53 protein-coding genes, 4 tRNA genes and 1 pseudogene (1 of these 58 running past the window's edge) are annotated in these 57,671 nt (G+C 39.8%); 25 read left to right on the top strand and 33 right to left on the bottom strand.

Annotation, left to right across the window (positions count from 1 at the left end; all coding sequences use genetic code 11):
• Positions 1-496: 496 nt before the first annotated feature.
• From FTU34_RS09705 to uvrB, 4 genes are all read right to left on the bottom strand, one after another.
• Complete coding sequence (locus FTU34_RS09705; RefSeq protein WP_180035632.1) at positions 497-2,173, bottom strand: hypothetical protein; 1,677 nt, start codon at positions 2,171-2,173, stop codon at positions 497-499.
• 218 nt (positions 2,174-2,391) lie between these two features.
• Positions 2,392-3,324, bottom strand: coding sequence for an EamA family transporter RarD (rarD, locus tag FTU34_RS09710; RefSeq protein ID WP_180035631.1), 933 nt, complete (start codon positions 3,322-3,324; stop codon positions 2,392-2,394).
• A gap of 127 nt (positions 3,325-3,451) precedes the next feature.
• Entirely contained in the window at positions 3,452-4,048 is a 597-nt protein-coding gene (locus tag FTU34_RS09715; RefSeq protein WP_180035630.1) for a lipocalin family protein, read from the bottom strand.
• A gap of 154 nt (positions 4,049-4,202) precedes the next feature.
• Entirely contained in the window at positions 4,203-6,224 is a 2,022-nt protein-coding gene (gene uvrB / locus FTU34_RS09720; protein WP_180035629.1) for an excinuclease ABC subunit UvrB, read from the bottom strand.
• Between the two features lie 299 nt (positions 6,225-6,523).
• Here uvrB and FTU34_RS09725 point away from each other — a divergent pair, with 299 nt between their 5' ends.
• Positions 6,524-7,312, top strand: coding sequence for a hypothetical protein (locus tag FTU34_RS09725; protein ID WP_180035628.1), 789 nt, complete (start codon positions 6,524-6,526; stop codon positions 7,310-7,312).
• Between the two features lie 195 nt (positions 7,313-7,507).
• Positions 7,508-8,965: a sensor domain-containing diguanylate cyclase gene (locus tag FTU34_RS09730; protein ID WP_180035640.1), complete on the top strand. Its 1,458-nt coding sequence runs from the start codon at positions 7,508-7,510 to the stop codon at positions 8,963-8,965.
• 60 nt (positions 8,966-9,025) lie between these two features.
• On the opposite strand, the gene FTU34_RS09735 is transcribed toward FTU34_RS09730, so the two are convergent.
• A complete protein-coding gene (locus FTU34_RS09735; protein ID WP_078190224.1) occupies positions 9,026-9,205 on the bottom strand; it encodes a hypothetical protein in 180 nt (59 codons plus the stop codon).
• A 442-nt stretch (positions 9,206-9,647) separates the two neighbouring features.
• Here FTU34_RS09735 and FTU34_RS09740 point away from each other — a divergent pair, with 442 nt between their 5' ends.
• The 4 genes from FTU34_RS09740 (at position 9,648) to FTU34_RS09750 (ending at position 13,467) form a co-directional block, all read left to right on the top strand.
• Entirely contained in the window at positions 9,648-10,706 is a 1,059-nt protein-coding gene (locus tag FTU34_RS09740) for an OmpW family protein (RefSeq protein ID WP_180035627.1), read from the top strand.
• A 244-nt stretch (positions 10,707-10,950) separates the two neighbouring features.
• The gene (locus tag FTU34_RS09745) at positions 10,951-12,162 is read left to right on the top strand and encodes an MFS transporter (RefSeq protein ID WP_180023436.1); all 1,212 of its coding nucleotides are present in this window, start codon (positions 10,951-10,953) and stop codon (positions 12,160-12,162) included.
• Complete coding sequence (locus FTU34_RS17875; RefSeq protein ID WP_257221407.1) at positions 12,155-12,289, top strand: hypothetical protein; 135 nt, start codon at positions 12,155-12,157, stop codon at positions 12,287-12,289. The genes FTU34_RS09745 and FTU34_RS17875 overlap by 8 nt, the downstream gene beginning before the upstream one ends.
• A 221-nt stretch (positions 12,290-12,510) precedes the next feature.
• A complete protein-coding gene (locus tag FTU34_RS09750) occupies positions 12,511-13,467 on the top strand; it encodes a TauD/TfdA family dioxygenase (protein ID WP_180035626.1) in 957 nt (318 codons plus the stop codon).
• A gap of 106 nt (positions 13,468-13,573) precedes the next feature.
• Here the strand turns inward: FTU34_RS09750 and FTU34_RS09755 are convergent, their stop codons facing one another.
• A complete protein-coding gene (locus FTU34_RS09755) occupies positions 13,574-14,485 on the bottom strand; it encodes a LysR substrate-binding domain-containing protein (RefSeq protein WP_180035625.1) in 912 nt (303 codons plus the stop codon).
• Between the two features lie 102 nt (positions 14,486-14,587).
• Between FTU34_RS09755 and FTU34_RS09760 the strand changes: the two genes are divergently transcribed.
• Positions 14,588-15,439: a pirin family protein gene (locus FTU34_RS09760; protein ID WP_180035624.1), complete on the top strand. Its 852-nt coding sequence runs from the start codon at positions 14,588-14,590 to the stop codon at positions 15,437-15,439.
• Positions 15,440-15,533: 94 nt separating this feature from the next.
• Here the strand turns inward: FTU34_RS09760 and FTU34_RS09765 are convergent, their stop codons facing one another.
• Positions 15,534-16,517 carry an alpha/beta hydrolase gene (locus tag FTU34_RS09765; RefSeq protein ID WP_257226273.1) on the bottom strand — a complete coding sequence of 328 codons (984 nt, stop codon included), beginning with the start codon at positions 16,515-16,517 and terminating at the stop codon, positions 15,534-15,536.
• A gap of 335 nt (positions 16,518-16,852) precedes the next feature.
• On the opposite strand from FTU34_RS09765, the gene chrA reads away from it, so the two are divergent.
• On the top strand, positions 16,853-18,091 hold the full coding sequence (chrA, locus tag FTU34_RS09770; RefSeq protein WP_180035622.1) for a chromate efflux transporter: 1,239 nt from the start codon (positions 16,853-16,855) through the stop codon (positions 18,089-18,091).
• Between the two features lie 34 nt (positions 18,092-18,125).
• On the opposite strand, the gene FTU34_RS09775 is transcribed toward chrA, so the two are convergent.
• Positions 18,126-19,238 carry an AAA family ATPase gene (locus FTU34_RS09775; protein WP_180035621.1) on the bottom strand — a complete coding sequence of 371 codons (1,113 nt, stop codon included), beginning with the start codon at positions 19,236-19,238 and terminating at the stop codon, positions 18,126-18,128.
• Between the two features lie 142 nt (positions 19,239-19,380).
• Positions 19,381-20,796: a Si-specific NAD(P)(+) transhydrogenase gene (gene sthA, locus FTU34_RS09780; RefSeq protein WP_078190237.1), complete on the bottom strand. Its 1,416-nt coding sequence runs from the start codon at positions 20,794-20,796 to the stop codon at positions 19,381-19,383.
• A gap of 206 nt (positions 20,797-21,002) precedes the next feature.
• Between sthA and lipA the strand changes: the two genes are divergently transcribed.
• The 3 genes from lipA (at position 21,003) to FTU34_RS09795 (ending at position 25,488) form a co-directional block, all read left to right on the top strand.
• Positions 21,003-22,016 (top strand): lipoyl synthase, encoded by a 1,014-nt coding sequence (gene lipA, locus FTU34_RS09785; RefSeq protein ID WP_180004941.1) that lies wholly within the window; start codon positions 21,003-21,005, stop codon positions 22,014-22,016.
• A gap of 412 nt (positions 22,017-22,428) precedes the next feature.
• Positions 22,429-24,942, top strand: a complete 2,514-nt coding sequence (locus FTU34_RS09790) for an acyl-CoA dehydrogenase (protein ID WP_180035620.1) — start codon at positions 22,429-22,431, stop codon at positions 24,940-24,942.
• 159 nt (positions 24,943-25,101) lie between these two features.
• A complete protein-coding gene (locus tag FTU34_RS09795; protein ID WP_005008801.1) occupies positions 25,102-25,488 on the top strand; it encodes a carboxymuconolactone decarboxylase family protein in 387 nt (128 codons plus the stop codon).
• 104 nt (positions 25,489-25,592) lie between these two features.
• On the opposite strand, the gene FTU34_RS09800 is transcribed toward FTU34_RS09795, so the two are convergent.
• Entirely contained in the window at positions 25,593-25,850 is a 258-nt protein-coding gene (locus FTU34_RS09800; RefSeq protein WP_078191893.1) for a hypothetical protein, read from the bottom strand.
• A gap of 186 nt (positions 25,851-26,036) precedes the next feature.
• Positions 26,037-27,215: a S1C family serine protease gene (locus FTU34_RS09805; protein ID WP_180035619.1), complete on the bottom strand. Its 1,179-nt coding sequence runs from the start codon at positions 27,213-27,215 to the stop codon at positions 26,037-26,039.
• A 169-nt stretch (positions 27,216-27,384) separates the two neighbouring features.
• On the opposite strand from FTU34_RS09805, the gene FTU34_RS09810 reads away from it, so the two are divergent.
• The 8 genes from FTU34_RS09810 (at position 27,385) to FTU34_RS09845 (ending at position 31,023) form a co-directional block, all read left to right on the top strand.
• Positions 27,385-28,143 carry a Nif3-like dinuclear metal center hexameric protein gene (locus FTU34_RS09810; RefSeq protein ID WP_180035618.1) on the top strand — a complete coding sequence of 253 codons (759 nt, stop codon included), beginning with the start codon at positions 27,385-27,387 and terminating at the stop codon, positions 28,141-28,143.
• Positions 28,144-28,299: 156 nt separating this feature from the next.
• On the top strand, positions 28,300-28,926 hold the full coding sequence (locus tag FTU34_RS09815) for a superoxide dismutase (RefSeq protein ID WP_078192384.1): 627 nt from the start codon (positions 28,300-28,302) through the stop codon (positions 28,924-28,926).
• Positions 28,927-29,185: 259 nt separating this feature from the next.
• A complete protein-coding gene (locus FTU34_RS09820; RefSeq protein WP_180035617.1) occupies positions 29,186-29,650 on the top strand; it encodes a hypothetical protein in 465 nt (154 codons plus the stop codon).
• Between the two features lie 87 nt (positions 29,651-29,737).
• Positions 29,738-29,813, top strand: a tRNA-Asn gene (locus FTU34_RS09825).
• Positions 29,814-29,818: 5 nt separating this feature from the next.
• Positions 29,819-29,894 (top strand) — tRNA-Asn (locus FTU34_RS09830).
• A 217-nt stretch (positions 29,895-30,111) separates the two neighbouring features.
• Positions 30,112-30,187, top strand: a tRNA-Asn gene (locus FTU34_RS09835).
• Between the two features lie 255 nt (positions 30,188-30,442).
• Positions 30,443-30,518: transfer RNA gene (locus FTU34_RS09840), tRNA-Asn, on the top strand.
• Positions 30,519-30,540: 22 nt separating this feature from the next.
• Entirely contained in the window at positions 30,541-31,023 is a 483-nt protein-coding gene (locus FTU34_RS09845; protein WP_218950067.1) for a DUF2726 domain-containing protein, read from the top strand.
• A 75-nt stretch (positions 31,024-31,098) separates the two neighbouring features.
• Here FTU34_RS09845 and FTU34_RS09850 read toward each other — a convergent pair whose 3' ends face one another.
• The 4 genes from FTU34_RS09850 to FTU34_RS09865 all read right to left on the bottom strand — a co-directional run bounded on the left by FTU34_RS09850 (position 31,099) and on the right by FTU34_RS09865 (position 34,515).
• Positions 31,099-31,359, bottom strand: a complete 261-nt coding sequence (locus FTU34_RS09850) for a hypothetical protein (protein ID WP_168379169.1) — start codon at positions 31,357-31,359, stop codon at positions 31,099-31,101.
• 183 nt (positions 31,360-31,542) lie between these two features.
• Positions 31,543-33,003: a S9 family peptidase gene (locus FTU34_RS09855; protein ID WP_180035615.1), complete on the bottom strand. Its 1,461-nt coding sequence runs from the start codon at positions 33,001-33,003 to the stop codon at positions 31,543-31,545.
• Positions 33,004-33,125: 122 nt separating this feature from the next.
• Complete coding sequence (gene ubiA, locus FTU34_RS09860) at positions 33,126-34,007, bottom strand: 4-hydroxybenzoate octaprenyltransferase (protein WP_180035614.1); 882 nt, start codon at positions 34,005-34,007, stop codon at positions 33,126-33,128.
• Positions 34,008-34,029: 22 nt separating this feature from the next.
• Entirely contained in the window at positions 34,030-34,515 is a 486-nt protein-coding gene (locus FTU34_RS09865; protein ID WP_111884531.1) for a chorismate lyase, read from the bottom strand.
• Between the two features lie 202 nt (positions 34,516-34,717).
• Here FTU34_RS09865 and FTU34_RS09870 point away from each other — a divergent pair, with 202 nt between their 5' ends.
• Positions 34,718-35,632 carry a polysaccharide deacetylase family protein gene (locus FTU34_RS09870; protein WP_180035613.1) on the top strand — a complete coding sequence of 305 codons (915 nt, stop codon included), beginning with the start codon at positions 34,718-34,720 and terminating at the stop codon, positions 35,630-35,632.
• A gap of 84 nt (positions 35,633-35,716) precedes the next feature.
• On the opposite strand, the gene FTU34_RS09875 is transcribed toward FTU34_RS09870, so the two are convergent.
• Complete coding sequence (locus tag FTU34_RS09875; protein ID WP_078191902.1) at positions 35,717-35,995, bottom strand: hypothetical protein; 279 nt, start codon at positions 35,993-35,995, stop codon at positions 35,717-35,719.
• A 96-nt stretch (positions 35,996-36,091) separates the two neighbouring features.
• A complete protein-coding gene (gene glnA, locus FTU34_RS09880) occupies positions 36,092-37,507 on the bottom strand; it encodes a type I glutamate--ammonia ligase (protein ID WP_180035612.1) in 1,416 nt (471 codons plus the stop codon).
• Between the two features lie 1,065 nt (positions 37,508-38,572).
• On the opposite strand from glnA, the gene FTU34_RS09885 reads away from it, so the two are divergent.
• From FTU34_RS09885 to FTU34_RS09895, 3 genes are read left to right on the top strand one after another with little or no spacing between them, the layout of a single operon-like run.
• On the top strand, positions 38,573-39,784 hold the full coding sequence (locus FTU34_RS09885) for a tyrosine-type recombinase/integrase (RefSeq protein ID WP_180035639.1): 1,212 nt from the start codon (positions 38,573-38,575) through the stop codon (positions 39,782-39,784).
• Between the two features lie 9 nt (positions 39,785-39,793).
• On the top strand, positions 39,794-40,018 hold the full coding sequence (locus FTU34_RS09890; RefSeq protein ID WP_180035611.1) for a hypothetical protein: 225 nt from the start codon (positions 39,794-39,796) through the stop codon (positions 40,016-40,018).
• The gene (locus FTU34_RS09895) at positions 40,011-40,826 is read left to right on the top strand and encodes a hypothetical protein (protein WP_180035610.1); all 816 of its coding nucleotides are present in this window, start codon (positions 40,011-40,013) and stop codon (positions 40,824-40,826) included. The genes FTU34_RS09890 and FTU34_RS09895 overlap by 8 nt, the downstream gene beginning before the upstream one ends.
• Before the next feature lie 14 nt (positions 40,827-40,840).
• Here FTU34_RS09895 and FTU34_RS09900 read toward each other — a convergent pair whose 3' ends face one another.
• The 12 genes and pseudogenes from FTU34_RS09900 to FTU34_RS09955 all read right to left on the bottom strand — a co-directional run bounded on the left by FTU34_RS09900 (position 40,841) and on the right by FTU34_RS09955 (position 55,167).
• Complete coding sequence (locus FTU34_RS09900) at positions 40,841-41,587, bottom strand: N-acetylmuramoyl-L-alanine amidase (RefSeq protein WP_180035609.1); 747 nt, start codon at positions 41,585-41,587, stop codon at positions 40,841-40,843.
• Positions 41,584-42,141, bottom strand: coding sequence for a hypothetical protein (locus FTU34_RS09905; protein WP_180035608.1), 558 nt, complete (start codon positions 42,139-42,141; stop codon positions 41,584-41,586). Before FTU34_RS09905 ends, FTU34_RS09900 begins: the two co-directional genes overlap by 4 nt.
• A 61-nt stretch (positions 42,142-42,202) precedes the next feature.
• Positions 42,203-42,397: pseudogene (locus tag FTU34_RS09910) on the bottom strand (hypothetical protein); the annotation flags it as partial.
• 95 nt (positions 42,398-42,492) lie between these two features.
• Positions 42,493-45,456: a hypothetical protein gene (locus FTU34_RS09915; protein ID WP_180035607.1), complete on the bottom strand. Its 2,964-nt coding sequence runs from the start codon at positions 45,454-45,456 to the stop codon at positions 42,493-42,495.
• A 52-nt stretch (positions 45,457-45,508) separates the two neighbouring features.
• Positions 45,509-48,304: a host specificity factor TipJ family phage tail protein gene (locus tag FTU34_RS09920; RefSeq protein WP_180035606.1), complete on the bottom strand. Its 2,796-nt coding sequence runs from the start codon at positions 48,302-48,304 to the stop codon at positions 45,509-45,511.
• On the bottom strand, positions 48,282-48,650 hold the full coding sequence (locus FTU34_RS09925) for a hypothetical protein (RefSeq protein WP_180035638.1): 369 nt from the start codon (positions 48,648-48,650) through the stop codon (positions 48,282-48,284). Before FTU34_RS09925 ends, FTU34_RS09920 begins: the two co-directional genes overlap by 23 nt.
• A complete protein-coding gene (locus tag FTU34_RS09930) occupies positions 48,647-49,153 on the bottom strand; it encodes a DUF1833 family protein (RefSeq protein ID WP_180035605.1) in 507 nt (168 codons plus the stop codon). The genes FTU34_RS09925 and FTU34_RS09930 overlap by 4 nt, the downstream gene beginning before the upstream one ends.
• Positions 49,154-49,621, bottom strand: coding sequence for a hypothetical protein (locus FTU34_RS09935; RefSeq protein ID WP_257226268.1), 468 nt, complete (start codon positions 49,619-49,621; stop codon positions 49,154-49,156).
• A gap of 8 nt (positions 49,622-49,629) precedes the next feature.
• Positions 49,630-53,172 carry a tape measure protein gene (locus FTU34_RS09940; RefSeq protein ID WP_180035604.1) on the bottom strand — a complete coding sequence of 1,181 codons (3,543 nt, stop codon included), beginning with the start codon at positions 53,170-53,172 and terminating at the stop codon, positions 49,630-49,632.
• A gap of 61 nt (positions 53,173-53,233) precedes the next feature.
• Entirely contained in the window at positions 53,234-53,761 is a 528-nt protein-coding gene (locus tag FTU34_RS09945; protein WP_180035603.1) for a hypothetical protein, read from the bottom strand.
• 80 nt (positions 53,762-53,841) lie between these two features.
• Entirely contained in the window at positions 53,842-54,372 is a 531-nt protein-coding gene (locus FTU34_RS09950) for a DUF4468 domain-containing protein (protein WP_168377570.1), read from the bottom strand.
• Positions 54,373-54,450: 78 nt separating this feature from the next.
• Positions 54,451-55,167, bottom strand: a complete 717-nt coding sequence (locus tag FTU34_RS09955; protein WP_180035602.1) for a hypothetical protein — start codon at positions 55,165-55,167, stop codon at positions 54,451-54,453.
• Positions 55,168-55,262: 95 nt separating this feature from the next.
• On the opposite strand from FTU34_RS09955, the gene FTU34_RS09960 reads away from it, so the two are divergent.
• Positions 55,263-55,517 carry a hypothetical protein gene (locus FTU34_RS09960; RefSeq protein WP_180035601.1) on the top strand — a complete coding sequence of 85 codons (255 nt, stop codon included), beginning with the start codon at positions 55,263-55,265 and terminating at the stop codon, positions 55,515-55,517.
• Positions 55,518-55,519: 2 nt separating this feature from the next.
• Here FTU34_RS09960 and FTU34_RS09965 read toward each other — a convergent pair whose 3' ends face one another.
• From FTU34_RS09965 to FTU34_RS09980, 4 genes are all read right to left on the bottom strand, one after another.
• The gene (locus FTU34_RS09965; RefSeq protein ID WP_180035600.1) at positions 55,520-55,900 is read right to left on the bottom strand and encodes a hypothetical protein; all 381 of its coding nucleotides are present in this window, start codon (positions 55,898-55,900) and stop codon (positions 55,520-55,522) included.
• Between the two features lie 77 nt (positions 55,901-55,977).
• The gene (locus tag FTU34_RS09970; protein WP_180035599.1) at positions 55,978-56,259 is read right to left on the bottom strand and encodes a hypothetical protein; all 282 of its coding nucleotides are present in this window, start codon (positions 56,257-56,259) and stop codon (positions 55,978-55,980) included.
• 11 nt (positions 56,260-56,270) lie between these two features.
• A complete protein-coding gene (locus FTU34_RS09975) occupies positions 56,271-57,194 on the bottom strand; it encodes a phage antirepressor N-terminal domain-containing protein (RefSeq protein WP_180035598.1) in 924 nt (307 codons plus the stop codon).
• A gap of 78 nt (positions 57,195-57,272) precedes the next feature.
• Positions 57,273-57,437, bottom strand: coding sequence for an Arc family DNA-binding protein (locus FTU34_RS09980; protein WP_180035597.1), 165 nt, complete (start codon positions 57,435-57,437; stop codon positions 57,273-57,275).
• Between the two features lie 113 nt (positions 57,438-57,550).
• Here FTU34_RS09980 and FTU34_RS09985 point away from each other — a divergent pair, with 113 nt between their 5' ends.
• A protein-coding gene (locus FTU34_RS09985; protein ID WP_180035596.1) for an Arc family DNA-binding protein crosses the window boundary here: on the top strand, positions 57,551-57,671 show its 5' end (the start). It continues 215 nt past the right edge of the window; only the first 121 of its 336 coding nucleotides appear in the window; the start codon lies at positions 57,551-57,553; the stop codon falls past the right edge of the window.

The following is a 57,671-nucleotide window of genomic DNA, read 5'->3' on the forward strand; positions in this document are numbered from 1 at the left end:
ACTGTCTGCTAGGGACAGCTGCCCTGTTTGTTTCCATGCCATGTCGGTGTCTTTTGTTATGTGGTTGATTATAAAGCATTATATCATTTTAACGAACTTTTGTGTATCTGTTCGTGCAAAGGTTTCTCGTAATAATAATTTCACATTTTTAAATGATTTTTAAGACTATTCGACGGAATCTTACATCTAAAGTTTGAATAAAGGGTTTAGCCTTCAGTCGGAGGTACTCTTACGAAACGTTGTTTCTCATTTGGCAAAATGAGAAGCGTGCTTCATAAGGAAACCATCTTGCGGAGCAATGCTCCTCACCGCAAAACTCGTTCACTACCGTCAATTTATTCAAAGTATCGCAAAAACATTTTTTATTAGAAGTAACCTTGTCTTAGACAATTGCGGATAACATTACCGCGTATCGTTCTTTTATTTGGATCAAATTACGCCTCTAATGTTACTGCCTAACATTAGTTTTAAAATCAGATCAATATTTAAAATTCTGTTAATTTTTCAGATTCTCAGCAAACTTTTCCAGATTAAAATCAAAGAAATTTACACTCAGCTCTAATACTTTCGGTAGTGCATTTAAACCATTCTCTCCAGCACTAATCGCAAAATATCTCCGATCACTAAAAGACTGCACCTTTAAGGCATTTTCACATGACTCAAAATCAAGATTGACGAGCTGTGGCGCATGTTCCTTTAGCAACATTAAAACCTGCATATAAGTCTGGCGCTTTTTTTGCTGTTGCGCTTTTAAAGTATCTGCTTCAAGGCTTTCATACTCCCCTGTTTTCGTCATGCGTTTGGAAAATCCAACATGCGCGCCATGGGCACCCGTATTTTCTACAATTAAGTCTTTAGCAAAGATCTTCTGTTGATCCTCGTTCGGCTGCAAGAGCGCTTTCAACGCCGTATGAATTTGCTGTGACTGCTGATGATGTAACTCCCAATCATCTTCGTTTTGAACATGAAAAATGTGCGTACGCCGTTTCAACAAAAGCACCTGCCAAGCCTGTAGTTGAAGTCGCAGTCGCTTCAACTCCAAACTTGCCTCAAACTTAGGGCAACTACTCAAGACGTTTAGACTCGTGATGAGCTTCTGAGATATTTGCATGCTATGGAAAAAGGCAAAATCATGCTGTATCTGCTCACTCAGTTTATATTGAACAGTCTGATGTAAGGGCTTCAAGATCAATGTATTGAACTGCTGCTCAAAAGCAGGTAAAACCGTCGCTAATTGAGTAGCATCCTCTACATGCAGCATTAAAAGTAGATGCTTATCTACCCGTGTATGTAGTTGCTGCATTAAATTTTGTAGATCTAAATGTATAAAACCTGCAATGGATGCCAACTTTGAGACTAGAAATTTTAATTGTTCGATCTGCTGATTTTCTAAAGCAGTATTTAAATCTATGGCCACCCCATTAAAAATTTCGTCTGCTAAGGCATCATTATGCTTTGTCGATAAAAATCGAGTTGCTGAATACTGCGTCGTCCAATCTAAATCAGGCGACAAAATATAAATAAACTCAGATGTTTGTACAATTTGTAAATATCGCGTTTTTTGTTCACGCTTTAAATAATATTTAAAAATCGGATGTTGCCAAACCTCAGATGATTTCGGGATAGAAGCATCAAAAACTTGCCCTAACATATGTGACTTTAAGAAAATTTCGATCAAGAAAATTTTAACTTGCAGAGCAGTGAGTTGCCGTGCATCACTCGGCGCAATCAAATCCATTTCACGAATGATTTGTGCGGCATTTAAAATGAAATGCTGATGTAATACATTTTTTTCATACTGTAATTCAAAATCTTCTTCTGCATCTATTTTATTGATATAGAGTAGGTTTTCTTCTAATTTTCGCGCAATTTGAATACTCTGGGTCAATATCCTAAGTTCTTCGAGCTGTGTTGCCAAATACTGTGCATGCTCACGCATGGCATCATATTTTAGTACTTTCATCAGCATGCCCAAATTCATCGGTACATCGCTTTGATACGACTGTGATGAAGACTCCCAACGAATACCTTTTTGCGATAACACCTGCTGTATCTGTGCTAAATTGTATTGATCAAGATCAGTGCATACTTCAGATACAATACTCCGCCAATGCTGATCCAACACAGGCTCTAGCTGTAAAAGTTTAGCGCTTTGATGAAATGGGACAACCACTGACTGCTTCCTGTATCTTGGTTCTTTAATCAACCTTTTATCGATTTCAGTTTATTTTTATCTAAAATAAATATTTTTGTACACCATCATTCAATACTGTTCTTCCTAAACAATGAATTGAATCATGGCGTGTTTTAGTTTTCTAAGTTTAAGATTTTCTTAAAAAACAGCAAGTGTTAATTGTGAACTGATCAATTTATCGTACCAGCATTTTCAGTCTAAGAATCGATTCGATCATTTAACGCTTTTACATTTTTTGCTAGCGCACGTTCATTTTGCTTTTGTTTAAACAGATGCAAGACACCTTCTATCACCAATAACAATACCGCCCCCCAAATTGGAATATAGGTCAGCCATTCTTCGGCTTCTACTCGCTCCCCCAATGCGATGGATGCAAAAGCTAACAACACGGGTTCTAAATAACTCAACAAACCAAAAATCACAAATGGCAAATAACGACTAGCCAACATATAGCTGCCTAAGCCAAGCGCACTCAGAAAACCCAGTCCTAAAACCGCCAAAATCAGATACGGGAATAACGACATCAGCGCTAAACTATCGCTATGAATAAATCCTAAATAAAAGGCTACAGGCAAAATTAAGCAAAGATCCCACCAAAAACCACCCAAATGATCGGTTTTAAAGGTACGACGTAAAAAGAAATAAATTGGATAAGCCACAGCGACATAGACAGTTTCCCACGCGATACTGCCAATACGCCAAATTTCGTGGCCAACACCTAAAATTGCCAGTGCCACGGCAGCCATCTGCCATTTAGACAGCTTTTCTTTATACAGTACACATCCAACTAGAACCATCACTAAGGGCAAGAGAAAATACCCTAAAGATACTTCTAGCCCTCGGCCATTAATTGGTCCCCACAAAAACAACCAAAGCTGTGTAGTACATAAAAATGAACTAATGATTAACCAAATGAGAAAGATCGGTCGCTTGACCACACGCCAAAAAATTTCACTGACTTTGTTTAAATCTTTCATCCACCACATAAATAAGGTTAAAAATGGCAAGGTCGCCAACATGCGCCATGCAAAAGTTTGCTCGCTATCTAGAGGTTTTAAAAAGATGGTAAAGAAATACAAAATACCGAAAGTGACCGATGCCAATACAGACAATGCAACGCCTTTATACATCTTTCACTCCAGTCCAAATGACTACATAATCTTGATATTTTGCTTGATCAATCAAGCTTTTCGCATGGACATTCTAGCAAATAAAAAACCATGCACAGGCATGGTTTTTTAGCATTTGTTCAATTATTTAGGTTTTAGGTTTCACTGTTTGCTTGGTATGAATAATATCTGATAAATCATAACCAACAGATTGCGCATAATTTAGATATTCCTGAATCACTTCCTGATCTGGATGAGCCGAACGAGAAAGCACCCACATATATTTACGACGTGGCTCACCTACCAAAACTGTCTGATAGTCTTCATCGGCTTTGAGTACCCAATAATCACCACGCCCCACAGGCAACCAACGAATGGCTTCTGGTAAGAAACTAACTTTTAATTTCGAGTTAAACGGTGCATTTTGTACAAATGCCTCGCCTATTGATTGCTTCTTGGTACCATCTTTAGATACACAGCGATTATTGACATTAATGTTGCCATTTTCATTTAGCGTGTAAACCGCAATCACATCACGGTCACAGCTTTTTTGAAAAACCATAGGCTTACGAGCTACTTCATACCACATACCTAAATAACGATCGAGCTCGACTTTTTCCACAGTCTGTAACGGTTTCGTCTGTGCATAGGCCATTGTGGCTACACCCAAACCAATTAACACTGCTGCACCAAGTGCAATTTTTGCGAGTTTAAAACCAGCTTTCGGAAGATTCGTTGTTGTCATTTTTATGCCTCATTTCGCTGCAAAATTATCGATAAAATAAAGTAGATTCTTTTCTCGTGATTTTACTCTAGCCGAAAAAATTGCTCTAAAAATCATTTTCTTGTCTGAATTATGTATGTCATTCAAACAATATTCCGCATCTTGTCTAACAAAATTATGAAATCATCTGTGCTTTTAAACGCAAGATTTCATCGCGTAATCGAGCGGCTTGTTCGAACTGTAAATCCTTAGACGCTTTTAGCATTTCTTTTTCCAACTTATTCATATGTTTTGCCAAAAGTTTTGGATCCGACATCAAATGACGCTCATCTGCAGTTAATGCCTTGGCCTGATCTGAAATTTTTTCATCGATTTCATCATCTGTCAGCACTTCACCAGTATCAATATCATTGACATTTTGGCGTACAGCACTACGTGGTGTAATGCCATGTTCAAGATTAAAGGCGATTTGTAAATTACGACGCCGATCCGTTTCATCAATGGCTTTTTGCATTGAGTCAGTCATACGATCTGCATATAAAATCGCTTTACCGTTTAAGTTACGCGCTGCACGACCAATGGTTTGAATCAAAGAGCGCTCAGAACGCAAGAAGCCTTCTTTGTCTGCATCTAAAATGGCGACTAGAGACACTTCTGGCATATCTAAGCCTTCGCGCAGTAAGTTAATCCCAACAATTGCATCGTATACACCTGAACGCAATTCATGAATAATTTTAGTGCGCTCAACAGTGTCAATATCTGAATGTAAATAAGCGACTTTAATGCCATATTCTTTCAAATATGAAGTTAAATCTTCTGCCATACGTTTGGTTAATGTCGTAACCAATACACGCTCATTTAAGTTTTTACGATTATTAATTTCTGACAATACATCATCCACTTGCGTTAACACTGGACGAATTTCAATTTCAGGGTCGACCAAACCTGTGGGTCGAACCACTTGCTCAACGACTTGTTCAGACTTTTCCATTTCATAATGTGCAGGCGTTGCACTGACATAAATGGTCGAAGGAATAATCCGCTCCCATTCTTCAAATTTCATTGGGCGGTTATCAAGCGCACTTGGTAAACGAAAACCGTAATTGACCAAATTTTCTTTACGTGAACGGTCACCTTTATACATAGCCCCAATTTGCGGAACGGTAACGTGCGATTCATCAATGATTAATAAAGCATCATCAGGTACATAATCAAACAAAGTCGGAGGTGCTTCACCAGAAGGACGGCCAGACAAGTGGCGTGAATAGTTTTCAATACCGTTGGTATAGCCAAGCTGCTGCATCATCTCTAAATCATACCGTGTACGTTGTTCGATACGCTGTGCTTCGAGTAATTTATCATTTGCACGAAAGAATCCTAGTCGTTCTGCGAGTTCTTCACGAATCGTTCCAATTGCACGCTGTAAATTATCTTTAGGTGTTACATAATGGCTTTTTGGGTAAATCGTAATACGTGGCACTTTACGGACCATTCTGCCCGTCAATGGATCAAACCATCGAACTGAATCAACTTCATCATCAAATAATTCTATTCGAATGGCATTTTGATCAGATTCAGCAGGAAAAATATCAATAATTTCACCACGAATACGGTATGTGCCCCGTAAAAATTCGAGTTCATTTCGGGTGTATTGCATTTCCACCAAACGACGGATGATATCATCACGGCTAATACGGTCTCCTTCCACGATATGCAGAAGCATACTCATATAAGCATTGGGATCACCCAGACCATAAATAGCTGAAACTGACGCTACGATAATTGCATCACGTCGCTCTAGTAATGCCCGTGTTGCCGAAAGACGCATTTGGTCGATATGATCATTAATCGATGAATCTTTTTCAATAAAAGTATCTGAAGATGGAACATAGGCTTCGGGTTGATAATAGTCATAATAACTGACGAAGTATTCCACGGCATTATGCGGAAAGAAGGCTTTAAACTCGCCATAAAGCTGCGCAGCTAAAGTTTTATTATGCGCCATAATAATCGTTGGACGTTGCGTGCGTGCTATCACATTTGCCATGGTATAGGTTTTACCTGAACCTGTTACCCCTAAGAGCAACTGATCATGCATTCCTTTTTCAATCCCCTTCACCAATTTCTCAATCGCTTGAGGCTGATCACCTGCCGGCTGATATTGTGTTACCAGTTCAAAAGGCTGTTCCTGCATCACACTCTTCTTCAATTCAACAGTTTTATATGGCTTTATTATGAGGGCAAAGTTGCACAAAACAACGCTAAATTTATGTAAATACCAGAGGCGTGTACAGACTGTAAAATTATAATTCAACATAACCCCATAGATTTTTCTCATGTTTGAAAAATAATTCGCCTTATTTCGCATGTTTTTCTTGAGGAAACTCTTGGCTCTAAAAAAACTCAGGAATAAAGCGTTCATTTATCCCTTATTGATACTTGACCTATGTAAATTTCACCTGCAACATGAACAAAAGGACGCCACAGATCAAACTTATGACTTACCAATATCATGACGAAAGTATTGTTAAAAACCTACCCGAAGATACTATTTTTGTTTTTGGCAGCAATATGGCAGGTCAACATACTGGCGGTGCAGCGCGTATAGCCCTAGAGCATTTTGGTGCAATGAATGGTATTGGTCGTGGATGGGCTGGTCAAAGTTTTGCTATTCCAACAATGAATGAGCATTTACAACAAATGCCATTGTCTCAGATTCAACATTATGTTGATGATTTTAAAATCTATACCAAGAATCATCCGAAGACCAAATATTTCATTACTTCGATTGGCTGTGGTGTCGCTGGCTATAAAGTTGAAGAAATTGCTCCCATGTTTAAGGGGATTTCCAGAAATGTTATTTTTCCAATTTCATTCCGTCCTTTCGTTGAAAAAGCTTTACCTAAACTTACTTCGAAACTTCTACATACAATTTTTCAAGACTCGGTAATTTTTGCACCTTCGGCAGATGAATTGGTTGATGTTCTGGCCTTAACAGATAATGAAAAAAGTCTTGCGAAAATTGTGCTGAATACCCAAATGTACCCGACAGATAGCAATGGTCGTGACCGTATTTTTGAAATTGAAGATATTTTGCATGCCCTGAATGGGAAAATATTCGAGTTTCAAAGCAACTCAGAAGGCCCAATGATGTTTGGCGGCGTCATTTTAGCCCTACTTGAACTGTACAATATTAATGAAAAAGATTTTATTGATGTTTGGAAAGCTGAACGTGAAATCGCTGCACCAAAGCCTGAAAATAAAGCTCGTAAAGCCAGCCGCTAAAGACTATTTTCACCACATTTCCCCCCAAAAAGCCAATGTCCATATTGGCTTTTTTTCTACGGTTGACTAATGATTTTTAGCGACTTAAGTCACATTAAAAATAAAATTTATTTCACATATCACATTATTTTAATATCATTTTTTTCGTCCTATACTACTTGCTGTAATTATCATAAAGAATGACGAGCACATAAAATAGACATGCTAGATTTTCCTTTTTTTGAGCTATCCCCCATTGCCATGTGGCTTGAAGATTACAGTGAAGTCAAAAAACAATTTGATCTCTGGCGTCAGCAAGGTGTGCAGGATCTCGCTACTTTTCTTCAACAAGATGAATCACGTATTCTGCAATGTGCGAGAAAAATAAAACTCTTACTGGTCAACGCAAAAACGTTGGAACTTTATCAAGCACATGACTTTGAACATTTATGTCAAAACCTGAATTTAGTTTTTCAGGCCGAGATGTGTCAAACACACATTAGAGAATTGGTTGCATTGTGGAATGGTGAAACACATTTTTCCCATTCTGCCGTGAACTATACGCTTAATGGACAACGCCTAGACATTCAACTCAAGGGCATCGTGCTACCGAGTCATGAGCAGGATTTATCTGCCGTCTTAATAACGACTGAAGATATCACCTCTTATACTGAAGCTTGCCGTTTACAAGAACAAAGTCGTCATTTGGCAGAAGCGCGTTTTCATTATTCTCCGACCTCACTTTGGGTCGAAGATTTTAGCCGGATTAAAATCAAATTAGATCAGCTACGCGCTTTAGAAATCGAAGACTTTGTGACTTTTTTGGATGTTCATCCCGATTTTGTACAAGAGTGCATTAAAGAAATACTGATCGTTGACGTCAATCAAGCCACGCTTGATTTATTTGGTGCCCCGAACAAAGAAATATTGCTCAAAAATGTACATAAAGTGTTTGCCAAAGAAATGCTGCAAACCTTTAAAGAACAGTTGATTGAACTTTGGAATGGCAATCTACATCATCAACGTGAAGCCGTAAATTATGCACTTGATGGCAGTATTCGCCACGTCTTGCTGCAATTTACCGTATTTCCCGATTATCTCGATGACTGGAGCACCGTGCAGGTTGCGCTGACTGATATTACCGCACGTAAAAAGGCTGAAAATTATCTTGAATATTTAGGTAAGCATGACGTTCTGACCGAGCTCTATAACCGTTCATTTTATATCGCAGAACTCAATCGTCTCGAACGCAATCAATTAAGTCCTGTTTCTTGTATTTTTATGGATTTAAATGGACTAAAAGAACTCAATGACAGTATTGGGCACGATGCTGGTGACAGTATACTCAGACGTTTGGGCAACATTTTAAACCAACTTATTCAGCACACCCCCTATTCTGCTTCACGCATTGGCGGTGATGAATTTGTCATACTTTTACCGGGTGCTGATGATGCAGCACTGCAAAACTGTTTACAAAGTTTGAATGAGTTGTTATTGGTCGATAACCAATTTTATTCTAATCAACCGATGAGTATATCGATTGGTTCAGCCACCAATATCTTGAATGAGCGAATGGAAGATATGCTTAAACGTGCAGATCTGGACATGTATCGTCAGAAGAAAAAGTATTATCTAAATAAAGACCGTAGAATTCAGTCTGAAATACGCAATTAACATCAATAATTTGCAATAAAAAAGCCATGGTTTTAATCATGGCTTTTTTATTTAAATCTCTTAACGCTTACCCATCGAACGACGTGTACCGCGTGGTGGCATCCAAGTACGGTCAGCATAACGCTGAGGTTTTGGACGCATATCTTCAAAGATTTCATCCGAAGCATTATCTTCAGCTTTTTTAATCGGAAAAGGCAAATTAACTAAAGCCTTTTTCTTGGGAGGGTTTTGCGTACTCATACGAATAACTCAATTGAATCTGGTGCTATTGTACAAAAAAAAATGGTTTTGGTGTAAAAGGCTTTAAGAGATTAAACACGATTAACATATAACGACTCAACGATGACCTATGACTTATATCTGTAGAGGACAACAAAAACAAAAAGTTGCTTTGAATATGGTCGTTTTAAACTATTTTATTGACCCAAACAAATAAATTCACTGTCATTTATGTCAATAAATATTGAATATTTACAAATAGATATAAGCATTTCTAAATTTCAAAAATGTTCTTTTTTTTACACAAATACCTCATTAAAACCTTCAAACAATACAAATCATCAAGAATGTTACAGGACTATTACCTTTACTCTTGTTTTCTATAACATTTTTTACGCACTAATTTTGAATAATGGGCACTTAGAAAAATTATTATCAATTTACGGACATGGAGTCCTTTAAAATGAAAAAAAGTGTATTGTGCATTGCTGCTTCTATGGCTGCTCTACCTATGCTCAGTCATGCAGACTCACCATATTTTAGTTTAAAAGATGGCGATGGCTTCAAACGTTTTTCTGTCTCTGTTGGTGCTTTACATGTTATGCCACAAGGTAAAGCGCAGCCATTTCGTGTAAATACTGCCATCAATGAAGGCTATGAGGCAGAAGTTGGTGATGTTAAAACACAAACAGTAAAAGACAATATTCGAGAAGGATACAAAGTCCCTCCGCTGCTAGCAGGTGCCCTAAACCTTTTGGACACAGTTCCTGCTTCAATGAGTGGTAAAGCCACCATTTCAGGACTTGAACAATGGGACAATCCAGGGACCGGTCTTGAAGCAGACGACGTCACCACGCTTGGGATCATGACCAACTATTTCTTCACTGACAATGTATCACTAGAAATGAAAGCGGGTATTCCGCCAAAAGTTGATTTACAAGGCTCAGGGAAAATTTATGCACCATTTTCTGCCATTGCAAAACCACTAGGCGGTGCACTGGGAAATCTTGAACTTGAAAATGATATTTTCATTACCGACTTAGGCGCACATGGTGCAGCAGCTTCTGCACGTGCATGGACTCCGGCTGCTGAAATCCAATATCACTTTGGTAAAACTGGCGTCAATAAATTCCGTCCCTATGTGGGTCTAGGCGTGATGTATGCCTACTTCAATGAATTGGAAATGAATCCACAAATTGAGAAAGATTTGATTGCCGCAGGTCACATGATTGCCAACATTAAAGAAGGTAATGCAGGCGCCTCTTTGGAAGGAAAACCAAGTAAGGCAAACCCAAAAGTTGATTTAGAGGCAACTGATGTATTTGCTCCGGTTGCGACGGTGGGCTTCACCTATGATTTCAATGATAAATGGTTTGCTGTTGGTTCTGTCAGCTATGCACACCTTCAAAATGAAACCACCATTACCGTTACAGATGCGACACACGGCGAACTGATCAAATCTAAAGCCGATATTGAAGTAAATCCAATTCTTGCGTATGCAGGTATCGGTATGCGTTTCTAATTAATAACCTGAATATAAAAAAGACGGCTACAGCCGTCTTTTTTATTAGGCTATATATGGTCTTTTATTTTGAATTATCTTTTCAATCTCATTTAGACACTTTTGAATTTCTGCTGAGGCAATTTCCTTTATTCATCCATAGTTATCTATAAAAAAAATTTATTGTTTGGTGAATTAAATTTAATCGCAACTCTGCGTTTATTCGAATACCATTGGATTAAATTTAAAGAATGTAGCCTGCTGTATGTCTGATACTCGTTTCTCAAAGCCCCTGATTTACATGCTCATTGGCAGTGCTATTATTTTGGCATTGTCTTTAGGGGTGCGTCATGCATTTGGCCTCTATCTCGTGCCGATGAGTGATGAATTCGGTTGGGGACATAACGTATTTAGCCTTGCCATTGCCATGCAAAACTTAATTTGGGGTGCTGTACAGCCAATTACTGGGGCTTTTGCAGATAAATATGGCAGTAAGATCGTGGTCGCCGTCGGTGGTGCATTATATGCCCTCGGGCTATTACTCATGGCCATCAGCTCTACCGGTTTACTGCTTAATTTAAGCGCAGGTTTAATCCTAGGTTTGGCTCTCTCGGCCACATCCTTTCCAGTATTACTCTCGGCCGTAGGACGTGCAGCGCATCCAGACAAACGTAGTTTAGCCATGGGTATTGCCAGTGCCGCAGGTTCTTTTGGTCAGTTCATTATGCTGCCCTCTACATTACTGCTACTGCAAAAATTTGGTTGGTCTTCGGCTTTGGTGGTCAGCGCCATTTTAATTGCGCTTATTATTCCTTTAGCTTGGATGCTAAAAGCACCAATGTATGTTGCACCAAATGCAACTAATACGCATGAAGCCTCTCTGACTTTTAAACAAATTTTGCAATTGGCTTGGGAGCATAAACCCTTTTGGTTTCTAGCACTCGGTTTCTTTGTCTGTGGCTTCCAAGTGGTGTTTATTGGCATCCATCTTCCGGGATATTTAATCGATCATGGCTTTAATGCCACTACGGGCACTATTTTCCTAGCGCTCGTTGGACTGTTTAATATTGTCGGCACCTACACAGCAGGTTGGCTTGGTGGCAAATATTCCAAACCAAAGCTGTTAATGGGACTTTATGGTTTACGTGGCATTGCCATTATTGCCTTTCTTTTGCTGCCTTTAAGCACATGGACAATCTATGCTTTTGGCGTCATTATGGGTCTATTATGGCTTTCTACCGTACCACTCACCAACGGTATTGTGGCCAATATGTTTGGCGTTAAATATCTCAGTATGCTCAGTGGTATAGTGTTCTTTACTCACCAAGTCGGTTCATTTTTTGGTGGCTGGTTGGGTGGTGTGAACCACGATATGACCGGTAACTATAATGCCATTTGGATTTTTTCGATTGTCCTGAGTATTTTTGGGGTATTGGTTCATTTCATGGTTAATGAGGAAAGTGTCATTCATGACTAATTCAACATTATGGTTCCGACTCAGTATTGCTATCAGTATTCTGGCCTTGTTAGCCTTATCCATCGGCTTATGGAGCCAAACACCTGAATTATTTGAATACTTTAACCAAGCGTTTTGTGCGCATTAAAAACGTATTGAAATCTTAATTCAGACCCAAACTGCTGTTTTATCAACACTACAACAGCAGTTTTTTAGCTATATTCTACACGATTCAATAAAAGCTGCATTTTCAGCATATTAGTATTAATAATACGTTTTTTCATAAACTTAGCTTATTTTTTAATTTTCCAACCTGTGCTTTCTTCCATAGATTAAGTCTCAATAAAGAACAATTTGAGAACTTATGAAATGACCGCATTAACTCAACTTTCACAAGCCATCCATGATGCTCCGCGTTGGCATCAAGCAGAACATTTTCAAGATGGCAATGAAATTCGTATTGAAGTGCAACATGACCAAGCTTTGGGGGCTGTGGTTTATGGTTTAGATGCGCGTAAAGCACAGTCTGGGGAAACCATCTACCGTTTAAAACAAGCGCTGGCAGAACACTTGATTTTAATTTTTAAACATCAAAGTCTAGATGATTTACAGTATCTCGCGTTTGCAAGCTACTTCGGTTCAATCTTCCGTCCCGGTGCAGATATTCCAGTGTTAGCGTCACAAGATGATACCGGTACACCACCAGACGTGGTACCCGTTTCAAATGCAGTCGGCAAAGGTGACTATACTGGACATGGTGAATTGGCTGCGCATGCAGACCATCAGTGGACTCCGCTGCCATCTTTTGGTTCATTACTCTATGCCATTGAACTGCCACAAGACGGTGGACAAACCTCATGGTATAACACCATTAAAGCCTATGAAGCTTTAGATGAAGCGACACAAAAACATTTAGACCAACTTCAACTCATTACCTATAACCCATTTGTCCGTGCCAAAAATAATAAAGGCACAACGGGATATGGCACTACACCGCTTTACCGTTTCAAAGACCAACCGATTGTTGGACATGCCTATCCACATCCACTTGTACGTACCCATCCAGAAAGTGGCCGTAAAGGTCTGTGGTTAAATGAACGATCTGAAGTGGAATTGGTTCACTACGATGATCAGTCAGGCAGTGAATTGATTGCATCTTTACGTGAACATTTATTGAAACCTGAGTTTCGATATGAACATCAATGGGAAGAAGGTGACATTGTATTTTGGGATAACCAAGCCACTTTACACTCACGCCGCCCTTTCCCTTCAGACCAACGTCGCTTATTAAAGCGAATTAGCCTAGCAGGAGGACGACCATACTAATGTTGAACTTCATGCCAACAATAAAAAATAAATAACCCTGTAAATCCGTGTTTGAGCAATAACCCCAAATAATTAAAATCTGAAAACAATAAGAACACTGCTCAAATTACGGATGATCTATATCTAAGGCCTTAAAACCTGAAATCAAATGGTCTAACATCGCACGCACACCCGGCAGCATGCCTTGTCGTGTCGCGTAGGCAACATGGATGACCCCTTGCGGCAATTGCCATTCAGGAAATAGCTCTATTAACTCACCACTTTTTAAAGCATCACGTACAAACACTTTGGGCAAAGATGCGATTCCTACGCCAGAAAGAGCAGCCAAAATCATCGCACTAAAACTGTCAGTTCTTAAGCGTGGATGAAATTCAATTTGTTGGGTTTCACTTTTTTCACGATGTCGGAAATCCCAAAAATGTTTAGGTCGGTCAAAACCAATACACGGAAAATTTTGAATCTCAGCCAATTGCTGTGGAATTTCACGCTCGAAGAAAAGTTGTGGCGATGCCACCAAAACATGATCCCAAGCATCTAAATCTCGAACGATCAAATCACTATCCAATAAAGGCATATTACGCACACGAATGGCTAAATCTACGCCTTCCTCGATAACATCAACCCGATGATTGGTCGCCATCAGATGCACACTGATGTCTGGATATTGCTGCATAAAATCGGTGACCATTTTGGCAACAGGCATTTCCACCAAAGCCACAGGACAAGAGATTTTAATTTGGCCACAGAGTTGGTCATTCAATGTACTAAGCACAAAGTTTTCCGTTTCGCTGACTTCCTCTAAAATTTTTAAGCAATGCAAATAGAACTGTTGTCCTATTTCAGTTACTGTAAATTTACGCGTATTACGCTGAATCAGACGCACCCCCAAACGGGTCTCTAATTCTGTTATACGGCGTGATAGCTTAGATTTTGTAATACCCAATGCTTCACTGGCTTTGGTATAACCTTGGTATTTCACCACTTGCACGAAATAGTAATAGTCATTTAAATTTTGCATGATTGTTTCATTTTTAGAATAATCTGTTGAGTTTTTCGCCCTGTCATTCCCTCACTATACCTCAATAATAGATCTCAGAAGCAATAAATTGAGGGCTGAATTATGAATTCAATCAAACGTGTTTATCATAGTGATCGTAGTACTTGGGTGGGCGATGGCTTCCCAACAAACTCTATGCTCCCTATGCAAGAAATGGGCAATCAAACCAGTCCATTTCTCGTTATGGGCTATACCGGCCAATATCACTTCTCTCCAAGTCATCATCAACGTGGTGTTGGATCACATCCACATCGTGGCTTTGAAACAGTAACCATTGTTTATGAAGGTGAATTAGAGCATTTTGACTCTAAAGGAAATCACGGCAGTATTGCCAAAGACGAAGTGCAATGGATGACCGCAGGTCGAGGCATTATGCATGAAGAACACCATTCTAAAGATTTTGCAAAAACTGGCGGAAATTTAGACATGGTACAACTTTGGGTCAATTTACCTCGTCATGCCAAAATGACTGAACCTCGCTATCAAGAACTGACTAAAGCCAATATTGCTGAAGTAAAGCTTGCACAAAATGCTGGCGTGGTACGCGTCATTGCTGGCCAATTCGAAGATACATTGGGCGCCGCTGAAACCTTTAGCCCGATGAATGTATTGGATGTGCGCTTGAATGCAAATGCTGAACAGGAATTTTCATTCAACCCACAGTGGAATAACATGATTTTTGTATTAAGTGGGGCGATCGAAATTGAAGGTCAACGCTTTGATGCGAAACAGACTTTATATGTGAGTGACCAAGTATCGTCCTTGAAACTTAAATCTTTTGAAGCAACCAAACTGCTTATTTTAAGTGGCGAAGCTTTAAATGAATCGATTGCGGCACATGGACCATTCGTCATGAATACTGAAGATGAAATACGTCAGGCATTTTATGATTTTCAACATGGTCATTTTGCTTAAATATTTCCACGATAAAGTCCCAATAAAAAAACCGCCTTCTGGCGGTTTTTTTATATCTATGTTGGTATGAATTACGCATCACGCTTTCAACAGATTATTGCGTGACTTTTTGATAAAACGCATCTATTGCATTGACCATTTGCTCAAGTCCCGGCTGTTCCAAAGGATAATGTCCTGCATTTTTCAACAGCACGACATCGACTGGAACTTGATGAATCCGTGCTAAAAATGGCTGACTTAAAGCCAAAGGCGTCCAGCGGTCTTGTTCAGGCTGCGTTAGTAAAATTGGGCAGACATCAAACTGCTCCGGTGGCGTGTCATTTTTATAATATAAATACGAATCTAGAAATTTAACCGATACACTATTCCCAGCTGACGTTTTATCTTTTAAAAAGACCTGCAATGCTGCGTCATTATTCACCAAGCGATGCATTTTACTTACCCACCGCATCGGCATTGGCAATGCTGAAAATGGTGTATGTGCTGTCACATGAGCCAGTGGGCTGCCCACGCGGCTCATAAATTTATTCAAAGAGACTTGATCACGCACAGTTTTATTTGAAGTGTCTAGAAAGGTCATACCGACGATACCTTTCACCTTTTTATTTTTTGCCGCCACGTGATAGGTCAACATACCACCTGCACTAAGCCCATACAAAACGATAGGACGATAATCTTTTTGTAGCTCGGCTTCAATGAGGTCATTACCTGCTTGAACCCAATCATCATAACGAATTTTTGAGCCCTTTTTGACTTGGGTGAGGCCATAACCGGGCATATCAATAGCGATAGTTTCATAGCCACGTTGTGCCAAAGAATAACCCAAAATCATCGACATTTGTCGACCATTTGTTCCCACACCATGAAACAGAATCACCTTCACTTTTGCCTGTGGATTCCGATAAGTATCTAAGTGAACAGTATGACCCTGCCAACTCCACCACTCTTCTTTGGGTCGCTGCGTTTCTGTTAAATGGTATTCTTTGGGTAGATAGTGCTGAATGCCCTGCCAACTGTTTTGATCTGTATAACTTGCTAATGCTTGTGTAGCCGGTAGCTGATCATCTGCAAATGCCATGATTGAAAGTAACGATGCAATGCCACTCATCAACCACTTCAATAAAGCGCTCAAAATTTCTGATAAGGTGTCTGATTTTGGAGAAGTCATTTTTAGACAATTTTTTATGTGTATGTGCTGATGCTAATCAGCGGCGGAAACCGACGCCATGTGCATGTGGGACAGCACTATGTCACTTCGTCCAATTATCTTTTTCCCTGCTAAGCACTTCAAAATATTTTTGAAGCAGGATTTACATACTCCTGCAATAATCAGCCTTTAAGATCTTTTAACTTTCATAATTTTATCCTTTAGAAATTCATAACCTTACTTTTGATTTTAAATATTGGTAACGCATGAGCCAGTCCAAACCACAACGAAACCTTGTCATCTTTCTCACCTTTTTAAGATTAGGGTGTATTGCATTTGGTGGACCTGCGGCACATTTGGTGTTGTTTTTTCAATATTTTGTGAAACAAGAAAAATGGATAACAGAGCATGAATATGCGCATTTGCTTACCTTGGCTCAAGTCCTTCCAGGCCCAACCAGTAGCCAGCTAGGCATGGCGATTGGATTTCAACTCAACCGCTATCAAGGTGCTTGTTTTGCATGGTTAGGATTTACTTTACCTTCAGCCCTGCTGATGTGTGCCGCGGCCACTTTAAGTATAAAACTCAGTAATCAACTCTCAACTTTATTCTTTCATGTTATTCAGTTAATTGTACTAGCCGTTGTTGCATGGGCATTTTGGCAAATAATGCGAAGCTTCTGTAAAACAAAATTTCAGTATCTAGTCATGCTTTTAGCAGCATTTTTTATTTATTTCTTTCAATTTTCTTTAAATCAAGTTTTGGTGATTTTATGCGCTGCAATTATCGGTTTAGTTTTATCGTCAAATCAATTACACAGCCAAAAGCCAAATATCGCCGAAACAGTTCCACCCAAACATGACAATTTTAGCCAGAATGCACATGAAAATACTCGCACCTCTTGGCTATGGCTTCTCGCCTTTATCAGCCCTTTTTTCGTTCTGCCATTCTTCGATATACAACATAGCAATATATTGGCTTTCAGCTTAGAAAGTTTCTACCGCACAGCATCCCTCGTCTTTGGTGGTGGACATATTATTTTGCCATTTTTACATCAGGACTTTGTCTCTACAGGACTGATCAGTAATGAAAATTTTGACTTAGGCTATGCCCTTGCACAACTCATGCCGGGACCTTTGTTTAGTTTCGCCGCCTATCTCGGCACACTTTTACCCATGACTGATGTGCTACTCTTAAATGCTGTACTCGCGACTGTGGCGATATTTTTACCATCATTTTTATTATTGTTTGGCTTATTACCGTTTTGGAATAAGTTGATGAAATACCCGATGCTTTTTGGCACCTTAAAAATGATCAATGCGGCTGTCGTCGGTCTATTACTGTGCCTACTATTTCAAATGGGCCAGAAATACATCATTCAATGGACGGACTTTATATTTGTTGCCGTCGTTATTGCTTTACTTCGCAGCAAGCTGCCAGTCTGGTTTAGCTTAATAAGCAGTTTTATCGGCTATTATGCTTTTTTAACTTTTCTACCTTTTTAAACTTAAGCAAAAAAACTATAGCTAAAGGAATAATCTAATCCTCATCGATTAAGCTTGCGCCCTTGACCACGGTCTTCCCCTCGACTTGATCTAGTTGATAATGCTGCACATCACTATACTGTTTGATCATTTCAACCAGTTCATTGGAATGTGTGATCAACCAAAGCTGCGTATAGCGACTTGCTTCGGCAATCAGCATCGCCAAGGCAGGTAATAAATCGGGATGTAAGCTATTTTCAGGCTCATTCAGTGCCATGAAATTTGGGGGTCTAGGACTCAATAAAGCCACAGCTAAACACAAAAATCGTAACGTCCCATCTGAAAATTCTGCACTTTCTAAAGGTCTTAAGATCCCTTGCTTTTGCATCATCATTTGAAAGCGCCCTCCCATTTCCTGCACATAAAATTGGGTCTGCGGAAAAGCTTTTTCTAGTACTTCAAACAAGGTTTCACTGTTGCCACGCTCACGTAAAGTTTCAAAAGCCGCAGCTAAATTTGTACCATCATGCGCTAAAACTGGCGAACGAATGCCCACCTGTGGGACACGGATCGGTGAATTTCCACTGACAGAAAACTCATGATAAAAGCGCCAGTTTTTCATGGTCTCACGCACTTGTGAAACTTCGGGGTATAAATGTGGATCGGACAATTGTCCAAACACCGACTCTTCAGGTGTTAAAGACATCGGATAAGCAATCCGTTCTTCATCAACATTTTTAAGAAATGCCGCTTGGTTGGTTCTCTCTAACAACTCGCTCATTTTTCGACGTTGATAACCGCTTAACCAAATTCCTTCTACTTTGACCAAAGGATCGAGTGCAAACAAGGTGATGAGCGGTTCAGGAAAACCTATTTCAAGTTGATATTCATAATGCTCCATCTCCACTGCAAGCTTCATGCGCTTAGGGTCTTTCGATCGATCACCCGCACGGTGACCACCTGCCCACATGATTTTTTGAATCCCGCCCTCATTTGCAATAGCTTGGGATAATTGGCCATTTGCAGCTTCATGCAGGAGACGTACAGCTTTATATAGATTGGATTTACCACAACCATTCGGACCACTGACAATATTCAGACGCGACAAGGTCAGACTCATATGATGAATAGATCGAAAACCTTGAATAGTCACTGAACGGATCGTCATGGGTTACCTAAAATGAGTTGAAAATGCTGATGATTATGAGTTGATTGACTGTATATTTTGTATGCACTTTATTCTACCCATAAAAAACCCGCAAGCCGAAACTTACGGGTCTTTCATTGCACATTCTAAGTTCAATTTAACCTTAGAATAAGCGGTTCATACCGTTCAATGTTGCAACACGGTACGCTTCCGCCATTGTCGGATAGTTAAATGTGGTTTCTACGAAATATTTAATCGTATTGTTCGGGCTGTTCATCACGGCCTGACCAATGTGAATAATTTCCGCAGCATTATTACCGAAGCAATGAACACCTAAAATTTCTAAAGTATCACGATGGAACAAGATTTTAAGCTCACCCACGGTGTCGCCCGTAATTTGCGCACGTGCCAAATGACGGAAAGATGCCTGACCCACTTCATACGGAATTTTTTCTTCTGTTAACTGTTGTTCAGTTTTACCAATCGAAGAAATTTCAGGAATCGTATAAATACCTGTCGGAATATCCGTTACAGGTGCAATTCCTTCTTCACCGCTCATGTTAGAACCAGCACAGCGACCTTGGTCATATGCAGCAGATGCAAGTGAAGGCCAACCGATTACATCACCCGCAGCAAAGATATTCTCTACTTCAGTTTGATATTGATCATTCACGGTTAATTGACCACGGCTGTTTGGTTTAATACCTACATTTTCTAGGCCTAAACCATCTGTATTACCAGAACGGCCGTTACACCACAAAATCGCATCCGCTTTAATTTTCTTACCACTTTGCAAGTGAAGAACCACATGATCATCATGTGTTTCAAGATGATCAATCTGTTCGTTGTGGCGAATCAGTACACCCTGCTCACGTAAACGATATGACAATGCATCTGAGATTTCATCGTCTAAATAGCTGAGTAATTTGTGCTGTGTATTGATCAAATCCACTTTGTGGTCTAGACCAATAAAGATAGACGCATATTCACAACCAATCACACCTGCACCATAAATGATGATTTTTTGGATTGAATAATCCAGATCCAAAATTTTGTCTGAATCAAATACGCGAGGATGATTAAAGTCTAAAGCAGCTGGACGGTAAGGACGTGAACCTGTTGCAATCACTAATTGCTGGAATACTAAAGTTTCCGTCATACCTTCATTGCTAAAAATCAAAACAGTGTTTTGATCTTGGATATACGCACGGCCGTGGAAAATATCAATTTTATTACGGTCATAAAAACGTGAATGCGTTTCAACTTGTTGTTGAATCACTTTATGCGCATTACGTAACACCTGTTTCATCGTGAACTGTTTCCATTCACCGACTTTTTGGAACATAGGGTCACGTTGGTAACGTAAAATGCTTGAAACGGTCTGACGCAATGCTTTACTTGGAATTGTTCCTACATGGGTACAGTTACCACCAAGCTGTTCACGCATATCTACAATAGCAACTCGCTTACCTGATTTAGCAAGTTTCATTGCAGCGCCTTCACCCGCAGGGCCAGAACCCAGAACTACCGCATCGTATTTCACGAAAGTTCCACTAACGACCTCTTTCTTACGTGGCATTCAACGCTCCTTTACAAATATTCTTTAATCTAGGCTGTATTATGACGTATATCCTAACTTTTTTGGATATTTAGCTCACATATATTATGTGATAACCACATTTATTATATGAATATCGTTTTCCCCCTATTTAAGCTCAAGTCCGCTATAATGATCGAGCTAATTTTTTGAATATCTCCTTGTCAAAAACAGTGGAAAAGTTGAATATGTCTGAGAACCGTAAACCTGTACAGGGTGTAAAACTTCGTGGCGCAGAAAAAGTCGCTCGCATACCTGTGAAGGTCGTGCCAACGGTTGAAACGCCTCGTAAGCCTGACTGGATTCGGGTCAAAATGGCTGCCCCTGATGAAGTTCAACGTATTAAAACAACTTTACGCGCACAAAAATTACATACCGTGTGTGAAGAAGCGGCTTGCCCGAACTTACCTGAATGTTTCGGTGGCGGTACTGCAACCTTTATGATTATGGGCGATATCTGTACTCGTCGTTGCCCATTCTGCGACGTTGCGCATGGTCGTCCCAATGCTCTTGACCCAGATGAACCACGCCATATGGCAGAAACCATTGCCAATCTTGGTTTGAAATATGCCGTAATTACGTCGGTCGACCGTGATGACCTAGTTGATGGCGGCGCACAGCACTTTGTTGACTGTATTAAAGAAGCTCGTGACTTGAGTCCAAAAACACTTTTGGAAATTCTAGTTCCTGACTTCCGTGGTCGTATGGATGTTGCCCTTCGTATTATGACGGAGTGTCCACCTGATGTGTTTAACCACAACATTGAAACCGTGCCACGTTTGTATAAAGCAATGCGTCCGGGTTCTGACTACCAACACTCTCTAAACTTATTAAAAATGTTTAAAGAATACTGCCCAGATGTTCCAACCAAATGTGGTTTGATGGTCGGTATTGGTGAAACTGAAGAAGAAGTGATCGCGTTATTAGACGACTTAAAAGCACACGATGTTGACTATGTCACCATTGGTCAGTACTTACAGCCCTCTAAAGAACATGCACCGATCGATCGTTTCGTTACACCTGAAGAGTTTGATCGTTACACAGCACATGGTCAAAAGCTTGGTTTCAAAAACATTTGGGCTGCACCAATGGTCCGTTCTAGCTACTTTGCTGACCGTCAATACTATGGTGAGCCAGTACCTGCGGTACGTCGTAAAACTGATCCTGCAAAGAAAATTGCAGTTCAAACGATTGAAGCTTAATCACGCAAAGATTTAAAACATCGCAAATTAAAGCCCTCATTGATTGAGGGCTTTTTTTGTGGCTTTCACACACTCAGCCTAATTCGTTTCCCAATATAAGATCTTTCGAAAATTGTCCGTTCCTTAAACGTTATCCAATATATCGAATCATCCAAGTTTACGTAATGTGACATTTCTTTGCCCGATAGGGATTGTGTTGTGATTATTTATTAATCAATCTATTGATAACACTTTATTTGCGCTTTCATTATATTCGCGCAATTGTCCAATCATACTCACCAGCCGAGTGATGCCATTTTGACAGTCTCATGCACTTTAAAATCAGAAAGACAAAAGATGAGATCATTTTTAAACGCATGTAGGCTGTTTTAAACGCATAACGCTCTGGCCCTTGTCACTGGAGCCATAACAAATGCTATTTATACTCAGTGCAGTACTCTTTATTTTTGCTCTTTGGGCCGTTTTTTTCTTTGAACTTTCACGAGCTGTAGGCGCAATAACACTGATATTTGTTTCAATTGCACTCGCTTTTTTAACCCCATGGTCATTAATACTTGGCATCCCTCTTATTGCTTTAAGTTTAGTAATGTTGATTGACCCACTGCGGCTCAATCTGCTCACCAAACCTGCCTATAAATCCTTAGCAAATGCGATGCCGAGTATGAGTACTACGGAACGTGAAGCATTGGATGCAGGAACAAGTTGGTGGGAAAAAGAGCTATTTATGGGCGCTCCTGATTGGAAAAAATTTGAGGCTTATCCCTACCCTCAGCTCAGCGCTGAAGAACAATCTTTCATTGATAATGAAGTTGAACAACTTTGTGCCATGCTCAACGAGTGGGATATTCACCATAAACATAAAGACCTTCCACCAGAAGCATGGCAATTCATTAAAGATAATGGTTTCTTAGGACTAGTGATTCCAAAATCGTATGGAGGGCGTGAATTTAGTTCATTTGCACAAAGCCGTGTCATGAGCAAAATTGCATCCCGATCACTGACTGCCGCAGTCAGTTGTATGGTGCCCAACTCGCTTGGACCGGGGGAATTGCTTCTACACTATGGTACTGAAGCACAAAAAGACCGATATCTCCCAGGCCTTGCCAAAGGTGAAGAAATTCCATGTTTTGGACTCACCAGTCCTGAAGCAGGTTCGGATGCAGGCGCTATTCCAGATACAGGGGTCGTCTGTTATGGCACCTTTGAGGGACAACAAGTGCTCGGCTTAAACATGAATTTCTCTAAACGCTGGATTACCCTTGCACCGATTGCCACTGTCATTGGTCTGGCATTTAAGTTATACGATCCAGATGGCTTATTGGGAGATAAAAATAAAACGGAATATGGCATCACCTGCGCGCTGCTACCGGCGAGTCATGACGGTGTCGTTACAGGTCCACGTCATAATCCAGGCTCTCCGTTTATGAATGGTACAGTTGAAGGCAAAGATGTCTTTATTCCCTTAGACTGGATCATTGGAGGGATTGAAAATGCCGGCAAAGGCTGGCGTATGCTGATGGAATGTTTAGCGGTTGGTCGTGGCATTTCACTCCCCGCTTTGTCAACGGCAGCCGGAGAAATGGCATATTTAAACGTCGGGGCATTTGCCAAAGTTCGTCAGCAATTTAAAATTTCTGTAGGTAATTTTGAAGGTGTACAAGAAGCTTCGAGTGATATCGCATCAGACGCTTATATGCTTGAAGCATTTCGCTATTTGGTGACTTGTGGTTTAAACCAAGGCGGCAAACCTGCTGTAATGACTGCAATGGCCAAATACTATGCCACTGAAACCATGCGGAAAGTGGTGAATCATGGCATGGACATCGTCGGTGGACGTGCCGTGCAAATGGGACCTCGTAATTTTTTAGCTTTGAATTATCAGGCCATTCCTGTGTCAATTACTGTCGAAGGTGCCAATATTCTAAGTCGCTCTCTGATGATTTTTGGACAAGGCTCAATGCGGTGCCATCCATATTTATTTGAAGAGCTACAATTACTTCAAGCCGAAGATAAAAACGCTGCACTCAATACATTCAATGAAATGCTCTTTAAGCACTTAGGCTATACCTTTAACCGAACTGCACGTGCCTTTGCTTATGCGTTCACAGGTGGCCCATCAGACTCACCAGCTTCAGCAGATGAATTTAGCCGCCCCTACTATAAAAAAATTAATCGATTCAGTGCCGATTTCGCGCTGACTGCAGATATGTGTCTTGGCCTATTAGCCGGCGATATTAAACGTAAAGAAATGCTCTCTGGACGACTTGCAGACATTCACTCTTATTTATTTATCGCGACAGCTATTCTTAAATATTATGAACAAGGTCAAAGAAGTGAAGCTGAACAATTACATGCGCAACTTGCATTAGATAAAGCTTTGTACAATGTTGAAGAAGCTTTCCATGGCTTATTTGACAACTTCCCAATGCGACTAGCAGCAAGTGTAGTAAAAATCATCTGCTTTCCGTTTGGACGAGTTGTTGCCAAACCGACAGACCGTTTAAAACGTGAAGTTGCCACTCAAATGATGCTAGACAATACTTTCCGCCAAGAACTGAAAAAGCACGTGTATTACAGCACAGCAGCAGATGAAGTTTCTGGTCGTATGGAAAATGCCTTTTTACAACTGTTAAAAATTGAACCGCTGTGGAACCAATTTAAAAAAGCTGAATCTAAAGGTCAATTCAAAGGTTTAACTTTTGAAGCACATATAGCCGATGCAATTGCACAAAAAGTCATTACAGCCTCTGAAGCTGAACAGCTCAGCACTTACAACATTCAACGCTATGACAGCATGCTCACAGATGTATTTGACATGCAGCTCATCCACGAACTTGAGCTATCCAATCCACATTTAACCATTGCACCAGAAGTGAAAAAGCAACAACACACCGATGATGAACCAGAAGCATTTCTGCGTTATTAATCAACTTCTTCATCGATTTTGAGCTTAATTTTTCTCAAAATAAAAGCCATTCCACTGTTAAACAATGGGATGGCTTTTTTATACGACCATCAGCCAATGGTATCGCAGAGTCAAAGGTATAGGCTGTACTGCAAAATTACATCACAGAGGGTTTGCTGCATGTCACAACAAGATTATGAAAATGGCTTAAAAGTTCGTACTGAAGTTATGGGTGAAAGTTTCGTTAAACGTGCTCAAGACAATACCGTGCCATTTACTCAACCTTTGCAAGATTGGATTAATGAGCATGCATGGGGTTCAACTTGGCAGCGTGAAGGCGTTTTACCCCGTAAATATCGCTCACTGATTACTATTGCATTTTTAACAGCACAAAAAAGTCCGACAGAACTCAAAGGTCATGTCCGAGGTGCTTTAAATAACGGGGCGACTGTAGAAGAAATTCAGGAAGTATTACTTCATAGTTTGCCATATTGTGGTGCACCAGCGACTCAAGAAGCCTTTCGTGCGGCGCTTGAAGTCATTAACGACTATCAAAAATCTGAATAAGATACTGCGTTATAAAACAGTTTTAGAAAACTACGCTTAGCGTGGTTTTCTAAAGGGTTTCATCTTGTTTTTAACTTACGACCTTAAATGCAGTGAATCCCGAATCAAATCCAGTAGACATTAAAATTATAGAAGAATTCATTCACTTCAAATCGAACTTGATATCCCAATTCTGTAAGCTCAGCAGATAAACTTCGAATCTCTTCTAAAGCTAAATGCTTGGGTAAAACCGTAAATACGGCGGTATTCCCCTGTTTGGCATTTTCCTCAATCAGCAAAGCCAAACGTGTCTTATATAAGGCGATATCTAAATTGGCTTGACTGGATAAAACTTTGGCATGTTCAGCGGGTAAAAAGCTCATATTCTTATACGCTTATCTGATTATTATTGCTTATAAATTAAGCCAAATTCAGCAAAGCGTGCAATGCATTTTTGTAATTGATATTTCAATTTCAAAGCGCATTGTTTGGCGCAAACGAAGCTCTTCAAAGCGATATACAAAAAAAGGAACTCAAAAAAAATCCCTCATGAAGAGGGATTTTCTATGCTAGCGGGGTAATGGAATATATTGCGAGTCACTGTTTTGAGTTTGCAGTTTACGCTCTCCCACTTGTACCGGCAATGTCATCGCCTTTCCGTCTCGCTCAATGTCAATTTGCATAGTGCTCAATGGCGCTTGTTGTGCAACGTAGTTGATTAAATGCGAAGTCGAGGTAATCAGCTCATTATTCACTTTCATGATTTTATCACCACGTTTTAAACCTGCTTGTGCTGCAGGCCCATTACGAATGACATCTGCGACAATCACACCATTCACCCGTGGATCTAAAATATTTTCTTGTTTAATTGGAAGTAAACTAATACCTAACCAACCACGAACCACTCGCCCATCTTTTAAAATAGCGTTCAATACTTGTTGACATACTTTTGCAGGAATGGCAAAACCAATCCCCAAAGAGCCACCTGACTGCGAGAAGATCGCGGTATTTACACCAATTAAGTTCCCTGCAACATCAATTAAAGCACCACCAGAGTTGCCGGGGTTGATCGCAGCATCTGTTTGAATAAAGTCTTCGTAAGTGTTGATTCCCAAATCTGAACGACCTGTAGCTGAGATAATCCCTTGCGTAACCGTCTGACCCACGCCAAAAGGGTTACCAATCGCTAGGACGACATCACCGACTTCATTGCCACTTAGCTTAAATGGCAAAACCGGTAATTGACTCATTTCAATCTTAATCACAGCTAGGTCTGTATCTGGGTCTGTACCCACAACTTTCGCTTCAGCACGACGACCATCATGTAAAGCCACAACGATCTGATCGGCCTGTGCGATCACGTGGTTATTCGTCAAAATATAGCCATCTGGACGAACAATCACACCTGAACCTAAACTATTTTCGTTTTGATTGGTTTGATCTGGAAGTTGATTACCAAAAAACTCACGGTAAACCGGATCATTTAATAAAGGATGATCCAATTGTTTCACTTTTTGCGTAGTGAAAATATTGACAACCGCTGGCGCAGCAACTTTTACCGCAGCACTATACGAAACTACACCGCCTGTACGCGACGTATCAATGAGGGGCTCAACCTTTTCTGCAGGCATTTTAACCCCATCTGGGGCAATGGGTGCTTTAGGTTTTTGAACCTGTTGCCATGTAAAGAAACCGATGATCACAAGTATTAATAATACCCAAGGTAACCATGTAAAGGTCCGACGCACGTCTATATCCTCTAAATTTTATAATTCATTGATGGCTAAATAATTTATATCGTATTGTAATGTAATATTTTCAACAAACTTAAAAATAAACACAGAGATTTGTGATTCTTTAGTTACAATTTAAACAATCGTAAATTTTGATGCATCTTTTTGAGATTTTGGACAGTATATGGCTCAGTTAAGTGAAATTATTCAATGGTGTGACAGCACACTCAAAGCACATGAATTTAAGGACTATGCTCCCAACGGCTTGCAAATTGAAGGCTCAGCAGAAGTGCATAAAATTTTATGCGCAGTTACCGCATCACAAACAGCGATTGAAGCCGCGATAGCAGCAAAAGCTGATTTGCTATTGGTACACCATGGTTATTTTTGGAAAGGTGAAGCTTACCCAATCACAGGTATGCGTGGCAAACGCATCAAAACCCTGATCAAAAAAGATATTTCATTAGTTGGCTATCACTTACCTTTAGATAGTCACCCTATTTTAGGTAATAATGCAGCGATAGCAGATTTGCTCGAATTAGAGAATATTGAAGCCTTAGATCCTACTGAGCGCAATCCTATTGGTAATGTTGGTTATTTAAAACAAGCCATGACTCCAGCGGCGTTTAAAGACTTCGTTTCTGAAAAATTAGGATTTGATGCCATTCACCTACCGGCAGATAAACCATCGATTCAAAAAATTGGTTTGTGTACGGGTGGCGCACAAGACTTTATTGGCAAAGCCGCTGCATTAGATTGTGATGCGTACATTTCAGGTGAAGTGAGTGAACGTACTTTTTACGAAGCTGAAGAATTAAATGTGCATTATTATGCATGTGGACATCATGCAACTGAAAGATATGGTGTACAACGACTCGCAAAAGCTATTTCAGAACAGTTCAATATTGAGTATAGTTATTTCGAATTAAACAACCCGATTTAATTTAAATCGTCTTGGTCTTTGGCTCAGTCCTTATACGTATATTTTCAGGCTTTATTCTGTATTGTTATTTATAAGCAATGCGCATTTTACTGCAAGAATCTATTACAATAACGGCACTTAATGTCAAAACCCAGCAAAATGCAAGGAATTGAAAACATGACAACGATTACTTTACCAGCGTTACCTTACGGTTACGAAGATCTTGCTCCGCACATCAGCAAAGAAACTTTAGAATACCATCACGACAAACACCACAATACTTATGTGGTTAATCTAAACAAAGCAATTGAAGGTACTGACCTTGCTGGCAAAACTTTAGAAGAAATCATCACTGCTGTTAAAGGCGATGCTTCTAAAGCTGGTATCTTCAACAATGCAGCTCAAGTATGGAACCACACATTCTACTGGAACTGTATGGCTAAAAACGGTGGCGGTAAAGCTACTGGCGCTTTAGCAGCTAAAATCGACGAAGCTTTCGGTTCTTACGAAAAATTCGCTGAAGAATTTGCAAATGCTGCTGCAACTCAGTTCGGTTCAGGTTGGGCTTGGTTAGTTGCTGACGAAGTAAACGGTAACCTTTCTATCCTTAAAACTTCAAATGCTGACACTCCACTTGCTCACGGTAAAGTTGCAGTGTTGACTATCGACGTTTGGGAACATGCTTACTACATCGATTTCCGTAACGCTCGTCCTAAATACATCTCTACTTTCTTAGAAAGCCTAGTGAACTGGGACTATGCAAACGCTAAATATGCAGGTCAAGCTGCTGGCGTTGAAAAATAAGTTTTAAAACTTATTTTAAAGCATAAAAAATCACCCTTTTAGGGTGATTTTTTATGCTTTAAATATCATACTGCCACAACAAACAATATTACACAAAAGAATGAATCAAGAGCCATTACTAATCATAAAAGCAAAATATACCAAAATATTAGTGATGTTTATCTTTATCACTATAATCCAGTATGTGAGTTACTCTTATGTTCAAGAATCTATTAAATATAGCATTAATTCAGCACTAATACTGACTGGATTATCAATTATGGAATTCGTCTTAATTTTACTTATCATCAAAAATGGACTGCCACAAATTAGATTTTTCGAAAGTCATTGTATAATTCAACTTTATATAATGAAAATTCAGTTTAACTATGATCAAATAGAAAGCATATCCATTAACAACACAAAAAGTCACTACAAACTATTACCTGTCGGTAATGAATATTTATTAAGGATTGTATTCAAACACAATCAAAATCTTTTTAATCTACTCCAAAACACCATTAAACCTGTTATGTCTTTTTCTAAATTTCATTTAGATACCTTCGCAAACCATCAAATTTTAGAAATATATTTATTATTCCAAATTATAATTCCTGTAGATCAAGAGAAACGCATAACTACGCTTAAAAATTTAAATCTACAAAATTTGACGATAAAGCAAATCAGCAACCTAGATGATATAAAAAACTTCAAAAATAACCGCTATTTAAGAAAAAATTTCTAGACTTGAACAATAAAAAAACATTCAAATAGTCATTTCATCAAATCTGCTTGACCACTTTAAAATTCATCCCTAAAATGCGCATCAGATTCTCCAATAGCTCAGTCGGTAGAGCGACGGACTGTTAATCCGCAGGTCCCTGGTTCGAGCCCAGGTTGGAGAGCCATCTATTCTTCCATAGCTCAGTCGGTAGAGCGACGGACTGTTAATCCGCAGGTCCCTGGTTCGAGCCCAGGTGGAAGAGCCAGATTCTAAAAAGCCCACTCATTGCGAAGTGGGTTTTTTATTGCCTGATATTTAACAAAGCATACCTACTTTTTTGTTTTTGCTATCCTAAAAAGTATCCGTATATGTACCAAGTTGTCTGATTCGGCTATTTTTAAAACACTTAATTTGATTTTTAAGTATTTTATTTAAATCAGGCTTGACCACCCTCCCATACATCTTTAGAATCCACTTCAGATTCTCCAATAGCTCAGTCGGTAGAGCGACGGACTGTTAATCCGCAGGTCCCTGGTTCGAGCCCAGGTTGGAGAGCCAAATTCTAAAAGCCCACGCATTATGTCGTGGGCTTTTTTATGCTCTGACTTTTGTTTTAAGATAAGTATAACTTGCTCTATGACCTAAGCTATTCACTTAGCTCTCCGACCACATTAGAAAGAATAGTCAGAGCTTAAGTTTTAAAAACGCTTTATATTAAAGGTGTTTATATTTAATACATTCAGCCTAAATTTCCTTATTTTTTGCAATTCTGACTTGACCTCACTGCATTTGCCCCATAGAATGCGTGCAGATTCTCCAATAGCTCAGTCGGTAGAGCGACGGACTGTTAATCCGCAGGTCCCTGGTTCGAGCCCAGGTTGGAGAGCCAAATTCTAAAAAGCCCACGCCTCATGACGTGGGCTTTTTTCATATATGTAGTTTATTCCGTGCCAGATCTCAGTCAGTTTACATTTTTTATTATTGGTTGCTTGGCAACTTTTGCCCTTGTCTGCTTAGTCTTTCCCAGACTGTTTAGAAGCAAACAAAAGTTTTTCCCACGTCGTGTAATCACTGTCTTTGAAAGTAAGATGTTTCATCGTTTAAATGAAGCATTTCCGGACTACCACATTTTAGCCCAAGTGGCGTTTAGCGCACTGATCACCAATCAAAATTATAAAATCAGAAATAGATTTAATCGAAAAGTCACTGATTTTGTCATACTTGACCAAACTTATAATGTGCTTGTGATTATCGAACTGGATGACCCTAGTCATATAGGCAAAGAGCAAGAAGATGCTGAACGTGATGCAATGCTTGAAGAAGCTGGCTACCGTGTAATCCGCTATACCAGTATTCCAACAGTTCACACACTCAGGCATGATGTAAATAAATAGTTGTTAAATACGTAAAGTACAATCGAACATTGAGTGAATGCGCATTGCATTCACATCCATAACGTAAGCAGAATTTTATTGAGCATTTGACTCTTGAGCTGCCAGCACTTCTGATACTGCTTGGTCAGCCTCAGCAGCCAAAGCCTCATCTTGTGCTTCTTTTGCTTTAATACGCTCAATCATTTCAGCTTGTTGTTGCTTATATTTTTCTTGGTTTTTGGCATCACTATTGACTGCAAGAAAAGCCATACTGACCAAAAATATAGGAATCAATAGCCCAAGTGCCATCAGAATGATCATCTTTTTGGTATTGGGTTTTGGCTTAACTTCAGACATAACTATTCTTTCATATACATAAATAATTCGACGCCCAATATAGCAAAAAACAAAATTCGCTCAAGTCTTCATAACATTCTTTGCTCAAACTAACTGTGCCCCTCATTTTCAAGGATTGAATGATTAATAATCCAATATGCAAAAAAAAAGGAGACATGCTCCTTTTTTTATTATTGAAAAAACTTAGCTTGAAGCAGCGACCCCCTTACAATGTGGACTTTGGCTTGCATCTTTTTGCTCATTGGTTAAGACAATACCTGTACCTGCAGACATTTTAGCTTGAATAAATTCGACCGCTTGCGCATTTCTACAGATAATCGCCTGTGTATGACTTGCACTTGGCACAACGTCTAATTGATAACCTTCAGCATAATTTGCATCTGGGAAATACTTCTTCGCTTGTGTTTTCATATTTGCAAATAGCGCTTGCGTAACCACAGGAATAACTGCCTGATCATTTGCACCTTGAATAATATACACAGGCGCTTTAATTACTTTGGCAGCAGTTGCATTTGTCGCTGGCTGATTATCATTTAAAAATTTCTGAACAACAGGATCAGTATCAATTTTATTCAGATCAATTCCATACTGTGAAACTGTATGCGTTGGATCCTTTAAAAATTCAATCACAGCTGCTTTAAACTGTTCTTGCAAACCATTTGCGCCATTTGGATCAGCATAACTTAAACATGCACCGTCATCTCCTGTACGTCCATAGGCTTTTTCTGCAATAACACCAGCATCAGCAGTAAAAATATTTTTTAAATCATAATTTGGCTCATAGGCTTTAATACCCGAACTGGTCAATGCAGCATATGCCAAAAGCTCAGCATAGCCATCTGCAATTTGATCAATTAACGCCTGTGCTTGAACCTCAGAAAGCTGCCCCATACTAAGTGCATAACGCACTTGTGCCAACTGTTCATCCAATCTATTCAATCCATGGGCTTTAGGTTGACCATTTGCATCTACATTTAGTTTTGGATCTAAGTAAATCTTAATAATCGTGCCTAAACTCGACGCAGGTGCGGCTGCTACTGCACCTTTATAGTTAGTATCGGTATTAGCAAATTCCGCCGTCCCTAAGGATGCATGACCACCTTGCGATTGACCAATCGACATCCACTGACCATTGAGTTGCTTACCATAATGTTCTTTTGCCGCTTTAACTGCAGCAAGCGCCGAATTTGCCGCACTTGATAAATTAAGGTATGGATGAACTCCCTTGGTTCCTAAACCCTCATAGTCTGGTGCCACAATTACATAACCTGCCGCCATAAGCGTGTTGGCTAGAATTTTAAAACGTGGATGAATTACATTTTTACTTGGCGCACACTCATCTCCTGCTCCAACTGTTCCATGCTCCCACACCACAACGCGATACCCATCTTTAGGTTGTGTAGCTTTTGGAAATAATACCAAGGCTGTTGCAGTCGCTGCTTCCCCCTGTACATTAGTCATGTTATAGGTCATGACTTTAATGGACGATGTATTGTCTACTGTATTGAAAGCATAATTTGCTTCAGACACAAATGTTGATTTTTGATTCGAAGATGATGAGTCATTATCATCGTCATTACACGCGGTTAAAGACAGCATAGAAACTGCAACTGTCAAAGCCAATGCTATTTTTGAACGTTTCATAAAATATCCTTTTTAATCATTATTCTTTAAACATGAAACTACATGCCTTTTTATTAATGCATAAAAAAAAGCACCCGAATAGGATGCTTTAGTTTATTTTAAAAAGTTTCAGATCAATGACATTAAAGAGCCAATGCCATAACAATTCCAATAAAAATCATAAACCCTACCCAACGGTTATGGCGAAACGCCCAAAAACATAACTGCGGATCACGGCCTTTGGTTTTAGTCCACTGGTAAATAAAATCGGCAGCCACAGCCAATAACGCGACCAAACCGAATGGCATCAAGAGATCTTCTAAATACAGCGCAATAGCAATCAATACAATACTAAGCACCTGCAATAATGAAATGATTTCAATATCGTATTTACCAAATAAAATCGCAGTCGATTTCACGCCAATTTTCAAATCATATTCACGGTCAGTAATAGCATATTGTGTATCATACGCAACCGTCCACGCCAAATTACCAAAGTACAATAAACAGCAAGTCAAATCAGGTGTTTGCCCCACAGCGGTATAGGCCATAGGAATCGACCATGAAAATGCCGCGCCTAAAAATACTTGTGGCAGATGCGTGTAGCGTTTCATAAAGGGATAAATGAACGCTAAAAACAATGCACCAAAGGACCAATAAAAAGTTTCTATCGGTAAAAAGAACAACATACATGCGCTAGCAAGCACCAAGATCAAGAACACATATATGGCTTCTTTAGCACTAATCACCCCAGTGGCTAAAGGACGATGCTTGGTTCTTTCCACAGCACCATCGACTTTACGGTCAGCAAAGTCATTAATCGCACAACCTGCTGCACGCATAAATATCGTGCCCAAAATCATGGGAATCAAAATACTGAATTGCGGTGTTCCTTGATTGGCAATCCACAGTGCCCACATGGTTGGCCAAAAAACCAGTTCCGTGCCAATTGGCTTATCGAAGCGACATAAATAGTAATAAGCTTCTAAACGCTGCTGCCAAGTAATCTGTTGCACCACGGCCATGACTGTCCTTCATCTGGTAATGTTATTTCTGCAAATATTGCTCAAAACTCGCTAAAAAAGTTTCCTGAACTATAAATTTACAACCATGCCAAGTATAACAGCTCTGACGTGTCCAACCATCGTCTAGCCACAGTACACGCCGCTCACACTTCGGATTGGTACGCTGAAATAAAAAATGTCCGATCGGTTTTTTACCAATATGCTGAAAAATCCGCGCACGTCCTTGTATGCTAAGGATTGGAAATATACTTTTTGCCTTGACCCACGGCTCAGCTTCACAGCCATATAAATAACTTTCACGTACCCAAGCTGTGTGCTGTATTGGCATTTGTAGCCACCGTGCATCTTGAAGCGTCATACGTTGAAATTGCTCAATACTCGGCTCAACTTTAAATACACCTTGGGCAAAATCTGTTAATTGTTGGGTTAATGAACCCGAAGCATACAACCATGTTCTTAATTCAGGAGACATTCTTTTATCCCGCATTTCGCATGCTTGACGCTGCATATTTCATTTCCCTTTAACCATTTGCTGAGTATAGCGAATCCCTAGTGTAACTAACTCAACATCGTTTTTCATGACCAATAGCTTGTTTTCAGTAAAATGAGCAAAACCAAAACAGCTTAAGCACTTCATTACATATGCAATCAACACAAACCTCACATACACAGTATGATGTCTTGGATAACCACTAAATTACACAAGCATAATGTTTCCATTTTACCCGCTACATGTTTTTATTTTTTTCGTTTTACTTTGTGCCAATATCACGGCTCAAGCAAAATCGATTGCGCTCAGTTTTGATGATGGATTAAATCCAGCGTTTAACGCACAAGCGGAACAAATCAATGCCCAAATTTTAAAGCATCTGCATGATCAAAAAATCAAAAGTATTGTTTTTCCGAGCCTGATTAAAATTGGTGATTATCAAGGTAAGCAACTAATTCAAGCGTGGGGACAATCCGGCCATCTGATTGGCAATCATAGTGCACTGCACCAAAACCTGAATAAAGAAAATGTCACATTAAAAGATTATCTGCACAGCATTGAACAGGCGGATACAGTGCTAAAAACGCTGCCAAATTACACACGTATTTACCGGTATCCTTTTTTAAAAGAAGGTAATAGCGCTAAAAAGCGTGATGCTGTCTATCTATGGCTAGCACAGCATAAATACCGCATTGGCGGAGTCAGTATAGATGCCAGTGACTGGTTTTATAACCAAAAATATCTCGACTATGCCAAACAGCAAGATCAGGACAAATTAGAACGTCTGAAACAAGCATATATTGCTCACCTGCTTCACCGAGCAGATTATTATGACCAACTTGCCCAGCTCACCATAAATCGTTCACCACAGCATGTTTTACTTTTACATGTGAATGCTATTAATGCCGCATTTTTAAAGGATGTCATTACTGCTTTTCAGCAGCATGGCTGGACTTTTATTTCAGCAGCAGACGCCCTGCAAGATCCCTTATATACGCAGCACAGCCAAAACATCCCTGCGGGTGAAAGTGTGATTTGGTCGATTGCCAAAACAAAAGGATTCGAAAACTTACGCTACCCCGCCGAAGATGCGCCTTATGAAATCGATAATCTAAAACAGCATGGTTTGCAATAACGTTTGGCAAATTTCTAGATATTCAATAAAAATGACCTGTTGTGTTGCAGGTCATTTTTTCAGTTCAATTTTTTTAGTGTGGAATTAAAAGTTATCTGTCTTGGCAATGGCTTCAAACTTGCCTTGCGGCGTTTTAATCAGAACCAGCCCTTCGGTCGTAATATAAAAACTTTCTGGGTAATCAAATTCCAATGCTAGCTCTGGGTTTTTCAGTTCGACAAATTCAGCCTGCTTATAACCTTCAACGGTCCGCCCCACTTCCAAATAAGTCACTTCTGAGAAGTTGAGTTTAAATCCCTTTGCTTGATCCGCTGGATCAATCCAAGGAAAAAAACCGGTATGTTTTTTACGTGGTTTTGCCATGTTTAGATATTCATTCAACTCTTTGCATTATCTTAACCCATCTCATAAAAAAACCCGCACAAGGCGGGTCTTTTTACAGTGCAATTCTGTACAGAATTACAAGCTGTAGTACATGTCGAATTCAACTGGGTGAGTTGTCGTGTTAAGACGACGAACTTCGTCAGTTTTAAGTTCGATGTAGGCATCAAGCATTTCTTTAGTGAACACGCCACCTTTAAGAAGGTAATCATGGTCAGCTGCAAGAGCTTCAAGCGCCATATCTAAGCTATGAGCCACTGTAGGGATTTTAGCTTCTTCTTCAGGAGGAAGGTCGTACAAGTTCTTGTCAGCAGCTTCACCTGGGTGGATCTTGTTTTGAATACCGTCAAGACCAGCCATAAGAAGTGCAGCGAAACCTAAGTACGGGTTCATCATTGGATCTGGGAAACGTGCTTCGATACGTTTGCCTTTAGGGCTAGAAACATAAGGAATACGGATAGAAGCTGAACGGTTACGTGCTGAGTAAGCAAGCATAATCGGCGCTTCGAAATGTGGAACTAAACGTTTGTACGAGTTAGTTGATGGGTTTGTGATTGCGTTCAATGAACGAGCGTGTTTGATCACACCACCGATGAAGTACAATGCCATTTCTGAAAGGCCTGCATATTCATCACCAGCAAACAGATTCTTGCCATCTTTAGAGATCGACATGTGAACGTGCATACCAGAACCGTTGTCGCCTACCATTGGTTTAGGCATAAAAGTTGCAGTTTTAGCGTATTGGTGCGCAACGTTCCAAACAGCATATTTGAACTGTTGTACTTCGTCAGCTTTACGAACCATTGTATTGAAGCTCACACCAATTTCTAACTGGCAAGACGCAACTTCGTGGTGATGTACTTCTACACGACCTGGACCCATGATTTCTTCAATTTTTGCACACATGTCTGCACGCATATCTTGTGAAGAATCTACAGGAGGAACTGGGAAGTAACCACCTTTCACACGTGGACGGTGACCAGAGTTACCCGCTTCGTAATCTTTACCAGTAGACCAAGCAGCTTCTTCAGCGATTAATGTGTGGCGCGCGCCAGACATATCGATGTCCCATTTTACTTCGTCAAATACGAAGAATTCTGGTTCTGGACCAAAATAAGCAGTATCACCGATACCAGTTGATTTTAGGTATTCTTCCGCACGGCGAGCAATAGAGCGTGGGTCACGTTCATAACCTTGACCAGTTGAAGGTTCGATAACATCACAAGTCACAACAACTGTAGCTTCTGCAAAGAACGGGTCGATAAAACAAGTTTCTGCATCTGGACGTAAGATCATGTCAGATGCTTCAATGCCTTTCCAACCAGCAATTGAAGAACCATCAAACATTTTGCCATCTTCAAACGTATCTTCGTCGATTGAATCTGCTGGGTAAGTTACGTGTTGTTCTTTACCCTTAGTATCAGTAAAGCGAAAATCGACCCATTTTGCGCCACTTTCTTGGATGAGTTGAAGGACCTTGTTCGCCATGCTCATTTTGCTCCGATGATTTTTTTGTGCACACTGAAGTGCGTGTTAGTAGTTGGTAGTTATTAAGCAATTACCGTACCAACTTTTAAAAGCCAAGCTAAAATATTGAATTCCTTATCAGAATAGAAGATTTTAACTCCTTGCTTTTCGACTATTATACTGTGTGTAACAGTAAATGCACCATATTCAGCCACTCTTCATCACTTTTGTTTAAAAACTTCTCGCAGGTGTATCAAAATAGTGCAACTTGGTTTTGCACCAAAATGATTAATCGCTTTCAACGATAAAATCATTGAGATTTTATCAAAGCTTTAAGGTCGAATTTAAATACGATAGAAACTAATGGCTTAGCTAGTTATAGATGGAAAAAAATCAGCGTAATCACTATATTCATGATCGATATTTAGATTTTTTGAGCCCGTAAAGCACCCATTTTTCGACGTTAATTTAACCATTTTGTTTTAATTTTGATCAATTTACCTTTACATTAATTGTGCTCCATTTTGGTGATTTTGCTTCAAAACGGTTCATATTTTTCCATCTAGAGCCTGAATTGCTATTTTTAACGACATCAAGCAGATCTTTTTAAAATATCAATTGAACATATTTTACCCACTTAAATTCAGCCTAATGTCTTGTTCAAATTAAATCCCAAATTTATAAGTCGAAAATTTATTGAAATGATTTCAGTTGCGATGAACTTTGGCGAAATTGTTCAGCAGAAATTGAATAATATTTGCTATGATTGGCTGCATTCTAAATATTTCACTATTTTTCTATTTAAAATATCCACACGATATTTGGGTCAATATACAACTATTTAGAATCATTTCGGACTATTCAAAGCACATTTAAGTGCATAAATTTCAAAGGTTAATACGCTCATGCTTTTGATGATCGAAAAGAATCAGATTTGTTAAATATTATAAATTGTTATAAAAATAAAATACTTAGCCTTACTCAGCACACCCTCTTACATTAACTGCCGTAAATTATTGTCTGATTGCATTAAATGGATATGTGAGTAAGATTGTGAGTAACAAGCTTTCGACACTTCGTTACTCACAACCTATGCTAAATGATACCAAGATCAAACAATTAAAACCAAGAGATAAAATGTACAGAATGGCAGATCATTCTGGACTATGTATTGAAGTGCGTCCGAATGGATCAAAGCACTGGCGTTTTCGTTATCGTTTTCTCGGGAAAGCATCAATGTTAAGTCTCGGTGAATACCCTGTTGTAAGTCTGGCTACTGCCCGTCAAAAAACCATAGATCAAAAAACACTGTTGGATCAGAATATTGATCCTGCCAAATATCGAATTGAGGAAAAGGAGCAAGCCAAACTTAAGTCAGAATCTACATTTAAGGATATTGCCCTTGAATGGTATGAAGTAAAGAAAAATAAAAGGTCTGAATCGTTTAGGCTTACCGTAGAGAAAGCTTTTGCGCGTGATTTATTTCCTGCATTTGGCAGTAAAGATTTAAAAACAATCACTCCGCATGATGTGCTCAGAATGCAGAAAGATACGATTAAGCGTGTATCTAAGCAGATGAATCATGGTACTGGCGAAAGCACGGCTATTCGAAATCGCCAACTTGTGAATTCGATCTTTAACTACGCTATCGCCAATCTGCGCTGCGAAAGTAATCCAGCAATATCACTTGGCCAAACTGTTGAGCGCCCTCCAAAGCAAACCGCTAGACCTTTAACGAGTGATGAAAAATCACGTTTTAATAGTGCGCTAAAAAACAGTCGATCTACTGAAATGGTTAAAAATTCCATACTCCTTTTATTGTATTCAATGATGCGATCGATTGAAGTTTGTCGCTTGCGCTGGGAATGGGTTGATCTTGAAAATAGATTAATCACCATACCACCAGCAACAAAAGAACAGCTGGATCAAGGTGAGCGAAACATCAAAATGAACAGAACTCATTTGGTGCCAATTAGCGATCAAATTTTTAAAATCTTAGAGAGTCAAAAACTACAATCAAATGATGAATATGTGTTTTGCTCAGTCTTTAATAAATCAAAAATAATGAACAAAACCACCATAAATCGAGCGCTTGGATCTATGGGTTTTGAGTTCACAGCACACGACTTTCGAGCTACAGCATCAACATTGCTTCATGAGGCCGGATATAGCTCAGAATGGATAGAATTGCAGCTTGCGCATGTAGATAAAAATGCAGTTCGTGGCACATATAATCACGCTCAAAATTTAGAAGAGCGTAGAAAAATGATGCAAGATTGGGCTGATATGGTTGATAGTTGGTGAGGTGAATCTATGATCGTCATGAAGAAAAATAAAAAGTACCTCTCCTATGTAAAACAAGAAGATGATTTGGATTATTGGGAATTATCAGAAGTGAATTTTGTAGATCAATCTGGTTGGTGCTGGACCAGCGATTATGAGAAAGCCAAATATTTTATGAGTAAACGAGATGCTGATATTTTCTTAGCTAAAAAGAAAGGCGAATTTTGGGAAGGTGTGGAGATTGTTAGTGAGTGATAGTAATGCGAAAAGCATAAAAGATAAGGTCCAAACGGTAATTTTCCTCAGCTTCTTAATTATTTTTCCAATGTTTGCTTTGGCTTTTACTTTTTATTCTCAAACGAACCTTGGATTTTCCGAGGTATTGGATAAGTCATTTTCAGTATCGATAGGTTTTTTTGGTGGAGCAGCAACTCTTACTGCAGCTTATATTGCGACTCTATTATTTAATGATTGGAGGGATCCAGCAAATCACACAACAACCAAGGAGCAAGTCTTAGAGGCAGTGGGTGTTTTGTCTCAAGTAAAATTTAAACTCAATACGATGCAAGATAATCTTCACACTTTAAATAAAATTAATGAATTTTTAATATTTAACGAAGAATTGCTAGTTTATGATAAAGAGGATTTACAGAAAAGGTTTTTTGAAATAGTTAAAAATATTCGGTTTATTGATGAGACTATGTTTGATGAATTTGCGCGAATTAATCACCATTATATTTATTGCGAAATCTTTTATATTCTCATTATCAATGAGTATAAAAAATACTTTGACTCTATTGTTGAAAATCAAGCAACGTTAAGAAGGAAAATTGAGATTTTCCCTCCCAAAGCATATAGTTATTATGGTTTAGACCAGAGTGAAACTATCGCCAGAAGCTCTTTAAAAAGGGTTCTTGATAGACCTGTAGGTTTTAGCACTAAAGATAAAAACTCTTGCGAAGAAGTCTTCAGCTTTAATGATTTGTCAAAAATGATTACCGAAACCATAGAAAAAATTGATAAATTCGAAAGGGGATTAATCTCAAAATTAAAAGCAACTTGATAAATAAAAAGCCCTCACTTGAGGGCTTTTTCATGTTCAATAATTACTTGCGCTACAGCTTTTGCTGCGGACCAATACTTTGAGTTAAATGCAGCGAGTTCTGCATCATTCGAAATAAATCCAAGCTCTACAATCAAGCCACCCGCATTCACGTATGCCAAGCGACCACGTGCAGATTTAGACTGATCAATCCAACCATTATCACCACGTAAGCGACCGCCTAATGCATCTGCTACAGCTTTGGATAAGTCTTGAGCCAACTTCTTGTCTTTTGGTAGTGCAATCGTTTCAATTCCATTTGCTTGTTTCGATGCAGCAGCATTCATGTGGAATTCAACCGCAACACTTGAGCCCTGAATCAACTTTACCGCAGCGGACAATGGGTCATTCTTAGTGCCAGTACCATCGGTCTTGACCTGCAATCCAGCTTCACGTAAATAATGAGTCACTGCATTGCGGAAATTGACGACCAATTCAGCTTCTTTATATTTGCCGTTGACTGCACCCGGATCTGTATTGCTATGCCCTGCTGTGATTGTGGCGAAGCCTAATGTTTGTGTTTTGGGCTGTGCAATCTTACGACCGATGTATGCCAATGCAGGCAATACAATTGAAAGCAAAATAGCATGGTATTCAGCAGGGATAAGCTGTGTATTAATACCCTCTTGAATTAAAACAGGAAGCACACCCAATAAAAAAGCTCCGATAATTGGGAGCTTTACAGATAAATATTTCCAAACATTTTCGGGGATGAATTTCATTTTTCCTCTCTCATATTTCGTTCATAAATTTTGTTGCGGATTTCTTCAACCGTTCTTAAGAGTTGGTCAGATTGCTTTTCAAGAACCTGAATGCTTTGAGCGTTGGTCGTAGCTTGAGTATTTACTGTGTCTGTTTTGCTCGTCTGAGTATTCCAAGCGACGACGAATAAACCTGCTAAGAAAATGCCCCCAAAGCGCACAAGGTTGGTAATGCTATCTATTTTGGTTTTACTTTCATGTAGCACTCTGATCTGTGAATCCACCTCCTTAAATCTTGGCTCAACTTCATTTCTGAGCTGCTTAATCTCACTTTTAAAGTTTGACTTTACTCGGTCTAAATCTTCTTGCAGATTGTCGCGAGTTTGAGTTAAGTCATTTCGTGTCTGTTGATGCTCTTTGTTGAGTTGCTCTAACTGCATATTCATACGGTCGAGCTTTTGGGGCATTTCAGCGAGCTTATCCATACTTTTTACAAGATCATTAATCTTGTCTGAGATGGCAAGAAGCTGCCCTGCTGTTGCTACTGGTGGATCGGTTGTGTAGTCATTTGGCATTGCGCCCCCCTGATTTTTGGCAATAAAAAAGCACCTTAAGGTGCTGTTAGTGGTCTATAGATTATGCTTCAGCAGTTGCCTGTGTGATTCGTGTTGAATAGTTCCACGAAGTTGGCTTCCACACATCTCGCGCAGCAACACGCACACAATATATCGCTGTTGATTGCAAGCCAGTAATCGTGCAAGCATTTTCATTACCTGTCCAACGAGCTGCTGTCGAATCAGGATCAAAGTTTGCATTAGTACTGATCCACACCCACACCTTTAACTCGCCCTTGGTGATGGTAGGGCGTGCCGAGCCATATGAGCGCTTCGGCAACTGCTTGAAGGTTTTTCATAGATCACCTTTCTTTAGTTCAGTTGATGATAGAAAGCAACCAACCAATTATGAAGTGGATACTTTCTGTTATAGATCGGCGTTACCCCATCTGATAACTTTGGCGTATACGTTGGCTTTTTTGAATACGCTGTTTCATCTGTATACACATACATTGGATTCCATTCGTCTGAATCGCGGATATTACCATTGCCAGATCTCCCAACACCTGCATAAGTCACATATACGTTGGTTGTCGGCTTTCGTCCGAGCGACAGAGCGATAGACGTACCTCCCACAATTCGAACACTATTAATTACGATTTCGCCTGTGTCGTCAATTACACGAAACCCCGAGCTTGCTGCTGCTTGAGTAGTGTACGCATCGATAACAAGAGGCGCGTTAGGTACTTCACAGTGAATAACGAGTGTTGAATCTATTAACTCAAACTCTTTTGCTCGTACAGTTGAACTACATTCATGCTTTAGCAGCGATTTGTATAGTTGTTTAGCAACGAGCTCACCATACCAACGATAACCATTCGAAGATAAATGCCCTCCGCTATAATCCGGCACACCATAGGTCGGATTAAGTAAAATCACGTCATCATTCTCATCTGCAAACTCAACTTGTGCCATATTGATTGGCATCTGATTTAAATTGATATATGTACCGCCTACCTGACATAAGAAAAACAAAGGTTTCTTAGTCTGACCGTATTTAGCCATGACTTCAGCTTGCATATTATTTTTAAGTGTTAGCAATAACGCTTTATATGCAGCCTTATCATTTGTAGCATTTGAACCCGGTGTCAAACCCGTACCAGTTAAATTGGTATAGTTATATTCACCCTGCATAAATACAATCGCAGGACAACTAATTGTTTTAGATAATCCGTCAACTGTAGTTTTTGCTTGGTTCAATGCTTTGACAAAATTCGCTGTATAAAAGTTAGTTCCGTTGGTACTTTCTTTTGATAATTGCTCAATAGTTTTTCCTGATTCCCCAGTATTTGTAGCAATCAACTTAGAGTCGATACGATTTTTCTCAAGCAGTTTTTTAAGCACGTTAGTAGCAGAAACAATAGAACTTTCACCATGAGTTGCATTTGTTGCTGCGACTAAAGGTGTGAGCGTATTTGCACCGTTATTACCTAAATTTGACCATACTGAGTTGCCAAGCATATAACAACCATCAATAGCTGCTGTTGTTAAGGCTTCTGCTGCTTCATGCCCATTACTAAGAGATTGACCGTAAAAAATGATGTGCGAATAATCTGTATTAAATAACTGATTATCTACAAATCCAAGATCTTTACATTTCTGTAAATTCTTAGACTCAACCGATTGTTTGTTACTCGTCTGCAAATATTTTGGGGAAACTGCATAATACGGAATATACGATGATGTATCGACACTAGATTCCGCAACCATGAACGTATCTTTATTCACTGGCGGATGAACACAGCGAATATAAGAAACACCCTCCGGAATTGGAGTTGTTTCAAGCTCAGTCTGCCAGTATTTTTTTCCTGTGCGCACCTCAACAGGTTGTTTATTTGAGTCATATGCATATGCATAAAATGCGGTCAGTGGGCTACGCTTATAAGTCTTACCCACTTCAACAGGAATGAAATCGGTAGTGCAATAAGTACCCGAGACGAAAACTAAACCACCTTCTCCGTAGTACCCATCTACTGTTTTTGATGAATCTACTAGATTTTTTGTGCGCACTAAAAATTCATCTTTTAGCAACACATCATCAAGTAAATTCATATTAACTTTGTAGTATGGGATATATGTTGATGTATCCACACCGCTTTCAACGAGCATAAACGAATCAAGTTGACTGCTTGAAACAATGCAGCGAATATAAGCAACACCTTCAGGTATGGTAACTGTGTCAAATGTATTCATCCAAAATGGTTTATCAGCATTTACAACTACAGGCTGTTTATTTGCATCATACGCATAAACATAGTTAAGTGAGCCAGCTGTAGATCGTTTATAAATTTTACCGGCTGTGACAGATATATAATCTGATGTAAACCGTGAATAAGCTTCCCACGTTTTTCCGTCGTCACCAAAAAACCCAGCGATGACCGTTAATTTATTAAATAAATTACTTGTGCGTGAGAAAACATCTTCTGGCTTTACGTAGTCTGTCAAATTTCTCAATTTAAAATATGGAATATAAGTTGATGTATCTACACCGCTTTCAACAAGCATCATCCTTTGATTTACATCAGATGTAGGATTTATATTACTTCCACCAACAACGCAACGAATATATGCAACGCCTTCGGGTATCGCTGTTGAATTAAAAGTTGTAGTCCAATAAGGTTTTGAATTGCTCACAATCACAGGATTTTTATTGCTGTCATAAGCATATACGTTATGATTATTACGTGTGCGATTATAAATTTTACCAACTGTGACGGGTATAAAATCGCTAACCCAATACAATGGACTTGGCGTAGGTGTGACACCATCTTCACCTAAAGTGCCGCTAGTAACAGCGCTTAAATTAAGCATGTTTTCTGTTCTAAAGAAAATTGTTGACAATAAATTATCTGTATCGTTGTTAGCTTTCAGTTTTACTAAATCCGCTGTTTTCTTCGCTTGCACCAACGGATCATAAGGGCTCTTAGTTAAACTCGTCGCCCCTGCTGTCGCCTTGTACCAATAGCCACCGTTCACAGCTTCACTAATAAACACATTCTTATTGAGTGCAATATTAGTAATATCCGCCTCTGCTAAAGCTAATGTTGCGTACTGCTTAGATGCGTCTGTACTGATGGCCCCGATCGCTTCATCAACATAGGTTTGGTCAGCTTTTTTTGCACGCAAATCCACAATATCAGCGAAAGCTTCACGCTCAATCATTGGAATTGATTTAAATGGTGCTCCATAGCGTGGAGTAATAATTGCATCTGTATTGACCGCTTTGCCGATATCTTCAATGTCTTGATGCACTTGAGCGGGGATCATCTCAGCCATAATTTTTTCCATAAAAAAGCCCGCATAATCGCGGGCATAAGTTGAAAATTATTTAAATCAAATTACTTATGATGTCTTTGTCATTTCGATAATAACGCTCATCAAAATTGATTGCGCTTACTTCATTCTCAAACACATCCATTGGCTTCTTGCTTGATACAAGAAACTTTTGCTCATTCTGTCTATCATCGGTCGTGACTGAATACACTGTTTTAACCTGCCCAGTTGTGACCAGAGCTTCCATTGGTGGATGTTCAAGTACAAAGTGAAACTCGTCTTCACCCTGAGTGATTTTCATCACATCAATGACACCGCTTTTCAGCTGTAGATGAATCACATATAGCTGATTTGGCAACAATTCAAAGGGTTGGGAAACTTCAATAGAAAGATTATTCCAATTCAACACTTCACCACTGGTGCAATTGCCGAGTCGAGTGTCATCGGTATTCAAGATGCAGTCACCACGAAATGCTAAGTCACTCTCGCAGTACGCGGTGAAGCGCGCAGTCACACGACTAAACTTGAGCTTATTCCACGCCCGCCAAGCAACAATATGCGCTTGCTGCTTGTAAACAATGCCAGTGCCTTCGATTTTCTTCGGATTGTTGATCGCTTCATTTGGAATTTTTAGCGTCTTTTCAATCCAGCCTTCATCTGAATCGATATACGTCAGCTCTACGCCGTCATGCCGATTTTCAACACGAAAGTTATGAGAACGGACCTCAGTTTCAGGTTTCTTGTTGCGATGATTGAATAGTATTAGCGGCTCATTTTCAGCACTTTCCAGATCATAATAAATCTTTCGATTTACACGACGATCATGCGTACATGTGACTGCTGAAATCATGCGCATAATCTCTTCAAACGAAGTGTTTGTGTTATCAAGCGTATAATTAAATTCAGTCATACGTTCAGATCCGAAATACGCAAACAGATCATCCACAACTTGATAAATACGATCAAAATCAATTTCAGATTCAAATCGCCGCCCGATTTTCGGATGCAGAGCCAAATCAATCGTGGTATCTGCAATATTGCGTGAAGCAATACGTTCAGCAGATTTAACCCCACCACGATATGAATACACCAGACTTTCAGCAATGCAGTTAAGCTGCCGCGAATCTTGGCTTGTCGCATTCGCTGTGGCCACTGTTCTTGCACGCACAATAATACGATTTGAATACACCAGTTTTTCAAGATAATGATATGCATAAGCTTGATAAAATTTGGTTTCATCCATTAATTCAGCAGAATCACCATTATCATTGGTTCGACGCACACGAAACCGCACAGCACCAGAGAATGGCAAATCAATCCACATTGACGCGCCTACGGCATCCCGGTTATTTGACTTACCCGTAAGTGTGATACTTCTACGATAAATCTGCCCGGTTGGTACGTTATTCACAACTTGCTGATACTCAGCTTCAATGCTGACTGTTTTTGCAGACGAGCCCTGATAGATGCCATTGCCTGCTTTAAAATTTAACAACAACCCTTTTGCTTGAGGTGAATCAATCGTAAACCAACCAATATAATTCTCCTGATTGCCTCGCAGCTTAATACGTGATGTTGGGGTTTGCTGCCCCGCCAGATCAGCTAATTTATTCCAATCCGGATTTGTTGTGCTCGGTGTCGCAAGTGTCATCAAGCGGTTGGCTTTATCAATACCCGTGATCGTGTACGTGCCATCTAAAAAGATGTTTGCAGTATTGGCTGTTAAATTTGCACTCAAATTCGTTACTGCATTTTCAGTTAAATTGGCAAAATTTGTATTTGTGCTGGTCGCGTTCAGCAGCTTGATTGAGTACACGCCTGCGCTATGCGAAATACTTTCAACATCATATAAGCCGGCCAGATCAAGCTGCCCGTTAATTGGGTCAACAATCAGCATGGCGGTGATATTGATCTTGCGAAAATCCTGAAAATTAACTGCAGTTTGATTCGAGCTAATTTCAAGTGTTTGGGTTAGATAGTTAATATTGACTGAGCCGGTGATGGCTAAATCTGCAATACCAAAATTCGCCCCTTCAATTGTCACCAATTCATTCACAACAAACTTTTCAAAATCAGACGTATTGTTAAGCGTTTTGATTTGGTTTGGGTAAACAAAATATACGTCAGAGCGCTCAAATCGGGTGCTGTTTGGTGGTAGCAAAGTCTGACCATTCACTGAGCTGTTTTGTTTCGCTACAACTGGCGCATCAGTAAAGCTATCGCCAATTTTGTAAATGTTTTCAGCTCCGACAATGGATTGATTTAAGTCATATGCAGTGACTGATTTACCTGGAATCTCCGCAACCGGTGTATCGCCTTCTTTGAAATTTGATACTTGTACAGGATTTTCGCACAAGCACATCAACAGCTCTTCAACCTCAACACCTTCTTTGAAGTAGCGAAGTGCTGGTGCCAGTAGATCTGGAATCGCTTTAACACGGCCGATAATATAAGGAATACGCTCTTTAATACGCTGCTTATTTTCCGGATTCGATAAGTTGTTATTGCTAGATCCAGAAGATTTACTGCCATTGTCAAATTTAGGTGTTTTAACGAAGTACTGGACCGCTTCACCGAAGATTTTAGCGACGGCATAGTTCACAGCGGAAATAATATCGCCCGGATGACAAACAATTGTTAGAACTTCATTTGTTTCAAGTAGCCGCGCAATACTAGCTTTGTCCTGTTGCGATGGTGTGATGTCATTTTCAGGACATGGATTCCCGCGATATATTCGTGCGTGTGGGTGCTTTGATCTAACATCTAAAAAGGCTTTTAATGCATTTTCAGATTGCATAATCTCTTGCTCTGTTTGATCCAAAGCATTCTTAATAATGCAAATTTGGCTCATAAAAACGCATCCTTTTAAACATTGGTTTTGCTTGTTCTAACGTGATTCGTTGCACGCCTTTTTCGGATAAATGAAAAATCCGCTGGCGATAAAAAAGCCCGACATGCGAGCTTTCGTTGTGGTATGACATCAGGACGATACAGCCCTCAATTGGCCGATCTATACGCTTATTTTTGATCATAGTTGAACGTGAAGTTTTCACTGTTTCATCCAGCGAACCCGTCAGACCAATAAAGCTTGCAGAATAATCTTTGCTATAAATCACCCGAGCTGCTTCAATCACAAAATGGACACAGTGATAATTTTGCGGATTGTATTCACAGTGAAATAAGCGATTAATCATCAGTAAAATCCTATTAAACTCGGGTCAGTCGATGCGGAATACACCTCGCCATTTCCTGAATCATTTAACCCTGGTGCTTTGGAATCGCCTTGCGTGCCTTTCCAATCGCGCGTCACATTTTCAAGTTCAAGGTCACGTGCAACAAAGATTGGGGAATCATATTGACCAATTAAATAGGCCCTATATGACACCAGCGGCAATTCAATCTCTTCATCGTGGATAATCAGGTCGATCAGTGCCGGTACTGTCTCACCAACATCACCAAGACTGAAACTGAGTTCTTGCTCAAGAGTATCTTCTTCTGAAGAACGGGTGATGCTGATCGGTGCGTAGACGTATTCATATGATTGGCCATTTTCATGTGTCAAAATCATCTGCTCACTAGAGTTAATGACATAACGCAAAACAGTTGGCCATTTCGAATGTGAAATTTCAATGCATTCGATCAATCCTGTCGGCCCAGCAGACTGATCCAGCAAGGACGACATTTCAGCAGTAATTTCCATTTAAACCCCCACAGCATCGGGCAACCAGACATTCGGAATTTTCTCAATATCACTCAAATTATTGATTAATCCCGATTGCCACAAATCTATGATTGTTCGATCAAAAGCTGGATCGCGTTTAATTGGGATAACATAAATATTGATAATCACTTGCCGCCCAATATTGCCCACCATATTTTCTTGTGGCACGCTTTCAGCTGAGAATTGACACAAGCAATCTTCTTTAATTCCGTTATCCAAAGTCAGATTCCATCGCCAAATTTTAGTCTGATTGATCCGCCAGAATGCCCAGAAATATTGACGTTCTCGAGGGTCTTTCAAGTACACAGCGGCAGAAACTGAATGAATTGCCCCAACAAATTTAATCACTTGCCGAGGCATACCCCCCTCTGTTTTTTGTTCACGCACATTATTACCCGGCGTGAAGCTATACCCCTCCCGTAGAGGACAAAGCATAAATTGATCCATGTTTTTTCCTATCTTGAGGGGCTTAATCCAAAGGTTTCTTGAAGTATGCGACTCTCGGTGCTATTTGATTTTCGTATCCTGTTAAATGTTCCTGCAATTTCTTGGCGAACCACATCAATATCCACAGTGCCGTCAGCACCCAGACTTTGCTTTGCTGTATATCCGGGCGGCACATTGATATTGATCTGGGGCTGAACAATAACTTCACCTGCCATCCTGTTGGATTTAATCGCATCCACAGTCCCGCTACCGACACGATAAGTGTCTTTCGGCAACTCACCATACTCATTTATATAGTTGAGGTTATCTACCCCTATACTCTTAACAGCAGCAGCACGCACCATAAACTCTTTATCTGAGGCCATAATTGGAATACTGTCGCTTGTTTCCGTGCCGGGACCACGAATTAGACCACCAGTTGCGAAGCCTTGAGGCGCATCACTTAACATTGATGCAATAGTTGCACCCTGAGCAAAAGCACCTGCAATCAGTGGAATATTAAGTGGGAAGCCAACCTTTGAAGCATTTGACACATTCTCAATTAACGCAAGTGTAGCATTCGCAATGGTAAACATGCGGGATGCAGCATACATGACACGATACCCCTTCGATTGCTCACCACCCATCGATTTCATCATGCTTGCAATAGAGTCAACAATATTTCCTGCATAGCCCATTTGAAGTTGTATAGATGACATGCGGTAGTTTTGCTCAATTTCCGCCATTCGGTCATGATGCGACTGATAAGCCTGCTCTTTTAATGCATAGTTTTCACCGGCCATCGCCATCTCAGCGTCAAAAAGAGCTTGCGACTGGTCGTATCGATCAAAGCGTTCTTGCTCCAGCGAAAATTGATCACCTGTGCCATTCATGTCGGCTTGAGTTTGCCCCCATTGTTGAACAGCATTATTTAAGCGTCTACGATTTTCCTCCTGTTGAGCTGCTTTACTTAAATCAATCTGACGCTGCTTTTCCTCTTTATCTATATTTGAATTTAGAAGAATCTGCTCACGCTCTAAACGGTATCGCTCTTGCATTGCTTCAGTTTCAGATAAAAGAGCTTCTCGCATTTGAAAAATCCGCTGCTCTTTGGCAAGTTTGATGAGGCCGAGTTCGTGGGCCTCCTGCTCCTTGAGAGCATTTAGCTTTAAGCTCTTAATTTCGTCATTGTATTTACCAGACTCACTCACAATGATTCTTTGCGTTTCATAGAAGTATTTAAGCTTTTGGTTTTCAGACCACTTGTGAGCATTTATCTCTTCAGTGACTTGCCGAAGATACATTTCCTCCTCAAATAGATATTTTTCTTCAGCCTTTTTAAGCATGCTTGAAGTTTCACTTCCAAAATTCGCCTTGTTTATCTCCTCAACCTCACGAAGATAATCAGCGCGGAATTTCTTAAATTCATCAAGATATCTGTAATCGATATCAATGCGTGACTTGGCTTGATTTTCAGCCAAACGATCCGCTTCTTTAGCATCTTTCTTTTGCTGTGATAAAGCTGCTCTCGATGCCTTAGATGATCCTCTTTTAGCATTGGCAATTGCATCCTCTGAGGCTTGCAGTTTCTTATTTGCCGCGATATTCATATCAATAATTTGAATATCTTTTGCTGAAACCTTCCCTCCATTTTCAAAGGCTGCTTGTGATGCCATTTTTGCACGCTCAATCTCCCATCCCTTGGCGATTAGCTTGTTGGTCATAATAGTTTGTGCAGCACCTTTCTGTAGATTTGAAATGTACTTAGACTGTGCGTCTGCCGCGGCATTTGCTGCATCAGCATTGTTATACATTGCATTGGTGTTATCGTTTACTTTGCCAACGGCATTAGATGCAGCATTACCAGATAAAGTTACTTGCTGACCTAGAGTTTTTTGAGCATCTGCATTTTGCTGAGCCTTGACTCTAGCTTCTTCATAGCTCTTGATTAAATCCAAACCTTGGGATTTTTGCTCAGGTGTTAATAGTTTTAGTTTGTTCAATCTCTCGATAGCATCAGCTTGTGACATCAATCCTTTGTGCACCTGATCTGAGATTTCACGGACTTCTTTATTGCCCACATTCGCATTTTTAACCGTGCGAATAAAGCCATTAAACGACAAGTTCAATTTATTTAATTTGTCGTTCTGGTCTTCAAATGATGCCGCCAAATCATCTTTAGCAACATCAAGCTGAACACCTTTTAGAGCCAAAAGTTCTTCCTTGGTTTTCTCAGCTACCTTGCCTTGCTCTTCGAGTTTTGCATTGGCTTCTGCTGTGCGTTTTTGAAGATACATGTATCCTGCAGTTAATCCAGCCACACCGATTGTGATTGCACCAATTGGGCCGCCAACCAAACCAAGCAACATAGCTCCGCGTGAACGACTGGCATTTAGTGCATTTTCAGCAGCAGTTTGAGTGGCTACGGCTGCTGTGCTCTGCTTAACGGCAATATTGTGTGCAATCTCTGCCTGAGTTAATCGCATAGTTGCGGCAGCTCGTGCTTGGCGTGTTGTTGCGCTATTTAATTCCTGACGTGCTAAGTTGATTTCAGTTAAAGCTAGTGCTGCAACTTGGCGCGTTCGCTGTACTTCAATTGCTGCCAATTGAACTTGAGATTGTATGGCTGCTGTATCTGCTGCGCGGCGCTCCAAAGTAGCGGAAATTGATCCGCGAATAGCTACTGTTTGAGTAAGAATGGTCTTGGTAAGTAATGCTGCACCACCAACCATGGCAATGCCTGCGATAGCATCAAGGTTATTTGCCAGTACTTGAATTCCACTAGCTAGAGTGGTTGCAGCGCCAGACGCTTTGCCTGCTTCGCCTGTGAATTTTGTAACCTCATTGCTCAGCAATTGAAGCGACTGCCCAATAGTTACATCGGTTTTGGCGAATAATTCATCTACAGATTTTTTTGATTTAGTTAGTGCATCAACCAGAACTTCGCCAGTGATCTTACCCTCAGCGGCAACAGAGCGAAGTTGACCAACTGTAATACCCATACCCTGAGCAATTGCTTTGGCTAAAGCTGGCGTTTGTTCAAGAATTGAGTTGAGCTCTTCACCACGCAATGTACCAGAGGCTAACGCTTGACCAAATTGGGTTAATGCTGCTTCAGCTGCTTGAGTGCTTGCACCTGAAATTGCAACAGCTTTCGAAACTGTTTCTGTTAATTCGGCTGTTTTAGCCATATCAATTTTTAGTGTTTTCGCATTATCACTAAAGCGCTGATAAACCTGAATCACAGAATCCCATGATTGGTAGGACTTCTGAGCAATAACGAAAGTATCACTCATTGCTAAATTTAATTGCTCTTGCGACTCTGTAACCAGTTTTAATCGGTTTTGCATGCCAGTATAGGCATCCATTTTTGCTACTGCCGCACCAACAGTTAGTAGTCCTGCCATGTGCCCAGCAAGTTGACGGGTAGCTACAGACACACTATCCATAGAGCGCGACGCGTGTATACCGTTTCTATCAATATTTTCAAGCTCTCTACCAATGGCTTGTGCGTTGCGTAAAGCATTGCGGGAGTCAATCTCAATCACTAAACGGCTTATTTGTGTGGTCATTTTGCGTTCCTGCAGGCAATAAAAAACCCCGCATAAAGCGAGGTTGGTTTGATTGTATTGACTAGAGCTTTTTGTACTCTTCTAGCATTTCATTGTATTTTTCAGTAAATCCAGTTAAGTCGGTTTCACCATCTTGATTATATTCATAAGGCCATTCTTTATATCGTGTGTAAGCAACTTTCCCTTTTTTCATTTGCTCAATAACTTTTTGCGGGGTGTTGCTCGATCCCTCATAGCCATAAATTGGAACATTATTATCAATTTTTATGGCACTTTGAGTGTGTGGAAAGTGATTTCGCCCAACATAAACACTATAGCGACCATCAAAAATACTAACCATTATATTGCTGTATGCTTTATGCAGTGAGCAACTTTTCTGGCCATTGAATTTGTCTTTTGAGCAGCTATATCTCCAATCCTCATAAGCAGAATTATCAATTTTAATTTTTTTGATTTCAGTAAATTTTTTCTCATCGGGCTGGCGATTTGATAGCATGGTATCGCCATCTGAATTTTTAAAAGTATAAATATCACTAGCGAGCGCACCAGTACCAACTAAGCTAAATAGCAACAAAACAATCTTCTTCACACCTTCACCCCAATTTATAATTTAGAACAAGATACTAATTTGCGGGATAAAAAGAAACCTCCCGAAGGAGGTTGATGCTATTACCAGTCGCTATTGACTTTTTGTTGTGTTTTGATCTTTTCGGCCATCTCATCAGATAATTTATTTAGCTCATCAACAATTACCTTGGCTGATGGATAGTTAGCAGTGATAGGTCTATTTGTTTCAGCATACCGAACACCACTAATCACCTGCGCTGGCTTATAGTGGGTTAGGTTGTCATAGCCAACACGCATACGACCATCTTTTGTATCTACACGTACAGTAAAATCGACACGATCAGATCCTGTCATAGTCATGCAGTCAGCAAATCCTGCGCAGCGGTACTGCATATTACCCTTACCAATAATTGATCCTGTAGCCTTATCTTCATACTGAATTACAGCATTGGCTGACCTAAAAGCGGTTGCAAACCACTGTCTGGCACCATCATAGACTTGGGCCTGTTTTAATTCACCCATCTGATAAACTTTTTCAAATTTTACGGGCTCTACTGGTTGCTGAGGAGTAGTGGCACACCCACTCAAAACCAAACCAAAACTAATAACCCCAGTAATAAATATATTTCTCATGTGAAGACCCTCTTATAAGAGCTCACAAGATACTAATTTTTCGGGCAAAAAGAAACCGCCACTTGGGCGGTTCTACTTTTAGAAGTTATATCGAATGCCGGCTTTGTAGGTAACGCCGTCAAAGTCACCGATGTAGCTTGATGAGTAATCATAATCAATGCCGCCATGCCAAGAACACGTACCTGATCCTGTGCTATCACTCCACGTTCCATCATTACAACGTGTTTCACCATCTTCTGAGATATCCCAAGACCATTTATATCCAACACCACCATAAACAGAAAGATTTGGTATAGGTGTATATCCCAACTCCAAACCAACTGGCAGCGTCCAATAGGTAGAATTATCAAACCCATCGGCTTCTAAAATACTCACCCCTGTACCCAAGGTTGCCAACGAATAAAAGCCGTTAGCATTAATCAGGTTTAAGTGGCCACCGAATGAAAATTCGTATGCGCTACCATCGTAATTGTCACTCTGTTGATATTCAAACTTACCCCAATAACCATTTCGGTGTGGAGTTGATGAAATCCCGATACCAAAACCCTTTAGATCTTCATCAATATCATTTGCAAATTTGCCTTTCTGAGCTGAATACTCAAGCATTAACGAAGCATTAAGCGCTGTCTCGTTTTTATATCTTGTTGGTTGCAATGGTGTGTATTGTGTTTCCGCTACAGGGGTTTCGTAGCTGCTCATTGGTTCGGGCGTGCCTTGTTGAATCAACAAAGGCTTATCTGCCAAAGCCAAAGATGAAATTAAAGATAAAGTACCGATTGCTAATAATTTTTTCATATTACCCCCTAAATAAAGGTGATAAAGTAATCATTTATTTGCAAAAAGTCTACGCAGATAATAAAAAACCGACCTCGTTTGGGTCGGTTTAGGATTTGATTGCTGATACTAATTCAGGTGACTTCCATGCAATTATCATCAATATGATGATGAATGTTACTTTCCAGAAACCATATTTATCCATGATTGCCTCTACAAATTTAATAATCACTGTTATACTTTCAGGCATAGATACATTTCCTCTTTGCTTCTCGGTTGAGTGGAATCAAAAAACCCCGATGTTTGCCGCATCGGGGTTTTTCTTTGGGTTTAAAAAACCGCCACATGGGCGGATATTTTGTATTGTTTAAAGTTAATTCATGCAGTCGATGTAAAACCGGTTTGCATAATCGGAAGCAGCAGAGATTAAGCCATCTCCACTATACATAATTGGGTATTTGAAGCTATCAACAATTATTGATTGCATAGCTTTTTTTACTGAAGGCTCATCCTTCTCATTAATTACAGAAAACATTTCCTCTGCGCTTGCACCATTTTGTCTTGCTTTAAAGGAGTTTTCCGCAAAACTAAAAACCGCAGAACAAATTTGGTTTTTTAATTCTGGATCGCTAGTTGCTATTGGTTCTGGGTAGTACATTCCTTCCTCAAGCACTTTAGTATGCTTGTCTATTAAATCAGCATGAGCTATTGAGTAACAAAATAAGGTTATAAAAACAAATAGTTTGGATTTCACGCCCAGCCCCAATTTATTAATTTAGAACAAGATACTAATTTATGTACAAAAAAACCACTCCGAAGAGTGGTTTGTGTTTACTTAATTAATATAGTGGCTGCCAAAACAATTAATATCACTGTTAAGAGGTAGCTAGTATTTTTCCATACCGATATGGTTTTAGTAGAATCCTTGAGGCTAGTGGCGATCCGGCTTAGAGCATCTTGAAGCACCTTATTCTCCTGCCTTAGCATTAATTCCTCTTTTCGATGGAGAAGCATTAATTCTTTAGTGCACTGAATCCTATCTGCCACTTCTTCAAGTAACTCCTCACGAGTCATTACCAAGATGCTTTTATCTAAATCAAAATCATTACTCATATATCACCACCTTATTTGACTAACCGATCCATTGCATTTTGCATAATCAATGGAGGCTGATCTTTGCTCACTAAGTCAGTTCGACTTACAAGCTCAGGGATGTTTTTAGCTTCAATCATCACAGCATCATCAGGTACAAGATCAATTGCAAATCCACCTTGATAGTGTAGTTTTACAGTCATCTGCTTACCTTGAAGTATCTGCGACATTAAAGCCTGCGCTACCTGCTCAGCATTAAATGTTGGGTGTTCTGGCATCTTGCCGCCTAAGCGCTTCACCTCTTTTTCAAGCTGCTCATGATATTCAATCAAGCGATATTGCAATACGCCATGACAGTTTTGAATTGCATTTACATCTATTGGTGAGTGGTGCTGAACCTTATCAAAGGTCAGGATTAGACCATGCACATACTCAACCGCATCATCGAGTTTATCCAGTGGTATTTCTTCAATGCTTTTCACATTGAACCGCTGCAAAACCATGTTGTATGCATTTGAAAAATTGATTTTCACACGCGATACCAGATTCGATACAGCGTGACGTAAATTTTCACGATCCTTCGGGGTAGTTTTGCGAGGATTTACAGCTTTACCTTTTGTCCAGTAATCCCAAAGCACATCGTCACATTCTTCTTGATACTTAATAACCGTGTCTCGAAGTTCGGGTTTTACTTTGTTTGCATGAATTGAATAAAGCCATGCCGGTAGCTTTCGAAGCAATATACAAAGCATGGTTTGCAAACCACCTTTAGTAGGTATGGTGATTTCCACCATACCTTGTTCAAAGCGCTGTTTTAATTTCACAAACTGGCTTTTCCAATCCAACCCCATACCATCAACAATGGGTTTCATTGGTGTATATGGCTGCCCTTCAAATTCCACGATATACAATTCAGCATTGTGGAAAGGTACTGCGATTTGGGTTAAACTATTCATTGTTGATAATCCTGTAGTTTGTCGACATTTAAAGCCCCGAGTCCGCCAAGATGTAGGGGTTTTTTATTGCCTATAAGTTTATGCTTTTGCTTCATTCTCTTTTGCTCGCTTATCCAACCACTCCTCAATGATCATATTTAGCTGAGCTGTGATAGTTCTACGATCCTTATGAGTCTCCTCTTTGAATCGCTCCAATGTTTTTTCAGGTATACGCACGTTTACCTGTGGGTCTTGTCTTGCCATCCCTATCTCCAGATCAATGTTAGCATTAGCTAACAATTGCTAACATAGCAAACAAATAAAACTTATGTCAACATATTTTGCTAACAAGTGCTATCAAAATATTAGGACTAAAAATGTCTGAAGATGTTCAATTTAATTTACGCATACCATCTGAGCTAAAACAGCAGATAGTTGATGCCGCTAAACAAAACAGCAGATCTATTAATGCTGAGGCTCAATTGCGACTACAGAGAA

Origin of the sequence: Acinetobacter sp. YH12094, assembly GCF_013419295.1 — a bacterium.
GTDB lineage: Bacteria > Pseudomonadota > Gammaproteobacteria > Pseudomonadales > Moraxellaceae > Acinetobacter > Acinetobacter amyesii.

Excerpts from the sequence above, each read along its gene's own strand:
- FTU34_RS09975 (WP_180035598.1), bottom strand. The coding sequence starts at position 57,194 with ATGAATAGTTTAACCCAAATCGCAGTACCTTTCCACAATGCTGAATTG.
- FTU34_RS09745 (WP_180023436.1), top strand. The coding sequence starts at position 10,951 with ATGTCTGATACTCGTTTCTCAAAGCCCCTGATTTACATGCTCATTGGC.
- FTU34_RS09855 (WP_180035615.1), bottom strand. The coding sequence starts at position 33,003 with ATGAAACGTTCAAAAATAGCATTGGCTTTGACAGTTGCAGTTTCTATG.
- FTU34_RS09765 (WP_257226273.1), bottom strand. The coding sequence starts at position 16,517 with ATGGCATTTGCAGATGATCAGCTACCGGCTACACAAGCATTAGCAAGT.
- chrA (WP_180035622.1), top strand. The coding sequence starts at position 16,853 with ATGAGCCAGTCCAAACCACAACGAAACCTTGTCATCTTTCTCACCTTT.
- sthA (WP_078190237.1), bottom strand. The coding sequence starts at position 20,796 with ATGCCACGTAAGAAAGAGGTCGTTAGTGGAACTTTCGTGAAATACGAT.
- FTU34_RS09725 (WP_180035628.1), top strand. The coding sequence starts at position 6,524 with ATGACTTACCAATATCATGACGAAAGTATTGTTAAAAACCTACCCGAA.
- FTU34_RS09750 (WP_180035626.1), top strand. The coding sequence starts at position 12,511 with ATGACCGCATTAACTCAACTTTCACAAGCCATCCATGATGCTCCGCGT.
- FTU34_RS17875 (WP_257221407.1), top strand. The coding sequence starts at position 12,155 with ATGACTAATTCAACATTATGGTTCCGACTCAGTATTGCTATCAGTATT.
- FTU34_RS09850 (WP_168379169.1), bottom strand. The coding sequence starts at position 31,359 with ATGTCTGAAGTTAAGCCAAAACCCAATACCAAAAAGATGATCATTCTG.
- FTU34_RS09775 (WP_180035621.1), bottom strand. The coding sequence starts at position 19,238 with ATGACGATCCGTTCAGTGACTATTCAAGGTTTTCGATCTATTCATCAT.
- FTU34_RS09820 (WP_180035617.1), top strand. The coding sequence starts at position 29,186 with ATGGAATTCGTCTTAATTTTACTTATCATCAAAAATGGACTGCCACAA.
- FTU34_RS09900 (WP_180035609.1), bottom strand. The coding sequence starts at position 41,587 with ATGAAATTCATCCCCGAAAATGTTTGGAAATATTTATCTGTAAAGCTC.
- rarD (WP_180035631.1), bottom strand. The coding sequence starts at position 3,324 with ATGTATAAAGGCGTTGCATTGTCTGTATTGGCATCGGTCACTTTCGGT.
- FTU34_RS09810 (WP_180035618.1), top strand. The coding sequence starts at position 27,385 with ATGGCTCAGTTAAGTGAAATTATTCAATGGTGTGACAGCACACTCAAA.
- FTU34_RS09935 (WP_257226268.1), bottom strand. The coding sequence starts at position 49,621 with ATGGATCAATTTATGCTTTGTCCTCTACGGGAGGGGTATAGCTTCACG.
- lipA (WP_180004941.1), top strand. The coding sequence starts at position 21,003 with ATGTCTGAGAACCGTAAACCTGTACAGGGTGTAAAACTTCGTGGCGCA.
- FTU34_RS09800 (WP_078191893.1), bottom strand. The coding sequence starts at position 25,850 with ATGAGCTTTTTACCCGCTGAACATGCCAAAGTTTTATCCAGTCAAGCC.
- FTU34_RS09940 (WP_180035604.1), bottom strand. The coding sequence starts at position 53,172 with ATGACCACACAAATAAGCCGTTTAGTGATTGAGATTGACTCCCGCAAT.
- FTU34_RS09980 (WP_180035597.1), bottom strand. The coding sequence starts at position 57,437 with ATGGCAAGACAAGACCCACAGGTAAACGTGCGTATACCTGAAAAAACA.
- glnA (WP_180035612.1), bottom strand. The coding sequence starts at position 37,507 with ATGAGCATGGCGAACAAGGTCCTTCAACTCATCCAAGAAAGTGGCGCA.
- FTU34_RS09905 (WP_180035608.1), bottom strand. The coding sequence starts at position 42,141 with ATGCCAAATGACTACACAACCGATCCACCAGTAGCAACAGCAGGGCAG.
- FTU34_RS09845 (WP_218950067.1), top strand. The coding sequence starts at position 30,541 with ATGACGTGGGCTTTTTTCATATATGTAGTTTATTCCGTGCCAGATCTC.
- FTU34_RS09950 (WP_168377570.1), bottom strand. The coding sequence starts at position 54,372 with ATGAGAAATATATTTATTACTGGGGTTATTAGTTTTGGTTTGGTTTTG.
- FTU34_RS09920 (WP_180035606.1), bottom strand. The coding sequence starts at position 48,304 with ATGAGCCAAATTTGCATTATTAAGAATGCTTTGGATCAAACAGAGCAA.
- ubiA (WP_180035614.1), bottom strand. The coding sequence starts at position 34,007 with ATGGCCGTGGTGCAACAGATTACTTGGCAGCAGCGTTTAGAAGCTTAT.
- FTU34_RS09760 (WP_180035624.1), top strand. The coding sequence starts at position 14,588 with ATGAATTCAATCAAACGTGTTTATCATAGTGATCGTAGTACTTGGGTG.
- FTU34_RS09930 (WP_180035605.1), bottom strand. The coding sequence starts at position 49,153 with ATGGAAATTACTGCTGAAATGTCGTCCTTGCTGGATCAGTCTGCTGGG.
- FTU34_RS09875 (WP_078191902.1), bottom strand. The coding sequence starts at position 35,995 with ATGGCAAAACCACGTAAAAAACATACCGGTTTTTTTCCTTGGATTGAT.
- FTU34_RS09870 (WP_180035613.1), top strand. The coding sequence starts at position 34,718 with ATGTTTCCATTTTACCCGCTACATGTTTTTATTTTTTTCGTTTTACTT.
- FTU34_RS09795 (WP_005008801.1), top strand. The coding sequence starts at position 25,102 with ATGTCACAACAAGATTATGAAAATGGCTTAAAAGTTCGTACTGAAGTT.
- FTU34_RS09755 (WP_180035625.1), bottom strand. The coding sequence starts at position 14,485 with ATGCAAAATTTAAATGACTATTACTATTTCGTGCAAGTGGTGAAATAC.
- FTU34_RS09885 (WP_180035639.1), top strand. The coding sequence starts at position 38,573 with ATGCTAAATGATACCAAGATCAAACAATTAAAACCAAGAGATAAAATG.
- FTU34_RS09915 (WP_180035607.1), bottom strand. The coding sequence starts at position 45,456 with ATGGCTGAGATGATCCCCGCTCAAGTGCATCAAGACATTGAAGATATC.
- FTU34_RS09865 (WP_111884531.1), bottom strand. The coding sequence starts at position 34,515 with ATGCAGCGTCAAGCATGCGAAATGCGGGATAAAAGAATGTCTCCTGAA.
- FTU34_RS09955 (WP_180035602.1), bottom strand. The coding sequence starts at position 55,167 with ATGAAAAAATTATTAGCAATCGGTACTTTATCTTTAATTTCATCTTTG.
- FTU34_RS09890 (WP_180035611.1), top strand. The coding sequence starts at position 39,794 with ATGATCGTCATGAAGAAAAATAAAAAGTACCTCTCCTATGTAAAACAA.
- FTU34_RS09740 (WP_180035627.1), top strand. The coding sequence starts at position 9,648 with ATGAAAAAAAGTGTATTGTGCATTGCTGCTTCTATGGCTGCTCTACCT.
- FTU34_RS09970 (WP_180035599.1), bottom strand. The coding sequence starts at position 56,259 with ATGAGTAATGATTTTGATTTAGATAAAAGCATCTTGGTAATGACTCGT.
- FTU34_RS09815 (WP_078192384.1), top strand. The coding sequence starts at position 28,300 with ATGACAACGATTACTTTACCAGCGTTACCTTACGGTTACGAAGATCTT.
- FTU34_RS09790 (WP_180035620.1), top strand. The coding sequence starts at position 22,429 with ATGCTATTTATACTCAGTGCAGTACTCTTTATTTTTGCTCTTTGGGCC.
- FTU34_RS09715 (WP_180035630.1), bottom strand. The coding sequence starts at position 4,048 with ATGACAACAACGAATCTTCCGAAAGCTGGTTTTAAACTCGCAAAAATT.
- FTU34_RS09735 (WP_078190224.1), bottom strand. The coding sequence starts at position 9,205 with ATGAGTACGCAAAACCCTCCCAAGAAAAAGGCTTTAGTTAATTTGCCT.